At 37.1% G+C, this 57671-nt stretch carries 33 protein-coding genes (2 of these 33 cut by a window edge); 25 read left to right on the forward strand and 8 right to left on the reverse strand.

Translation table 11 applies throughout. The features are described from left to right. Positions 1–400: the 5' portion of a YwpF family protein gene (locus tag ACIPKN_RS11270; protein WP_142509173.1), read on the reverse strand. The gene continues 26 nt to the left of window position 1, outside the view; 400 of the gene's 426 nt are visible here — the first part of the coding sequence; its start codon is at positions 398–400; its stop codon lies off the left edge, out of view. Positions 401–948: 548 nt separating this feature from the next. Here ACIPKN_RS11270 and ACIPKN_RS11275 point away from each other — a divergent pair. After that, a complete protein-coding gene (locus tag ACIPKN_RS11275) occupies positions 949–1371 on the forward strand; it encodes a single-stranded DNA-binding protein (RefSeq protein ID WP_400936026.1) in 423 nt (140 codons plus the stop codon). Between the two features lie 257 nt (positions 1372–1628). Here ACIPKN_RS11275 and ACIPKN_RS11280 read toward each other — a convergent pair whose 3' ends face one another. Then, positions 1629–4391, reverse strand: coding sequence for a DEAD/DEAH box helicase (locus tag ACIPKN_RS11280; RefSeq protein WP_400936028.1), 2763 nt, complete (start codon positions 4389–4391; stop codon positions 1629–1631). Then, positions 4388–5962, reverse strand: coding sequence for a hypothetical protein (locus ACIPKN_RS11285; RefSeq protein ID WP_400936030.1), 1575 nt, complete (start codon positions 5960–5962; stop codon positions 4388–4390). Before ACIPKN_RS11285 ends, ACIPKN_RS11280 begins: the two co-directional genes overlap by 4 nt. A 200-nt stretch (positions 5963–6162) precedes the next feature. Between ACIPKN_RS11285 and ACIPKN_RS11290 the strand changes: the two genes are divergently transcribed. The 12 genes from ACIPKN_RS11290 (at position 6163) to ACIPKN_RS11345 (ending at position 29672) form a co-directional block, all read left to right on the forward strand. Beyond that, on the forward strand, positions 6163–6636 hold the full coding sequence (locus tag ACIPKN_RS11290) for an IDEAL domain-containing protein (RefSeq protein ID WP_400936032.1): 474 nt from the start codon (positions 6163–6165) through the stop codon (positions 6634–6636). A 203-nt stretch (positions 6637–6839) separates the two neighbouring features. Next, positions 6840–7688, forward strand: coding sequence for a flagellin N-terminal helical domain-containing protein (locus ACIPKN_RS11295; protein ID WP_323654317.1), 849 nt, complete (start codon positions 6840–6842; stop codon positions 7686–7688). Positions 7689–7719: 31 nt separating this feature from the next. Next, the gene (locus ACIPKN_RS11300; protein WP_400936034.1) at positions 7720–8034 is read left to right on the forward strand and encodes a hypothetical protein; all 315 of its coding nucleotides are present in this window, start codon (positions 7720–7722) and stop codon (positions 8032–8034) included. Positions 8035–8124: 90 nt separating this feature from the next. Beyond that, complete coding sequence (locus tag ACIPKN_RS11305; protein WP_400936037.1) at positions 8125–9093, forward strand: nuclease-related domain-containing protein; 969 nt, start codon at positions 8125–8127, stop codon at positions 9091–9093. A 508-nt stretch (positions 9094–9601) separates the two neighbouring features. Further along, positions 9602–10873, forward strand: coding sequence for a nucleotide sugar dehydrogenase (locus tag ACIPKN_RS11310; protein ID WP_400936039.1), 1272 nt, complete (start codon positions 9602–9604; stop codon positions 10871–10873). Next, positions 10870–11586, forward strand: coding sequence for a WecB/TagA/CpsF family glycosyltransferase (locus ACIPKN_RS11315; RefSeq protein WP_400936041.1), 717 nt, complete (start codon positions 10870–10872; stop codon positions 11584–11586). The genes ACIPKN_RS11310 and ACIPKN_RS11315 overlap by 4 nt, the downstream gene beginning before the upstream one ends. 601 nt (positions 11587–12187) lie before the next feature. Then, positions 12188–15856: an S-layer homology domain-containing protein gene (locus ACIPKN_RS11320; protein WP_400936043.1), complete on the forward strand. Its 3669-nt coding sequence runs from the start codon at positions 12188–12190 to the stop codon at positions 15854–15856. Positions 15857–16822: 966 nt separating this feature from the next. Then, positions 16823–21298, forward strand: a complete 4476-nt coding sequence (locus tag ACIPKN_RS11325; protein ID WP_400936045.1) for an endonuclease — start codon at positions 16823–16825, stop codon at positions 21296–21298. Positions 21299–21616: 318 nt separating this feature from the next. Continuing rightward, positions 21617–22186, forward strand: a complete 570-nt coding sequence (locus ACIPKN_RS11330; RefSeq protein ID WP_400936047.1) for a DUF1643 domain-containing protein — start codon at positions 21617–21619, stop codon at positions 22184–22186. Between the two features lie 539 nt (positions 22187–22725). Beyond that, complete coding sequence (locus ACIPKN_RS11335) at positions 22726–23730, forward strand: acyltransferase family protein (RefSeq protein ID WP_400936049.1); 1005 nt, start codon at positions 22726–22728, stop codon at positions 23728–23730. Between the two features lie 928 nt (positions 23731–24658). Then, positions 24659–27811, forward strand: coding sequence for an S-layer homology domain-containing protein (locus ACIPKN_RS11340; RefSeq protein ID WP_400936051.1), 3153 nt, complete (start codon positions 24659–24661; stop codon positions 27809–27811). 364 nt (positions 27812–28175) lie between these two features. Beyond that, complete coding sequence (locus ACIPKN_RS11345) at positions 28176–29672, forward strand: S-layer homology domain-containing protein (protein WP_400936193.1); 1497 nt, start codon at positions 28176–28178, stop codon at positions 29670–29672. Here ACIPKN_RS11345 and ACIPKN_RS11350 read toward each other — a convergent pair. Genes ACIPKN_RS11350 through ACIPKN_RS11360 form a run of 3 tightly spaced genes read right to left on the reverse strand, consistent with a single transcriptional unit; the run spans position 29661 to position 31884 of the window. Beyond that, positions 29661–29984 carry a hypothetical protein gene (locus ACIPKN_RS11350; RefSeq protein ID WP_400936054.1) on the reverse strand — a complete coding sequence of 108 codons (324 nt, stop codon included), beginning with the start codon at positions 29982–29984 and terminating at the stop codon, positions 29661–29663. The two genes, ACIPKN_RS11345 and ACIPKN_RS11350, sit on opposite strands and share 12 nt — an antisense overlap. Then, the gene (locus ACIPKN_RS11355; protein WP_400936056.1) at positions 29951–31210 is read right to left on the reverse strand and encodes an efflux RND transporter periplasmic adaptor subunit; all 1260 of its coding nucleotides are present in this window, start codon (positions 31208–31210) and stop codon (positions 29951–29953) included. Before ACIPKN_RS11355 ends, ACIPKN_RS11350 begins: the two co-directional genes overlap by 34 nt. Further along, positions 31207–31884, reverse strand: coding sequence for a hypothetical protein (locus tag ACIPKN_RS11360; RefSeq protein ID WP_400936058.1), 678 nt, complete (start codon positions 31882–31884; stop codon positions 31207–31209). Before ACIPKN_RS11360 ends, ACIPKN_RS11355 begins: the two co-directional genes overlap by 4 nt. Before the next feature lie 590 nt (positions 31885–32474). On the opposite strand from ACIPKN_RS11360, the gene ACIPKN_RS11365 reads away from it, so the two are divergent. From ACIPKN_RS11365 to ACIPKN_RS11395, 7 genes are all read left to right on the forward strand, one after another. Further along, positions 32475–35432, forward strand: a complete 2958-nt coding sequence (locus ACIPKN_RS11365) for a hypothetical protein (protein ID WP_400936060.1) — start codon at positions 32475–32477, stop codon at positions 35430–35432. Between the two features lie 56 nt (positions 35433–35488). After that, complete coding sequence (locus ACIPKN_RS11370) at positions 35489–36148, forward strand: S-layer homology domain-containing protein (protein WP_400936062.1); 660 nt, start codon at positions 35489–35491, stop codon at positions 36146–36148. Positions 36149–36444: 296 nt separating this feature from the next. Next, positions 36445–37527: a CAP and S-layer homology domain-containing protein gene (locus ACIPKN_RS11375; RefSeq protein ID WP_400936064.1), complete on the forward strand. Its 1083-nt coding sequence runs from the start codon at positions 36445–36447 to the stop codon at positions 37525–37527. 1017 nt (positions 37528–38544) lie between these two features. After that, positions 38545–39468, forward strand: coding sequence for a C40 family peptidase (locus ACIPKN_RS11380; protein ID WP_400936066.1), 924 nt, complete (start codon positions 38545–38547; stop codon positions 39466–39468). 247 nt (positions 39469–39715) lie between these two features. Continuing rightward, positions 39716–41611 carry an N-acetylmuramoyl-L-alanine amidase gene (locus ACIPKN_RS11385; protein WP_400936068.1) on the forward strand — a complete coding sequence of 632 codons (1896 nt, stop codon included), beginning with the start codon at positions 39716–39718 and terminating at the stop codon, positions 41609–41611. 190 nt (positions 41612–41801) lie between these two features. Next, positions 41802–43733, forward strand: coding sequence for an N-acetylmuramoyl-L-alanine amidase (locus ACIPKN_RS11390; protein ID WP_400936070.1), 1932 nt, complete (start codon positions 41802–41804; stop codon positions 43731–43733). A gap of 202 nt (positions 43734–43935) precedes the next feature. Beyond that, a complete protein-coding gene (locus ACIPKN_RS11395) occupies positions 43936–45831 on the forward strand; it encodes an N-acetylmuramoyl-L-alanine amidase (RefSeq protein ID WP_400936072.1) in 1896 nt (631 codons plus the stop codon). Positions 45832–46046: 215 nt separating this feature from the next. Here the strand turns inward: ACIPKN_RS11395 and ACIPKN_RS11400 are convergent, their stop codons facing one another. Continuing rightward, positions 46047–47972, reverse strand: a complete 1926-nt coding sequence (locus ACIPKN_RS11400; protein WP_400936073.1) for an S-layer homology domain-containing protein — start codon at positions 47970–47972, stop codon at positions 46047–46049. 703 nt (positions 47973–48675) lie between these two features. Between ACIPKN_RS11400 and ACIPKN_RS11405 the strand changes: the two genes are divergently transcribed. Further along, entirely contained in the window at positions 48676–49959 is a 1284-nt protein-coding gene (locus tag ACIPKN_RS11405; protein ID WP_142509150.1) for an oligosaccharide repeat unit polymerase, read from the forward strand. A gap of 209 nt (positions 49960–50168) precedes the next feature. On the opposite strand, the gene ACIPKN_RS11410 is transcribed toward ACIPKN_RS11405, so the two are convergent. Then, positions 50169–52199 (reverse strand): S-layer homology domain-containing protein, encoded by a 2031-nt coding sequence (locus ACIPKN_RS11410; protein WP_400936074.1) that lies wholly within the window; start codon positions 52197–52199, stop codon positions 50169–50171. A 237-nt stretch (positions 52200–52436) separates the two neighbouring features. Here ACIPKN_RS11410 and ACIPKN_RS11415 point away from each other — a divergent pair, with 237 nt between their 5' ends. The 4 genes from ACIPKN_RS11415 to murJ all read left to right on the forward strand — a co-directional run. Beyond that, positions 52437–54698, forward strand: a complete 2262-nt coding sequence (locus tag ACIPKN_RS11415; protein WP_400936076.1) for an S-layer homology domain-containing protein — start codon at positions 52437–52439, stop codon at positions 54696–54698. A 346-nt stretch (positions 54699–55044) separates the two neighbouring features. Next, on the forward strand, positions 55045–56190 hold the full coding sequence (locus tag ACIPKN_RS11420) for a polysaccharide pyruvyl transferase family protein (RefSeq protein WP_142509147.1): 1146 nt from the start codon (positions 55045–55047) through the stop codon (positions 56188–56190). After that, positions 56187–57287 carry a glycosyltransferase gene (locus ACIPKN_RS11425; protein ID WP_400936079.1) on the forward strand — a complete coding sequence of 367 codons (1101 nt, stop codon included), beginning with the start codon at positions 56187–56189 and terminating at the stop codon, positions 57285–57287. Before ACIPKN_RS11420 ends, ACIPKN_RS11425 begins: the two co-directional genes overlap by 4 nt. Next, positions 57284–57671 carry the beginning of a murein biosynthesis integral membrane protein MurJ gene (gene murJ / locus ACIPKN_RS11430; RefSeq protein WP_400936081.1) on the forward strand. Its footprint extends 1142 nt past the window's final position, so the window shows 388 of its 1530 coding nt (coding positions 1–388); the start codon lies at positions 57284–57286; its stop codon lies beyond the right edge, outside the window. The genes ACIPKN_RS11425 and murJ overlap by 4 nt, the downstream gene beginning before the upstream one ends.

Genomic DNA, 57671 nt, shown 5'->3' on the forward strand with positions numbered 1-57671 from the left:
CTTTCATACCGTGTGAGAAACGGTCCAATAGCTTATCTAACGTAACTCCCTCAACTAGTAATTCGGCTAGTAATTGCTCAGCATATTTCGAGCGTTTTGTCTTTAGTGTCCCTTTTAAAAGGACAGAGATGTGCTCGCCGATTTCTTGAACTGTATGTACGACAACCTGGAAAGGAGCAGGCTCATTATCTGGAAATGAAATAACCGCACGTACATTAAAGACAGTAGCATTTGCTAAAAGTTCATCAAAAATTGAACGATATTGACGGTCCATAAACAGTTCGAGAATCCAAGATTGATGGCTATTCTCCTGGTTAATAATAATACCATCGACTAAAGGGAAAGGTTGCATGCCGTCTTTTGTGACAAGGTCAAAGGAAAGCATCTTAAATGTTTTCATTATGTAAAATCCTCCTAAGTCGGTCATCCTTTTTAGTATAACATATTCAATTAGCTCTGTTTTACTTCATTCCGAAAGTGCTTTGGTAGCGACAGGTAAAGGGGTGAGGTGAAGCGGTATTAAGTCACTTTTCAACATCCGCTGAAATAGAGGAGCTCGTGGCATTACTGAAATGGCCGACATCGTGTCGGACCTCATGTTGCTGCCGCTAAGTTAGCCTTGCGCTTTCACCGATTCCAGACGCATTGTATATCTGCGCGAAAGCGAAGCGTCAGCAGCAATTATGCCGATGCATCATTGATTATAAGATTAATGCTGTGTTTTCGCACAATCTGCAAAAACAGCGAAATTGCATATTTCAACAATTAGCATTTGCTATTAGAGCGAAAAGCATTCTGCCAAAAAAATCTTTCAATACATGAAAAGTAAAATGCTCAATATATCCAATTTATGATTAAAAATTAAGGGAAATGATAAAAATCGACTTTTGCCAACGTTGGATTAATTTTTGTAAGATGAGAGCAATCAAAAGCAAAGGAGGTGAATCAATGAATCAAGTCGGACTGGTCGGAAGGTTAACAAAGGATCCAGTGTTACGACACTTATCTGGAAATCGCGTGCAAGCACATTTTACTCTAGCCATTAATCGCAATTACAAAAACAGTCGTGGGGAAGTGGATGCTGACTTTATTCTCTGTACAGTATGGGGAAGGCTTGCAGAGCATATCGTCAAATATTGCGGAAAAGGCTCATTAATTGGAGTGAATGGTCGAATTCAATCAAGATCATTTTTAAATGAAGAAAGCACTAAGGTTTTTATAACAGAAGTAGTCGTAGAAGATGTCCGATTTTATCGGCTTAAGCAAAGGGATAGCGAAGGGGCAATTGTGCCTCCAAAGCCACCAGATGAGCAGGAAGGCTTAAAGGATTTTGTGCTACCTGAGGCAGAAGTACAATTGCCAGCAATATAGCAGCTCTAATTGTTACATACGGGGCAAGGGACAAGTTGTCTGATCCGCCATTCTCCTTCTATTCTTGCGCCGTAATCGATTTAGAAAGGATGATGTCTACATTTCATAACGAAGTTCATTGCTGAAGACCGCACAGCAATGAGCATATTAAACACAACTAAATATATATATGAAGTAAGTAGGGGAAGAAGTAACAGTAAGATCCACTGAAATAAAAGAGCGCCAAGAACGTTGTGCTCTTGGCGCATCTCGCATCTTTAAAAATCGAGTTTCATTAAATCACGAAGTTCGTCATCTTCTAATTCAGTTAACCACTGGCTTGATTGAATTAGTTCTTCTGATAGTGCAGATTTTTGGGCTAGCATTTTATCAATTTTCTCTTCGATAGTACCAATTGTAACAAACTTATGCACTTGTACAAATTGTGTTTGGCCAATTCGATATGCACGGTCTGTCGCTTGATTTTCAACGGCAGGATTCCACCAGCGATCTGCGTGTAATACATGATTTGCTGCTGTTAAATTGAGCCCTGTTCCACCCGCTTTTAAGGAAAGGATAAATATAGGAAAATCTCCTGCCTGGAAAGTCTCTACTAAGCGGTCACGCTGCTGCTTAGGCATTGCACCTGTTAAGAAAGGTGCATCAATATTATATAGTTCACTAAAACAATGCTGTAGTAATTGCCCCATTCCAATATATTGTGTGAAAATGAGGCACTGCTCGCCGTTGTCCACGATTTCTGTAGCCATTTGCACGATACGTTCTAATTTCGTAGAACGAGTAAGCATTGATTCGGCATCCTCGAAAGGTTCTTTTAAATACAAGGCAGGATGATTACATAATTGCTTTAACTTACTGAGCATCTTTAAGACGCGTCCCTTCTTTTGAAAGCCTGTTAATTGCTCCAGCTGATCGAGCGTCTCTAATATATATCCTTCGTATAGAGATGCTTGCTCAGTTGTTAATGGGCAGTATTCATGAGACTCTTGTTTATCTGGTAAGTTAAGCTGTAAGTGTGGGTCACGCTTTGTACGACGAAGTAAAAATGCTTGAATTTTTGCACGTAACTTCTGTTTATGTGACTCAGACTCATCTCGTTCTATCGGTAAAATAAATTCTTCATTAAAGCGACCGAAGCTACCTAAATAGCCCTTATGGATAAAGTCAAAAATTGCCCATAGCTCCGACAAACGGTTTTCTACTGGCGTACCCGTTAAAGCAATATGATGCGTCCCTTGTAATTTACGAATAGCCCTTGATTGTAGCGTTTGCATATTTTTAATATTTTGAGCCTCGTCTAGCACAACGGTTGCCCATTCTACTTCCTGTAAAAACTCTGCATCCTGTGATACTGTGCCATAGGTAGATAAAATCACATGTGGTTTTTCTCTTCCTACTAGCTGTTTAAAAGCGTCTTCCTTTGCTCGATTCGCCTGATAATGCGTATGCACACTCAAGGAAGGAGCAAAACGAGCAAGTTCCTTTTGCCAGTTGCCTAGCACAGACGTAGGACAAATAATGATGGACGGTTTTGTATCCTCAGTTGTTTCATAAAGATGAAGTAAATATGAAATAAGCTGAACCGTTTTACCAAGACCCATATCATCAGCTAGGCATGCACCAAAGCCTTGTTCTCGCATAAAGACAAGCCATTCAAAGCCCTCATGCTGATAAGGACGTAATTCTGCCTGCAAAGATGTAGGAACCTGTACAGTAGGGAGTCCTTTTTTCTCCTGAAGCTGCTCCATATAGGATTTCAGCGATTTTTGCAATTCAAATGCAAAAATCGGGTCATCTCGCATTGCATCATCGGCATCCTCTTCTTCAAGAGGTATGGATAAATCCTCTGGTAGTTCACGGAATAGTAATTCGCGAACGGTCCAGCTTTCATCTTCTGCTTGCTGCATCAATGCACGCATTTCTTGCATCCAGTTCGCATCGACTCGGAACCATTCTGTACCAATACGAATGAATTCGCGTTTCTCATCTACAAGCTTTTTAAATTGCTCAGGTGAAATGGACTGGCCATTCATAGAAAACTGCCATTTGAACGTTAAAATATCATCTAGTCCAGCAACCTTTTTTGTCGCTACATTGCCAGTACTTACGCGAACACGCATTTTTGACTGTTTTAAATCTTTTAGCCAAGCCGGTAGTACAACGTCAAAGCCGAGTGCTTGTAATCTTGCTAAATCTTCACGTAAAAATGTTCGAACTTGTAAATCGTCAAGCATAATGCGGATGAAAATATCGCTACGTAAATCTTCAATAGAAAGAAGATCTACAATTTGTCTTTGTTGTTGTTCAATAGCATCAGCATACATTTGCCATTTTGCCGGTAGAGCATCAGCAATTGGTAGTGACTGCTTTCGCATAGCTGGCGTCCAGTAGTTTTTGGCTGTAGGCGTACTTAGTACTGTTTCTAAAAGCCAAACATCTGAATCTTCCTCAGGCTCACCTAAGCGTAGGGAGACAGTAACTGCACCTGCCTGTCGTTCCTGCTCTAGTGGCCAACCACCACGCAAGAAAAAAGGCATTAGTTTTGGTAAATCAGACAGTATAAGACCTACTTGAGCTAGTTTTTGCTGCACTGCCGTTTCTAATAAAGCTGTATCTTCACCTTCTATAGGGAATGTTAGCGCGGAAAAATCATCTGCAATCATTGCGTGTGACCAGAGCGAGGGCTCCTGCCAATACGTTTGTAAAGCAGACACTTTTTCTAGCCATACCTGACTTTCTGTGTCCGTACCTTGCCAGTCAATAAAAGGATGCAGATAGCGCCGTGAAAAAATATCAAGGAGCTCAGAGGTTGAAACTTCAATCGTACGTTCTGAGCGATTGGTTAATAAACCATAGACATTCGCTTCATAGTTAAAAAATAATGAAGAAATGAGTGAGTCTGCTTCCATTGCTGCACCATCAGCAGTATATCCCTGTAACGTAAAATATCCTTCCTGTGCTGCATGAATACGAAGCTGTTGCTTTTTTGAAAACGGGGAAGGAGCATTTATAGTCATCATACTAAGTTTCCTTTCTCAATTTCTTCTTGTAATGCACGAAGTCGTTTATACTCTGCACGAATTGTTTGCATATATGTCTCAAAATAAGCAGTTTTACCAGCACGCTTTGCTGCACTGCGCATACTTTTCCAGATTCGTACAGCCTGCTTATAGTTCATACGTGATTTTTGTGTAATTTCAGCCATGGCATATAGATGATATAAGGGCAATACTGTTGCAGGCGCAACCTGAAGTACATCTTTTAATCCACACATTTCTAAATAAGAAAGGGAGGAGAGATTTAACTGATGGAGGGCTGCCCATTCACGATAACGTCCTTTTTTAATAAGAAGGAACGAAAACGGTTGAAGCCCATAAACACCAAATGCACTATATAATGTAACTTCCTGTTCTTCCGTAAGCTGTATGTCCTCGTATAAAAGCTGAAATTGCCTTACATATTGAGCACGTTTTACAACTGGTACTGTTTGCTGTAAAAAGACTTCGGTAAATGGTAGCATCGCACGTAAAATAATGGACTGTGCATGTGATTCGCCAGCACGTTTTGCAAAAGTAGCCAGCTCAAATAGGTCCTGCATATGTTGTCCATCAATATGTGCAATGCTTTCCTGTAATAAACTTTCTTTTTGTAGCAGCACATAAAATAGCAGTTTCAATGACTGCAAGGAAATCTCAGGTGAAGGATTCTCAAGGTTATTTATAAGTGCTAATTCCTGTTCACGACGAGGCTTTTCATAAAAAAGCATTGCCCAAAGTAGCATATATATTTGTAGTCGATCAGCAAATAATCCTTGTCGTTCCAATAAAAGTTCTCGAACTAACTCCTGAATCGCATCATAAAATGGATCAGTGGCAAAAAGTCGTGATCGTCCCGTTAGCTCCGTCAATGTACTTTCGAATGATTGGACACTTTGATCAATATAATATTTCATATAAGGAGAATCCAAAGAATGTCCTTTTGTTTCATTTAAATGACGCCATATTGTATTAAAGATCGATAGCTCCATAAATAGCTTATAAAGTGGCTGCCACTCACGCTCGAAAGGCATATGCCGTTGAAGTCGCTCCAATGCATCTGTTCGTATAGCAGATAGGCCATACCCTTCTAGAATTCGCCCAGGTGGCAATAAACGTTTCATGACTTCATCGACCATCAATCTCCAGCTTTCTGGACTTCGTTCATCTGCTAATGATTTTAATTGCACCGATTTTTGAGCGCGCCAAGCACTTGACCAATTTTGCACCGAATCAAAATACTGATAAAGAGCAAGTAATGAGCCAACCTGATGTCTACACCATTTCAGCTGAGGACAGTTACAGTGCAGCTCCTCTTTAGCAAAATCAATTTCTACAGTTGCAGGTCTGACATCCTGTACGCTTGCATATAATGTAGAACTTGCTCCATTAAAACGTTCAAAGATAACTGATTTATTCCGCACTGAAAAAACAGCACGACGCACTAGCTCTTCGTCTTCAGTAGAGGAAGGATGTAACGCCTGTTCAGCTTCCTGTAATTTGGTAAGGATAAATTCTTGGTGTTCCTTAGCTAATTGGGCAATAGACAATGCCATAACCTCACTCCTTTCAAAATGTATAGCTAGTGGGCATGTGTAAGTATGAAGAAAAAAAGACTGTCCTTCCATTATACGATTAAAATGCGTACATGATAAGCTGAATGATTTGAAATAAAAAAAATCGAGGAGAAGATAGTTAACAAGATAATTTATTTGTGTTAAAATCTGAATAATCAGATAAATAGGGAGGGATAAGGATGATGCAAGTTCAATATATGAAGCCATTTTACACAAAAATCACTGGAGATAAATTACGTCTAGTGTTTGCTTATCAATATTTCTCTATTTTAAAAGAGAACGAGATTTTCCATTTCATTCCTATCGAAGGTAAAGAGATGATTATCAACTTGAATACACAACAAATTGAAAATATATCCGAGGTATTTGTTTTCCAGAAAGGGAATCGTTTTATCCGACTGCCATTATATCAATTATTATTAATTACAAATGTTCATGAGCATCTAGCACCGATTCTTGAAAGCGCTACTCCAAAGCCTCAGTTACCACTTGTATCTTCAGTGACTGTTGGCGAAGTAGATCAGCTCATTACAGAATTGGAGCAGCAAAACATTGATAATTTAATAGACCAGGCATTATTAGATCATAATAAAGATCTCTTTTTTGAACTTCTACAACAAAAGAACCATCAACTCGGAGGTTTCGAAAATTGAATACACGGTATTGCAATTAAGCACCTACTTTTCATATGTGAAAAGCGGGTGCTTTTATATATCGGTGGGTCTAAAGTCTAAAATATGAAAATGAACTAAAAGTTATTGATGTATAGAACCTACTAAATTAGAATACATTACCAAAATAAACTTAAAGGAATCTAACATAGACCGATATAAACAACAATGGGGGTGGTGAAATGATGCTTGGAAAATGGTCAGCAACGGGGTTGTCAATTTTAAATAATATGAATAGACATTACGGTGCAATGAACAAGGCAATGCTTCGGATTTCTTCAGGCTACCGCATCAATAGTGCTGCGGATGATCCAGCGGGACTTGCGATTTCCGAAAAAATGCGTGCGCAAATACGCGGCTTGAACATGGCAGCGAAAAATATCCAGGATGGTATTTCACTTGTTCAAACAGCTGAGGGTGCACTAAATGAAGTACATGATATGATCCAACGCATGCGTGAGCTCGCAGTCCAGGCGAGCAATGATACTTTAACAGATAGTGATCGGGAGAACCTCGATAAGGAATTTCAAGAATTGAAAAAAGAAATTCAACGCATCTCGAAAGACACTGAGTTTAACACAAAGACATTACTAGATGGGGATTATGCTACAAACGGTATTAAAATTCAGGCAGGTGCCAACGCAGGCCAAAGCATCGAGCTGTTTATTGGCAATATGGGGGCTGGAGCACTTGGCTTGGACGATAAGACATCCATCGCAACTCGAGACGACGCCAACAAAGCGATTTCCACAATGGACGAGGCTTTAAAACGTGTATCAAGCGAGCGCTCGAGACTAGGCGCCTACCAAAATCGCCTAGAGCACGCCTATAATGCAAACGTAAACACAGCAGAAAACCTACAAGATGCCGAATCCCGCATTCGCGATGCAGATATCGCAAAAGAAATGATGAACATGGTAAAAGCACAAATCCTAATGCAAGCAAGCCAATATGTACTAGCAATGCACATGCAACAAGCACAATCGATTCTAAAACTACTCGAAAGCGGAACAACAAGGAATCCCCGATACTAAAGGAGATTCCTTTTTTAGTGGGAGTTAGAAAATGAAAGTCGCTGATAAAAGAGGGGCAATCGCTGAAAGAGAAGGGAAAGCTGTTGATAAAAGTGGGACAATCGCTGAGGAAAGTGAAGCAATCGATAAAGAAGAGAACGTCGCCGATAAAAGTGAAATAATCGCTGATAAAGAAGAGAACATCGCTGATAAGAGTGAAACAATCGCTGATAAAAAGGTGAACATCGCTGATAAGAGTGAAACAATCGCTGATAAAGAAGGGAGCATCGCTGATAAGAGTGAAACAATCGCTGATAAAGAAGAGAACATCGCTGATAAAAGTACAACAATCGCTGATAAAAAGTGAAAACCGCTGATAGACATGCTATAATCGCTGAAAGAATCCTAAACTAGCTGATAAACCTATTAAAATTCAAATAGAAAAGGAGAGAATTGATTGCTAGTAAAACCCTTTGCACCATCTCCATTGACAAAAGGACTTCAAGCCCTTGTGACTCGGTTACAGCCCACGCACCCACAATATAAAAATTTTCAGCAGGAACTTAAAAATAAAGAAGCAGGCGATTTTGGTGAGCAATATGTTATGAAGGAACTACAGCAAATAGCACTGCTCAACGATTGCTACATTTTCCACAATGTTATACTTCCCTCTGTTCTTCCCATGCAAATTGATATTTTACTCATTGTCCCCAACGCTATTATTCTATTAGAAATTAAAAATATTCGAGGAACTGTACATTTTAAAAGTGACCCACGCCAGCTCATTCGTACATCGGAATCTGGAGAGGTTCACGTTTTTACGCATCCTGAAATTCAACTTGAGCAATATATTCAAGGTATGAAACATTTCTTACACACCCAACATATTTCTATACCCATTTATGGGGCTGTTGTCTTCCCATTTAATAATGTAAATATTCATCGCGAGGATGGCCGATTGCCGATTTTAATGGCAAAAGAGTTACCGATATTTCTGCATCAACATTTAGAGAAAAACAAAGAGACAGCAACAATGACAGAAATCAAAACCATTATTTTGTCACATTTGCGGAACAGGACACCATTTCCGCTTTGCCACTACTATCAAATTGATGCCTCTGCTTTGCGGCGTGGTGTTTATTGTGAAAACTGTGGGGAGTTTGGAATGGAGAAATTGCGCATGACTTGGTATTGTTCAAGTTGTAAATTTCAAAGTAAAACCGCACATATACGAGCACTACTGGATTATCACATGCTAGTAGGAGATACAATATCGAACAGTGAATGTCGTGAGTTTTTGAATATTGAGAGTCAGTATATAGCAAAACGGCTTTTACAAAAATTAAATTTATCAAGTACCGGGCCTGATCGAATTAGGAAGTACCATTTGTCCAACTTATATAGGAATTCGCCGCTAAAAGAGTGAGTTGCGCCGCTAACCAAAGAAGAACGCCGCTAAAACATCAAATTGCGCCGCTAACCAAGCAAGGAGCGCCGCCAAAACCCGAGATTCCGCCGCTAACGGACGAGACTCTTGCCAAATGTCCAGCTTATATAGGAGTTCGCCGCTAAAAAAGTGAGTTGCGCCGCTAACCAAAGGAAGAACGCCGCTAAACCATCAAATTGCGCCGCTAACCAAGCAAGGAGCGCCGCCAAAACCCGAGATTCCGCCGCTAACGGATAAGAATCTTGAAATGTCCAACTTATATAGGAGTTGAGCCGCTAATCAAAGGAAGAGCGCCGCTAAAACCCGAAATACCGCCACAAACCGACAAAGCTTTTGCTAATCGGACACAGAAAACAGCTTCAAAATAACAAATTGATTCACACTTTCAGTGGAAAGATGTATACTATAATGCAGAACAAAATGCATCACGCATTTATAGAACATATAATATAACTACTCGTTTTTGAAACGGAAGGAAGAATAGAGAATGACTAAATCAATTTGTGTCGTTGGACTTGGCTACATCGGTTTACCAACGGCTGTAATGTTTGCCAACCACGGCATAAAAGTACATGGGGTGGATGTAAACCCGGCAGCAGTAAAAAGTATTCAAGAGAAAAAACTTCATATTGAAGAAAATGGATTGCAGGAGCGCCTGAACAAAGCAGTAGATGAAGGTTTCTTAACGGCGTCAACGACACCACAGGAAGCGGACGTATTCATCGTTGCTGTTCCGTCGCCAATTAATCCTGATAATACAGCGAATTTAGAATATGTGCGTCAAGCTACGGCTTCGATCGTGCCATTCTTGAAAAAAGGTGACCTTGTCATTCTTGAATCGACAGTACCACCGAAAACTGTAGAGCACATTATGCTACCAGAGTTAATCAAAGCAAATCTTGAATTTGGTGTAGATTTATTTGTATCGCATTCACCAGAGCGTGTAATTCCTGGTCGTATTTTTGAAGAATTAGTGAACAACGACCGTATCGTTGGTGGGATTGATGACAAGTCTGCACAAATGACAAAAGAGCTTTATCAAACATTTGTGAATGGTACAATCCATCTTACAGATGCCACTACAGCTGAGTTAGTAAAAGTAATGGAAAATACTTATCGTGATGTAAACATTGCTTTTGCCAATGAACTTGCAAAATTAGCAGAGAAGTTAGACGTAAACATTTGGGAAGCGATTAAATTTGCGAACTATCACCCACGTGTAAATGTTCACTTCCCAGGTCCTGGTGTAGGTGGTCACTGTATCGCGGTTGACCCTTGGTTCCTAGTTGAGCTAGGTGGCGAGACAGCACAAATTATTCATTTATCTCGTAATACAAATGATAGTATGCCAAGCTTTACAGCACAAAAAACACAAGCAATCTTAAATCAAAACAAAATTGCTGGTGGCAAAGTAGCTGTTCTTGGACTAGCCTTCAAAGGTAACGTAGATGACATGCGTGAAAGTCCATCTACAATCGTTATTGACGAGTTACAAAATCTTGGATTAGAAGTTATTTCATACGATCCACACATTAAAGAAAACAAACATGCTACACAAACACAAAGCTTAGAAGAAGCGACAAAAGATGCAGATATCATTGTTGTTCTAACGGATCATAATGAATTCAAAGCATTAGACGCTGCAGAAATTACAGCGAAATCAAAAATCGTCTTCGATACGAAAAACTGCTTAAAACGCGATAAATGGGAAGAAGCAGGCTTCCAGTTCCACCTTTTAGGAGATGCGAAAAACCGATGAAAGAAACAGTACTTGGCATCAATGTCAATACGGAAGGCTACGATGAATTAATGGAGATGGCATTCGAGCGTATTGAAACAAAACAAAAGGCGCTCGTTGTTGCCATCAATCCAGAAAAGATTATCAAGGCAAAAGAAGACCCTGCTCTAAAGAAGCTGCTTAACGAAGCGGAATTTCAAATTCCAGATGGTATTGGTGTTATTCTTGCTTCCAAAATTCAAAAAGGGCAAATTCGTGAACGTGTTACAGGCGTCGATATGATGATGAAGCTTTGCGAGGAAGCGGCAAAACGTGGCAAGCCTATTTTCCTTTACGGAGGAAAACCGGGTGTTGCAGATGCGGCCAAAGCAAAACTAGAATCATTATTTCCTTCTATTAAAATAGTCGGCACACAGGACGGCTATGAAAAGGACGAAAAGAAGGTATTTGACCGCATTAACGAAGCGCAGCCCGATCTACTTTTTGTAGCGATGGGCAGTCCAAAGCAAGAAAACTGGATTAATGCAAATCGCGATCAATTACATCCAACTATTTATCAAGGCGTAGGTGGATCATTCGATGTGCTGGCGGGTACAGTTAAACGTGCACCAGAGATTTTCCAAAAATTTGGCCTTGAATGGTTTTATCGATTAATGAAAGAACCTAAGCGTATCAAGCGTCAAATTGCACTTCCATTATTTTTATTGGAAGTGGCAAGGAAGAAACGTCAATAATTTTAAAAATTGGTATTGTCGTTTTAAATTGAAAGTGTTAGACTGTATTTGTATAGGAATTTCCTCTATGAAATAAATAGAATTCCCTGCAAGGAAACAACGGTTGGTAGCCCAAGCGAAAAAAGCTCAAGCATTTATATGCTTGAGCTTTTTTCGTGTCTAGAAATATAATTCTGCACTTAAAACATAGATGCATTATCCAAAAATCCCACAGAACATTCACCGAAACGTCTTCTTATTTTACGCCCTTACATTTTCTATAAAACCAAAAAGTATTACCAATTTTTATATCAATGAAAATGGGTGGTGAGCCTACAATTGTATTTTACTGTAAGAACTTTGAGCGTATAAGGTTTGTGTACCAAATTATTGTTGGAAAAGATGTGTAATAACACTTGAAAAATCAGCTTAAATAGATGACAATGGTAAAAGAGAGTTGTATGCCCATGTTTTTCCGGAAATGAATTAGAAACTTTCCCAAAATATGATTGACAACTTTTAGGTATGCAACTATACTTTTATGTGTAGTTGTTTATTTACTGCATTTCTATGTATTTGTAGTAGAGACATATTTTATGAACTTAGAGGAGGAAATTTTTCTATGGCTAACCAACCAAAGAAATACAAAAAATTCGTAGCAACAGCTGCTACAGCTACATTAGTAGCATCAGCTATCGTACCAGTGGCTTCTGCAGCAAGTTTCACAGATGTACCAAATAGTAACTCTCACAAAGATGCAATCAGCTCTCTTGTAGACGCTGGTATCATCAAAGGATATCCAGATGGCACATTCAAACCAGACCAATATGTTTCTCGTGGTCAAGTGGTTAAATTATTAGGTCGCTGGTTAGAAACTGAAGGTAATGAAATTCCAGCTGACTGGAATACAAAACAACGTTTCAACGATCTACCAGTAACAACTGCTGATAAAGAATTAGTGCAATATGCTGCACTTGTTAAAGATGCAGGCGCATTTAATGGTGCAAACGGCAACTTAAACTACTCACAAAATATGGCACGTCAACAAATGGCAATCGTTTTAGTTCGTGCTATCAAAGAAATCCAAGGCGTAGATCTAGTTAAAGAGTACAAAGATGCTAAATTCACGAGCGAAATCTCTGACTTAGGCGGTCTTAATACTGAACAACGTGAAGCAATCACAGCTTTAGAGTATGCTGAGTTAACAAAAGCAGCTACACTACCAGGTAAAGCATTCAAACCAAATGACACAATTACTCGTGCTCAATTCGCTTCTTTCTTAGATCGTACAATGAAACTTGAAGTACCATCTCATGCAAAAGCTGCTGTAAAAGCTATCAACAACACAACTGTTGAAGTAACATTTGATCAAGAAGTTGACAACGTACAAGCTCTTAACTTCGAAATCAAAGATCTAGAAGTTAAAAACGCAGCTGTAAAATTAACTAACAAAAAAGTTGTTGTTTTAACTACTGCAGCTCAAACAGCTGACAAAGAGTACACTGTATCTCTTGGCGGCGAAGAAATCGGTAAATTCAAAGGCGTTAACGCTGTAATCCCAACTAAAGTTGATTTAGTTGAAAAATCAACTCAAGGTAAACTTGGTCAACAAGTAACTCTTAAAGCACAAGTTACTGTAGCTGAAGGTGCTTCTAAAGCTGGTATTCCAGTAACATTCTTCATCCCAGGTTCTGCTAACGGAGTAAAAGCTCCTGTAACAGTTGAAGCTTTAACTAACGATGAAGGTATCGCTACTTACTCTTACACTCGTTATGCTGCAACAAACGATACAGTAACTGTATACGCTAACGGTGACCGTTCTAAATTCTCAACTGGCTATGTATTCTGGGCTGTTGATCAAACATTAACTATTACTGAAGTAACTGAAGGCGCTACTATCAACAACGGTGCTAACAAAACTTACAAAGTAACTTATAAAGATCCAGAAACTGGTAAACCAGTATCGGGTAAAACATTAAACGTTTCTGTTAAAGAAAACATTGATGTAACTGTTGATAAATTACAAAACGTAACTATTAACGGTACTGCAGTAGTACAAACAAGTGATATTAATACTAAAGCAGCTCAAATTAAAACTGATTCAAAAGGTGAAGCTACATTCACAGTTTCAGGTTCAAACGCTGTAGTAACTCCAGTAGTGTTCGAAGCTACTCCAATTAATACTACAAACACAAACGGTACAGTTGTAACAACTGGATTTAACCAAAAATATACTCCAGATACACTACAAGCATCTGCTGCTAAAGTAACATTTGGTGCTGTTCAAGCTTCATACAATATCGAAGTAAAACGCGATGGTGGAGAAGTAGCTGCAACTGGTCTTAAAAATGGACGTAAATATAATATTGTTGTTAAAGATAAAGATGGCAAATTAGCTGCAAATGAAACAGTAAATGTTGCATTTAACGAAAATATTGATGGTGTTATTTCTACAGTAACTTCTGCTAAATTTGTTAAAGTAGTAGATGATGAACAAGTTGCTTTTGATGGTGACAAAATCACTGTTAAAACTAACTCAAAAGGTGAAGCAAGCTTTGTCATTGCAACTCCAGATGATAAAGTAAACACTTATGCTACACCTATTGCTTGGATTGGCATTAGCAATGGAACAAATGTTGGCTTAAATAAAGGCGAACCATTTGCAATTGCTCCTATTTCTTACTTCCAAGCTGAGTATCTTGAAGGTTCTAAACTAGTTTCTAAAAACGGTTCAAAAGAAACTTCAAAATTCAGTGGCAAAGATAAAGCTACATTTGAAGTACAACTTACAAACCAAAGTGGTAAAGAAGTAGCTACTTCAGGTTATGAAATTAAAGATGTATCTTATACTATCTATAACACTGGTGCTGAAGATGTAACAGTGAATGGTGTTGACATCCAACCTAATCGTGTTCATACTTTAATTGCTCCAGATGGGAAAATTACTGTTACTTCTAAAGAAGAAAAATCTACTTCTGTAAAAGTTATCGCTACAGGTGTTGCTAAGAAAACAGAAAATGGAACTGTAAAAGAATTTGCATTCACTTCTAAAGAAGCAACAGCAACATTCACTTCTACATCTGAAGTAACTAACTTATTTACTGGCAATATCAAATCATTCAATACTGATAAGAAAACTGTCGTATTTAATGATAAAGATGGCGATAAAGCTGCTATAAAATATGCTGGTGAAACAGGTAAAACATATGTTTATAAAAATGTAAATGGTGCACCACTTTCTGAAGCGCAATTTGTACAACTTCTTAAAGATGCAAATAGCAGTGTAAAAGCAACTTACGAAGTAAAAGATAATACTGTAACATTCTATGTTCTTGCTATTAATAATGGTGGAGATAAACCAGCTGATACAATTGCAGTTGGAGAAGAAGATACTTCAGTATCATCTATTAAAGTGAAAAATGTTGCAGCAACTGGATCAGGTAATACTTATAATGTAGTATTCCCAGTTGGTACAGATTTAACTACTATTAAACCAGAAGAAGTAGTAGTAACTACTACAAACTCTGGTGCAAAAGTAGCAGCGGCAACAAAAAATGCTGATGGTACTATTTGGACAGTAGAAGTAACTGCAAAAGATGGTAAAGCAAAAGCAACTTATACTATTAATGCATCAGTATCAGCGACTGTATTAAACTCAGCTAAAATCACTACTGAAGCAAAAGAAGATAAACCAGCAGTAGGTACTCCAGGTACTAAAGGTAGTATTGTGGTTTCAGATGTTACATTTACTGCAACTGATGCTGCAGGTGGTAATGGTGATGGTATTACAGTTAACCTTGTAGTCGGTACACCAGCTGCAGGTGAAGCTTCAGCTGCATATAATGCAACTGATAAAGAAGTAACAGTTACAATTAAAGCTACAGCAACACAAGCTGATGTAAAAGCAGCGATTGATGCATTACCTACTGCTGATAAAGTAGTTACAGCAACTGTAAAAACAGCAGGTGATTTAGTAGGAGCTGGTACTGATACAACAAAAGGTGGTTATGTAGCAGAAACTACAGCAGTTGACGGAGAGTTAACATTAACGTTCTCTGAAGCTGTAGAAGTATTAGCTATTGGTGACGCTTTAGAATTAACTATTGACGGTAAAACAGTTTCTGGTACTGTAGCAACAGTTAGCACAGATAAAAAAGTTATTACTGTAAAACATGCATATAATGCAGCAGTAGTTGTAGATAAAGCTCTAACTGCTATCAACTTTAAAGGTGCTGCCCTTAAAGATGCTGGTGGTAACACAGTAAAAACATCTACTGTTCTTTCTAAATAATTTTATTTAAAATTAATAGTTAGATTATAATATGGTCCTGTGGGAGAAAAATCTCCTACAGGGCTTTTTCTATTTAGGCCATTCCCCATTAGATCTGTCAGTCAAAAATAATTAACTGAAAGTGATATATAGAATAAACTTGTGATACTTCCTCTTTCCTTATTAAGTGAGAACTTTAGAAGAGTTCACAAAACGCTCACTTCAATTTTCAATTTGAAGTGGGCGTTTATTGTACATTGTAATCGTTTCCAACTTAGCCTAATGATAGGTTGACCGTGCTGATACTAGTCCAATAATGCGATGTTGGCTTTCATGGATGCTTTCTAGCTGCTTTGTCTTTGCTATATTTTGCCATGTAAAAAATACTTCAATGTTTGATTTTTTAGCTCTGAACAGCGCCCCGATTGTTTGACACACTCTAACTTTGGGCTACGGCACCATAAGATTCTATTTCTTTTGATATAAAAGTATTTTGTCCTTTTTAAAATTTAGCAAATAAGATAAATTGGCTCCTTATTAGAGTGTTATTTGTATTTATGTGTTAATAATTCGTTTTAAATTATTAAATTCCCTGTAGTAAATACGTATTCTTGATATTACAACTTTTTAACATAATATAAATACTATTAAAATAGTGAATTAATAATAATATGTTTACATATATATGTAGTGGGGAAATATGTTTTGAATAGTTCGGCTATTTATGGCACGCCGTAGACGATGAAGTAAATCGACAGCCTAGATAGAGAGAGACGGAAAAGGTGGAGATAGCAAAGTTAAGTTTTCTTTGTCTTTAATTGCAATCTAAACAATTTTAAAGACAGATACTGAAAAAAGTTTATTTTGAAGGAATCATAGTTAAATGAGAAACAATTCTATAATTCTTTTGCAAAGTCTTCTCTTAGTAGAGGGAAGGCTTTGCATTTTAAAAACTAACTTTCCTAAATTGAAAGGAGAATTAACTAGATGTCAAAAAAGAATTGGAAGAAGCCGATAAACGCCTTTTTAGCAACAACTCTAGTCGCGAGTGTTGCCGCACCAGTAGCACCCCTCACTGTACAAGCTGAAACATTAGCAAAGGATTTAATCATTTCGGAGTATATAGAAGGAAGCTCCTTCAATAAAGCCATTGAAATATATAATGGTACAGGTGCAGCGGTTGATTTAAGCAATTATACGTTAGAGCTTCATACGAACGGGGAAGTTACTGCGAAAAATAAAGTGAGTCTGACGGGTACTCTAGAAAGCGGAGCTACTTATGTTTTATATCATAAAGATGCAGCGCCTAACATTAAAGCAAAAGGAAATCTAGAAAACTCAACTGTTATTAATTTTAATGGAAATGATCCAGTCGTTTTAAGGAAAGCTGGTGAAATAGTTGATTCCATTGGACAAGTTGGTCCTTCAGCGGATTTTGCTAAAGATGTAACTTTAGTAAGGAAGAGTTCAGTCTTGTCGGGTGATACAAATATTGAGGATCCATTTAATGCAGCTTTAGAATGGACTTCATATCCGGTAGATGATTTTTCTAATTTAGGGCAGCACGTTATGGATATTGATTCAGGTGAGCCTGTTGACCCTGAAGCACCGGCAATTCTTTCAATTGGAGAAGCTCGGAGTAAAGGAGTAGGTGAAACTGTAACTATTAAAGGTAGAGTTGCGGCGGGCTTGAAAAATACGTTCTCCGTCCAAGACGAAACAGGTGGTATCGCCGTAAGACCTCCTAATCTAGCTATGTCTATTGGTGATGAAGTTACTTTAAAAGGTAAGTTAGCTGACTATCGTGGGCTACTACAATTAGACGGTGCTATAATCGTTGAAAAGATTGAAAATGCAGGTGTACCTTCTCCAAAGGTTGTAACAGGTGCTCAAGTAAATGAAGATAGCGAATCACAGTTAGTAACAGTGAAAAATGTTACGCTTACAGACGTTCAACAGGTGGCTGGATGGGCAAACTTTACTGCAAGTGACGGAACGAATTTCCTCGTACGAGATGAAACAAATTCGCTAGATCTAGCTGCCGGTACAAACTATGAATCTATCACTGGTATTGTTCAACAATTCGATAAAGACTATCAAGTAATTCCTCGATCAAAAGCAGATATTGTAGTGGATAGTTCAGCATTAAAGCCTGCAAGCGCATCCCCTGAAAGTGGAACGTTTGTTGGAAAGACAACAGTTACTTTAACAACTCCGACAGCCGATGCAGAAATTTATTACACATTAAATGGCACGGTGCCAACTGATAAAAGTCTTAAATATGAGACACCAATTGAAATTAGCAAAAATACGACTTTAAAAGCAATAGTTAAAGCGAAAGATGGCACATATAGCGAAATAACTACATTTGATTATCGCATTGCTGATCAACTACAAATTCATGATATTCAAGGTGCGGGGCATGCTTCAACATTTGATGGTAAAACAGTTGAAGGAATTGAAGGAATCGTAACTTATTCATTTACGTTAAATAATAATTGGTATTATACGATTCAAACGCCAGATGAATTGGCTGATCATGATCCGAATACTTCTGAAGGAATTTTTCTGTACAGTGGAAAGAAACCATGGCCAATAAAGGTAGGGGATTTAGTATCTGTTAAAGGTAAAGTAAGCGAATATGCTTACGATGGCTATGATGATAGGCAGCAAACAGATTTAAAAACAACTCAAATTAATGTGCGTGACGATCAAGATGGAAAAGTAGAAGTTATTAAAAGTAGTGTAGCTTTACCAAAAGCAATTGAAATCGATAAGCTAAAAATGTCATTTAGTCAAATCGACAGTGATCAACTCCAAATTTTTAATCCAACAATTGATGCTATTGATTTTTGGGAAAGTATTGAAGGTATGAGAGTAGAAGTTGGAAACGTGAAGGCGGTAGCACCACAGGAGCATGGAGATTTAGTAACAGTACTTGAGGATGAATCAACGGACACAATTCACGGTGGGGTATTGTATGAGAAAGAAAATGCAAATCCGAACAGAATTCAATTGCGACTAGAACCGAATGGCGCTGCACGTGATTTTGAAGTGGCTACAGGTGATAAATTTAAAGGGCCAATTACGGGAATCGTTGGCTATTCCTATCAAAACTTTAAAATCTATGCTTCGTTAGATGAGATAAAGGCAGCTTATGAAAAAGGAGATACAGCACCAGAGACAACGAAAATAGTAAAGGCAGAAGATAAGTTAACAATTGCCTCGTATAATTTGGAGAACTTCTCTAATAACAAAACTTCTACAACTGATGATAAAGCGAGAAAACTAGCAAGAGCAATTGGTATTGATATGGGTAGCCCTGATATTGTTGGTGTAACAGAGGTTCAGGATAATAATGGGCCATCTGCGGGTGATTCAAAAGCAGATCAAAGTTATAAAAGATTAATTGACGCTATTAAAGGTGTCGGTGGTGTCGAGTATCAGTATGTTAATATCGATCCAATTAACAATCAAGATGGTGGAGCACCGGACGCTAATATTCGAGTTGGCTTCCTTTATAATCCAAAGCGAGTTAAGCTGAATGAAGGTATGCCATCAGGAGATGCTACAACAGCAGTTGGCTATAAAGATGGGAAATTAACATTGAACCCTGGCCGAATTGATCCGGCAAATGAAGCGTTTAATAGTAGCCGCAAACCTTTAGCTGCACAATTTGAATTTCAAGGTGAAGATGTAATTGTTATCGCAAATCATTGGAATTCTAAAAATGGAGATACTCCTTTATTTGGTGCAATTCAGCCGCCAAAGTATGGAAGTGAAGGGCAACGTAAAAAAATCGCCAACATTGTTTATAATTTTGTTGAGGACGTTAAATCAAAAAATCCGGATGCAAATATTGTTTCTTTAGGTGATTTTAATGATTACCAATTCGCTGATGCACTTAAAATCCATGAAGGTCAATTGATGACAAATATGATTAATAAAGTGGATGCTTCGGATCGTTACACATATGTTTATCAGGGGAACTCACAAGTATTAGACCATATTTTAGTGTCAAACAATTTGGCAGAAAAAACAGATGTCGATATCCTTCATATTAACGCTGATTTCACGGACATGGCTGGTCGTGCAAGTGACCATGATCCTGTAATGGTACAAATCGATGTTAAGAAAGGTTCAACTGTTGAACCGATTCTGCCTGAAATAGTATATGACTATAAGAACTTCAAAACAAACAAATTGACAATAAATAAACCTAGTGTGGCAGTACATTTAGATGCTCAATCTGTTATTCCAAAAGGTGTTTTCCTAAAAGGGGCCTATGCGGAACTACATGGAGAAGGCTTTAAGACGACTGATGTTTTCCTTAGTCCAGCTAAAGCAGGGATGATTATCGACCTTAAAGGCAATAGCGTGAAAACACTCACAATTGAAGGTCCAAATGTCAGTGAAATAAGAGGCGCTGAAAATATAGATATACAATCGATAATCTATAAAAAGGGCGCAGCTCCTGAACAAATTAAATTTACAAATTCGAAGGGGGATCCCATTGTGGATCCTTCTTTGCCTTCAGAAAACAAACAACCAATCATTAAAAATCCGATTTCAAACAAAACTGTAGCTGTTGGAGAGGAAATTCGAATTGATTTAACAGATCATTTTTACGATCCTGATGGTGATAAACTTTCATTTACGGCTACAAAGGGTACTATAAGTGGAAAATTATTAACACTCAATTTAGATGAGGGTAGTCATATTGTTGGCGTTACAGCATCTGATGGCAAGAAAAGTGTCACGACAAGCTTCAGCGTGACAGTAATAGCTAATGATTATTATGCAGGCGCATATAACAAGGAAGGTCAAGCACTAAAAAGGGCTCTTCATGATATCATTTCTGAACAAAAGGTACTTTCTTATGATGATGTTTGGGATGCTTTAAAGTATACAGATGAAGATCCTAATAATCCGAATAATGTCATTTTATTTTACTCTGGGAAATCTAGTCCAAAAACAAACAGTGGCGGCAATGTAGGAAACTGGAACCGAGAGCATACGTGGGCAAAATCACACGGAAACTTTGGGACAAGCAAAGGACCCGGAACAGATATCCATCATTTACGCGCAACCGATGTACAAGTTAATAGTTCAAGAGGAAATTTAGACTTTGACAATGGGGGTAGTCCAGTCGCTGGTTGTAATGGCTGCTTTAAAGATTCAGATTCATTCGAACCACCTAATCGCGTAAAAGGTGATGTGGCACGTATACTATTATATATGGCAACTCGTTATGAACCTGGAGATAAGATTGATCTTGAATTAAACGATAAAGTCAATAATGGAACAGCCCTCTATCACGGTAAACTCTCTGTTCTTTTAAAATGGCACAAGCAAGATCCTGTAGATGAATATGAAAAACGAAGAAATGAAAGAATTTACGATATCCAAGGCAATCGAAATCCGTTTATAGACCATCCAGAATGGGTGGAGAAAATTTGGTGATGGAAAGTTCCGATAATGCAGTGACCTTAGACTTTCGATATTACTTTCTTCTTTATGAATAGAGAAGAGTACACAAAACGCCACTTCAAAGTTAAGTGGCGTTTGTGATTTATAATGTTCATTTCAAACTAATTTTCGTAGTTCTCTTTAGGGTTTTGAATGCTTATTCTTTTCAAAAGTGCATTTTCAGTAGGTCCATCGAATTCAGCATGGAATACTACATTATCAACATAATTTATCATTTTTAATGATACCTATAGTCGTATCTAAATATCTACATATTTTATGAAAAATACCAATTTAGGGAGGATAATCTATATGTTTACTAGAAAAAGTATTTATCAGTTCATAAAGGAGATGTTGAAGATGAGACCATGGAAGTCTAATGAAGAGATTGAAGTTATATTTGATGAATCACAAAGACATAGATTATTTTTTTGTTGTGAATGGGATAGTGATTTGCCATTATGTCTTTTTATCATGTTGAATCCAAGTTTAGCGGATATGGAAAAGTGTGATCGAACATTGGATAAATGTATTAAGATTGCTAAAAGTAATTCTTTTGGTTCTATTGGCGTTGTTAATTTGTTTTCACTACGCTCTAAAGATCCGGAAGATTTATTAAAAGAGGAATTACGGACTCATCCTGAAAATATAGAGTATGTAAAAAGAGCGATTGATGATGCCAAAATTATTGTAGCTGCATGGGGAGAAAAAGGAGCGTGGTTTAATGCAACTTATCCAGTTTTGAAATATTCAGAAGATGTAGGTAGAGATTTACACTATCTTAATCTAAACAGATATGGTATGCCACAACATCCACTTTTCTTAAAATCAGATACGACTTTAAAAAAGTATAAATTTAGAGATGAGAGTTTAGCCTTTTAAGATTAGTATTTAAAATAGGAAAGATAAGCTTTAACATCAATAAGCTTATCCAACAATAAATATGGAATAGTAGGAAAAATCTACGTAGAATTCTACGAGGAGAGCAACACAGGCAACACCTATAGTCCGCTTACTCTTTTCAACTCAGCCTCATGCTGGACCGAGCGGGCTAATAGTAATTCAATAATGCGGTGCTGGCTTGAATAGCTACAAGTCGGTTTACTTTTTCGTTCGTTTCAAGAAAAGCTTATTTGATTTGCTGCTGCTCAAAGCCTCTTATTTCAAGACGACTTTCTACTGACTCAAAACGATTCATGGCGATTTTTAATTGAATCAAGACGTTGATTGATTTGCTTTAATTCGCTTAAAACTTCCTCCAACGACGATTTCATCTCTCTATTAAATATATCTATTTTGCTAATCTATCTCTTTTTAATATAATCCCCTCATTATAGCATAGATAACAAGTATCTCCATTGCATTGATCGACAAACTATGACAGACTTAAATGAGATATAATAGTTTTAGGAGAATGTTTAGTGATCAAAGAGTGGGATTTACTGCGTGTGGTGGCGTGTTTGTCTATCTTATTATTACACACCTCTTCATGGATTATTATGGAGGTAGGTGTAGAGCCAGAGCAGTCGTTTTATCTGTTTTTACGGATTGCGCTCTGTTATGCAACGCCGACGTTTATTTTGTTGTCTATTTTAATTTTGGCGAATCGTTATCAGGTTAAAATACCGAATAACTTTTGGCCGAATAGAATTCAATATATCTTTCTGCCATATTTAATGTGGGCCATACTTGATTCTGTAATTGTAGAGATAATTTATCACAATGGCTTAGTATGGGAAAAGTTTGTCAGTAATGTTGTTTACGGTGGGTTTGTAGGCTGGTTTGTTGTGGTTATGATGCAGTTATATGTAGTCTTTACGTTGATGAAGCGTTTTAAATGGTCTATGGCTTGGTTTTTACCGTTATGTGTGCTGATTATGTTAATCCATAATTCATTGATTGCCTTGCCATATCCATTTTTTGAAGAGAATGATCTCATGTTGCGTTTACTCTTTACGGGCTGGCTTGGTTATTTTGCGATAGCATATGCGATGGGTGTGTATTATACGCAGATTGCTGCGCTTGCGAAAAAGTATCGTTACGCGATGGTTGTGTTGTTCGTGTTATCTGCTATCTTTTTATATATCCGTCTGCAGCTCGGTTATACAGAGACGCATTCGAGACGACTTGATTTAATACCGCTTGTTATAAGTATCGCCTTGTTGGTAATTGCCTGGGGGCAGTCGCTACCTTATACGAAAACGGTTCAATTGCTAAGTCGATATGCGTTTATGATCTATCTCATTCATTGGGAGGTTCTGCGGATATCAACAGGATGGTTTGTGGATCATTTTAATAGTACGCTTGTGCGAGTGCCATTGCTAATGTTGTGGGCGCTAATCGTTTGTATTACGGTGACGAAGTTAATTTCGATGCTTCCATTTAGTCAGTTTGTAATTGGGAGAATAAAAAAGCGTACCGCATAGGAAAAGCAGTGATTTCTTTAATTATAGAAATCACTGCTTTTTTTGTTTCACCGGTAGCAAATAGGGAAGCACCGCTAGGGATAGAAGTATCGCCGATAGCATCTACCATTCCGCAGTTTCAATAGATTCACGAATATGGCATACGATACGAGGCATACGTTCCAACCATTTTAATAAGCCCCATTTTCAAAGCAAATTAATATAATAAAAACCCCATGCTATAAATGTCCAGCACGCCCCGTGTTAAAAGCCCGTGAAGCAAGAATAGCTGATACCTTCAAGAAGATCGCTGATAAAAAGCATAGAATCGCTGATAACCTTAAGAAAACCGCTGATAAAAGGCTAGAATCGCCGATACCCCCTTAGAAGATCGCTAATAAAGAGCTTAGAATCGCTAAAAAGCTATGACAACGATAATCTCAAAAAAATTGCTGATAAAATACCAAATATTGATAGAATAACTGCAATTGCTGATTAAAAAGTGCCAATTCATAAGTCAATTTCTGAACGAAAAATGGCTTATGTAATATACCAAAAACTAATAATATATAAAATTTATGGAAAAATATAATAGAATATAGGAAATACAAGAATAAATTACCTACTTAATTGTGACATGAGTTCACGAATTGTTCACAATGGTTTTTAATCAATTATTGCTTGAAAGTCGAAAATTGTAGAAATTTGGATGGTAAAAATGACATGGGTAATATGGTATATTTTCCTTGTGGCAGTAAGGTTTGTCTGTTAATTTTCAGGATGGTAGTGATAACAATATTTGTACAAATTATGGTTTAAAAACCTTTGTAACTAAATCATTACCACAATTTTCATTCCAGGTATTTCATTTTGAAATTTATCATCTCGTACTCTTATAATGAAGTCGTAGCCACGAATATTGGCTAATTTATCTAGGAGGTAATTTCATATGAAACAAAAATATAGTAAATGGGTTGTAGGCGCAGCATCAGCAGCCCTAGTAGCATCAGCAATCGTACCAGCAGCAAGCGCAGCAAGCTTTTCTGATATTAAAGATAATGACCATGAGGACGCTATCTTAGCATTAGCAGACGCTAAAATCGTAGCAGGTTACCCAGACGGCACATTCAGACCGGATGCTGTAGTTACTCGTGGTAATGTAACTAAATTCTTAGGAAAATGGTTAGTTTCAGAAAATTACGAAATTCCTGCAGACTATGCAACAAAAGCTCGTTTCACTGATTTACCAACATCAACATCTGACAAAGAGTTATTACAATATGCAGCACTTGTTAAAGATGCTGGCGTATTCAAAGGTTCAAATAACCAATTAATGCAAGCTAATAACATGAGCCGTGAGCAAATGGCAGTTGTTTTAGTACGTGCTATCAAAACTGTTTATAACATAGATTTAGTAGCTGATTACAAAGATGCTGACTTCGAATCTGTTATCACTGATTTAGACAAAGCTACAGCTACAGAAAATCGCGAAGCAATCATAGCGTTAGAATATGCTGGTATTACAAACGTTAAAACTATACAACAGTTCAATCCTAAAAACTCAGTAACGCGCGGTCAATTTGCATCATTCTTACACCGTACAATTACTATGGGTGAACAAGCATCTTTAACTGTTAAAGAAGTTAAAGTTGTAGATGCAACAACATTAGAAGTAACACTTTCTGATGACAAAAAACACACGGTAACATTACCAACTCCACTTCCAGAAAACAAAGAAACTAAAGTAGAGTTCGTTATCGATGGCAAAACTTATTCTGCTGAAGTTACATATGTAACTGCGGTAAAAGTAAAATCTGTTGATGCAGTAAATGCAAAAACTTTAGCTGTAACATTCAATAAACCAGTTGAAACTGAAAAAGCTAAATTTGAGCTTAAAAAAGATGGCTTCAAATCTAACTTCTCTTCTATTACATGGAACGAAGATAAAACAGTTGCAACAATTGAATTAACAAGCAAAATTACAAAAGGTGAATTCACTGTAAACGTAACTGGTCTTACAGATGAAGCACTAACTGGTTCTGTGAAAACAGAAGACGAAAAAGTTTCTTCTATTGAAATCCTTGGTGAAGTAGCTCCATTAATCGACAATACAAATACAGCTACAATCGGTTACCAAATTAAAAACCAATACGGTGAAGATATTACAAAATTAAACGCTTCATCATTAACAGTTTCTGCAGCAGGCGCTAAGGCAGATCCAAATGCGAACGGCTCTATTACAATCACTAAAGATGGCCTTAAAGAAGGCGACAAAGTAGTACTTACAGTGATCCATGGTGCAACTGCAACTACAACAACACAAACTGTAACAGTTTCTGCAAAAACTGTAGCATCTGACGTAACAATTGGTGCTCTTTACAACAAAGATGGCAAAACTTTAACTGAAGATACTGCTTTAGCAAAAGATAAATTCTATCTTCCTGTTACTGTAAAAGACCAATACGGTAAAGAAATTACTGACGTAAAACGTCTAAAAGATGAAGTTCTAGTAACAAATACAAACCAAGCTGTTGCAACATTCGGTGAATTTGAAAAACAAACAATTGAAGGCAAAGATGTAGTTGTTCTTCCAGTTGAGAATATTGTGGCAACTGGTGAAACAAACGTAATTGTTATCGCTAAAGCAACTGGTAAAAATGGACAAGCGACAGTGAAAGTTGCTGAAGGTGTACGTGCTGATTCAGTTACATTAGGCGCACCAACAAAAGTTGTTACTGCTGAAGCAGACATCCTATTCCCATTATTTGTTTCAGACAAACAAGGTAATTCAATTAAGGATACTACTGTATTAAATGGTACTAAAGGTATCTCTATTACTGGTGGATCTTTAGTAGAAAAAGATGGCGAGCTTTATGCAAAAGTAGTAGGCGCTAACGTAAAAGAAAACACACCAGTAACTGTTGTTGTAACATCTTCAACTGGTAAAGTTGCAACTCAAACAGTTATTCCTAAATCTACAACTGCACCAAAAGTAATCACTGGCTTAAATAGCAAAGTGAGCACAGCTATCCGTGAAATTGCTGGTGAAAAAGTAGAAATCACTGCAAAAGACATCGTAGTTGAAGATCAATTCGGTCAAGTTATTTCAACTGATGAGCTTCTTGCAAAACTTGCAACAGCAAAATACACAATCGAAGCATCTACAGATGAAAATGCACCATTCGAAGTAACAGGTAAAATCGGTGCTGCTGACAACAAAATTACAGTAGCATACAAAGCAGGCGCTACTAAAACAACTGCTAATGTAACATTCAAACTTGTAAAAGAGGGTAATACTGCAATTGAAGCAAGCACTTACTCTAAACAATTCTCAGTTGTAAAAGATAGCTCATTCACTTCTTATAATGTAGAAGATATTAAACCTATCTACGTAACTGAAAAAGAAGCTGGTAAAGCAGATTTAGTAATTCCGGATAAGTATGGCAAAGACATCGTAGTGAAAGCAGTAACTGCTAATGGTGGAGAAGTTACACTTAAAGCAGGTTCTGACTACACAGTAAAATCTGCAGTTCTTACAAACGTTGCAGATGGTAATATTACTACTGATGATGCAGCTAAAGTAGAATTCGATAAAGATGCTAAAACTGCAACTGCAAAAGTAACAATCACAATCAATGCTACTGGTGAAGAAATCGTGAAAGAAGTAACACTCTCTAAAGCTGCTCCTAAAGTAGAAAAAGTAGCTGTAGTAGAAGATGGTAAAGCTCAACAATACATTAATGGTGACGCTGTTAACTTCGTAACAACTTCTTCTTACAATGTAGCTGCTGACTTCGACTTAGATGCATTCTTCAAATTAACTGACGTAGTTGTTACTGACCAATACGGCGTAATGGCAACTGTTGCTGAAGCTGATGCTACTGGCGTAGTTAAAGGCCAAGCTGTATTTAACGGTGTTCCAACTGCTGCTGCAACACTAACTTTATCTAAAGTTTCTGGTGAAGTAGTATTCAGCAATAACGGTACAGCTACAGCATCTGCTACAGGTAAAGCTGGAGACGTATTCAATGCTCGTGTAAACATTGGTGGTCAAAGCGCAACTCCTGTAAAAGTTACAGCTAAACAAGACTTCAAAAACTAAGAAATATTTTTTAAACAGTGGAGGTTCGAGTTAAATCGAACTCTCCGCTGTTTTTTTACTTATGAGGAAAATTAAGACGATGGTTAGATGAGCAGGGGTAATGGATAAAAGAGTGATAACGACGGAAAAAGAGGGAGAATGAGGGAAAGAAAAGTCGTAACGCTAAATAAAATCACAAAAATGTCAAATATATCTCGAACCGATGAACTTGGTAGTCAATAGATGAGACTTCACACAGTGCCTCACCCTAACATTCGATAGAAAAAAGAAACTCTTCATAATTGAAGATTATGAAATATTTGGATTCCCTTATACGTATTATAATAGTATGATAGACAAAATATGTTAAGGGGTTGAGCTGGTGATGAAGAAGCATACTTTATTTCAAGGGACAATAGTTGCTGCATTAGCGACAAGTGCGATTGTAGTAGTACCAACTGCACAGGCAACAGATAAATTTTCTGATGTTGATTACACGAAGGAATATGGTGTAGCGGTAAAGGATTTAGCTGAACGCGGAATTATTAAAGGTTATGCTGATGGCACGTTTAAGCCATTCGTTGATGTGACGCGTGGACAGGCTTCGAAGATTTTAGCAGGTCTTCTAGGGCTGGATACTAAAAATGTAATGGACCCACAATTTACAGATGTAAAACCGAGCGATGAATATTATGGGGCCATAGCAGCCTTAGAAAGTGAAGGGATTGTCTCAGGGTTTGCTGACGGATCCTTCGGTGTCAATCAAGCGATTACACGTGAACAATTAGCGCGAATGCTAACAACGGCATATCATTTAGAATCTACTATTGGTCGGACATTACCATTTAAGGATATTGTAAAATATTCAGATGCTTATTACGCAGTCGCTCCATTGTTTGAGAATAATATAACGAAGGGGATTACACCAACTACTTTTGGTTTAAAAGAGACTGTCAATCGTTCGCAGCTTGCGTTATTTATTCATCGTCTTGAAGCTATGCAGGCTAAACGAGTGACCCAAACATTTACTGCACAGGAGTTTAATTCAACTAATATTGATGCTTATTCTAACGATAATCTAACGCCAGATGGAGAGCATGAATTCTTCCGTATTCTTCGAACAAATAACGATATGAAGATAGAGGCGTTACAAGAGGGATCGGGCTATTTCATGCTGGTTGGCTACAATATTGATCATGATGAAAATTATGAAATCGTCGAAATGCAAAAATATAAAATTGATGTAACAAAAGTAGATGGAAAATTACAAATTAACTGCCAACCAACAGATGAAGTGACACCTGGCTCAGCACTGATTTTTGAGCAAGATTTAGGCTTTGATCCGAAAAATATTCAGCTAACTACAGCTGCTGGACAAGCGGTTAGTGATAAAGTTTTCAGCTATAAGCCATATAAATTTGATGGCTGGGATGAACAATCGATTCCTAAGGGCGGTAACTATGTGCTGTCGTTATTGCAAGCAGGTGACTATATTGCGACTTTCTCTGATAATAAAGGACATTCGGTACGTGTAGGTATCCATGCAGAATCTGATGGCTATGGATTGTATTCAACATCAGCGATTGAAAAAAGCAGTGCGTTCATTCCAAAAAGTGAAATTGGCTTTAAGGTGAAAGATTTCAAAATTGAGCAATACACAGGTGCAATGCATGATCATAAAATAGTTGATGTCGAGCTTTCAGCAGATGGTGTCACTGTAAAAAGAGTCGGAAAAGGTAATTCTGCTTTTTCTGTCCGTCTGAATGGAGAAAATGGTGAGAAACTATATGTACATGGCATGATCCATGAGGTAAGTGGTATAGCAGCAATGAACTATGAACTAGTGACACAAGAACAAATGGAGAATTCATCATTTAATTAAGAAACCGGTAGAAAAGACAACATCGCTGATAAAACCAGATAAATCGCTGATAAACATCAGAGAATCGCTGATAAAACCAGATAAATCGCTGATAAACATCAGAGAATCGCTGATAAAACCAGATAAATCGCTGATAAACATCAAAGAATCACTGATAAAACCAGATAAATCGCTGATAAACATCAAAGAATCACTGATAAAACCAGATAAATCGCTGGTTAACATCAAAAAGACGCTAACAGCACAAAAGCCTCCCCAATTGGGGAGGCTTTTGTATACTAAAAGACAATATATTTTACGTAGTCTTTCCAACCAATCTCTTTAAAATTTCGCCACTCGATTTTTTTAAGAGGTATTGAACGGAAGGAGCGAGCTAAAATATTGCGTTGTTCATTTGCAATAATAGGTGTCCCAGCATCCATATAGCCTGTAAAGATCGTAGAATCTGCCGTTTTAAAGGCAACCTCGATATCCTCAAGGCGTATTTTACCATTTGCATCAATCGTATAAACGCTATGTTTATTATTCTTTCCAGCCTTCACCCATGCGGATTTCACCTTAAGCGCGTTGGATGCCTGATTTACGGTAATAGAAGCTTTACCGACAGTTGAAAATGGAATGTTTTCTAGTATGTCATCTTGATGCAGTATTACCTCATAGCTTGTAGGTTTTGGTAGCTTTGCAGACTTAGCTAGTTCATTTGCCCAAAGGGATTCCTTATTTGCTGGTATCATTTGTTTTTGAAAGACAATACCAGATAGATCATCGTCGTTATGCGGCAGTTTAAAACTAACGGTTTGTCCATCTTCAACCTTTTGCCATTCATCCTCGGATAAGTAGGCAAGCATAGACTTTTCAGATGAATAGATTTCAAATGTTACCGCACCAGCTTCTTCAGTGATTTTTGAGATTACACCATCTACTGGGCAAATAACACCTTGGCGCGCTTTAATTTGGCCAATTTGTGCATCCATTAAAGCTATTTGACGATTGGTCTCTGCAATATGACGGTTCAGTATTGCCACTGCAGTTGATGGAGAAGCTTGCTGACCTAATTCAAATTTAACAGAGACATTTAATTTCTCACTAATTTGGTCGGTATTAATAGAGCTTTTTGGGTCATTGCCTCCACCGTATTCAGATTCTATATCCGCTAAAGCAGATTCTAAATCACTTAATTCAGTTTCGTAAGCAGTGCGTTCAGCCTCAAGCTTTGCTAATTCACCGTCAACTTCCTCTGTTTTGTAGGTAGCTAGTAAATCATTGGCATGTACTTCCTGTCCACGTGTTACATCTATTGCAGCAAGATTTTTCGCATCTGCTGAAATCGTATAGGTTTGTGTTGGTGCAACAATCGCATCCTTTTCAACCGTTTCTACACGATCACTAGGTGTAGCTCTTTGGAATTCATTGATAAAGTAGGATCTTGCTACTTTACTATCATCCTTAAATACAAAATAAGCATTTACACCAATTAATAACGCTATCACAATAATACTTAAACTTGTCCAAGGTCTGGATTTAATAAAGCGCATCATCCTAACCCCCTTGTAATCCATTCTTGTAGTGGTAACACACTAATCATTCCGATAAAAATAGCCATTACTACATAAAGACCAATAATTTTTGCTAATAATGCCTTTCGATCTGACCACTCCTCCCATTTTGAAAGGAACGTGTATTGTACAATAATTGTTAATACAGTTGCTACGGTTAGTTGGTTGATAGCAAATAGTACATAATCATTATCAATTACTTGCTGAGCTATAGGTGCAAGTGAGAAGAACGAGAAGTTAGTAGTGTAACCAACAGCATAAAATACAGCAAATAAAATTGTCTTTTCAATAAGTAAAAATACCATTACATAAAGTTGTACCTTCTGAATCCATTTGTAAGGAATGTCTGTTAATAGATGTAACAAGTATGTAACGCCATAATAATGGAAGCAATAATAGATAACTCCCCAGGCAATAACCCCAACCATTGATAATAAACGGGCTGTATAGTATTCAGTTGGATGATTCGATGCAAATAAGGTTGTTAAGCTTTCAGTACCCATGCCCCAAAACTCACGAACGGCGAATAGAAGCAAAAAGAGTATAAAAACGGCGAAGGATCGCTTTTTATATCCTCTTAGTTCTCCTTGCTCAACAGCTTGTGTAAAATAAGTGGGATGCACTAAGCTGTGCCAAAATTTATATTGATAAAACATATATAGCTCCCTTTCTCGTAAATTAAATCGTAAAGTTGTAGTATACATCTAATTACTGGAAAATAATATAGTAGAAATGCTGAGTTTTTCATGGATTTCCCTCGAAAAAGAGAAAATTTAATCGTTATTTTAGACAATTATACAAAGCTTTTATTCGCTAGTTTGAGTAATGTTTTCAACAAAATATTTTCTGGAAAATATAAGGTGCAAGTATATATAGAGTAGCGCTTTCAACAGACGAGCGCTGTTTCCTCTAAGCTTCGTTTTTACACGATAACTGTCGTCAGCGGCACATATTCTTTTAGGTAGTAAATTTGTTCGTCTAAAGTCTATAGCATTTTTACTCGCAATTAGTCATCTTTTGCCAAAATTTCTTCCAGAACAATGCACATAATTCAATTATATAGTATCCTAACAATAACTTCCTATAAAAAGACTATTCACTCTAAAAAATATTTCTGTTAGTGAAGAGGATAAGCTTCTTTAATAGATTAGCTTGAAATAGGATAAAATGCACCGATACAAAAGGTAGCAAATTAGAAATAAATGATACATATCTATTTACCTATATAAAAGAAAGGGTGGGCATTTTGAAGAAACAAATACAGATTGGTGTAATAACAAGTCTATTACTAACTCCGACGGCGATTGCCAATGCTCAAGAAGGTCAACCTCAAACAATCTCTCAGGAAAATCAAGTAGCTAATGTGAATATAGCAGCAACAAATGCAAACGCTAAATCACAAACTATTGCACAATATGGAAAACTATCTGAAAAATCGACAACGACAGAAATGGCTGCTGCCAAAAGAGATTTAGCATTTTTAAGCGATAATTTTGACATTGATGAAATCGAATTTATTACAGCTAAATACAACTATATAGAAAAACAAATAATTTTATTAAGCGATCTTAAGAACATTGGTACAAGTATTAAGGGTATCTCTTATACTAGTAAAACTTTCATTAAGGATGTTAATGATGCATGGAATAGATATCAGACATTTTTAGGTGCAACGGATGCTGATAAAACTTATTTATATGTTCAACAAACATTTAAAGGTGCTGTTAATACTGCAACCAACAATAAGGCTAGAGCTATAGTTAAAGATGTTACGGGTAAATCCCTCCAATATGATTTTGAAGGGGCTGCACTCATTGCTTATTTCAAAAGTAACGGGGCAGATATTGCGAAACTTTTAAAAATGGTTGATGATGCAACTGTAGTAGACAAAACAGTTAAACAATTAGAAACTCTTGTATTAACCCTAAGTAATCCAAATTCTGATGCTACTAAAATTAAGGAAATTACAGATGGCATAACGACTGAACTGAACAAGCTCACAGCTGACCAAAAGAAAATTGTTATAGCGCATAATCCAAATAGTGCAGCGGTTACACCATACAAAAAATATACAGAAGTGTTAGCCAACCAATCTACAGCTGATAAAGTAATTGCGCTAGTGGAAAAGTTAGACCCAACTGCAAAGGATTATACTACAAAAGCGAAGGCTGCTAATACTGCTTACTTAAAGCTAGATCCTGCAAAACGTGAATATGTGAAAAACTATAAATCGTTGAAGGATCAAGTAGAGGCGATGGATATTGTGACACGCATCATGGCTTTGAACCCATCGCAAAAAACATATACGGAAGTAGTGACACAGTTAACTGCAGATTATGGGAAACTATCATCTAACGGGCAACAACTTGTAACGAATTATCCTGCTCTTCAAACCGCGAATGGCTATATTACAACAGCTAAAGATTTCGACAATCGTGTTATCGCTTTAGCTAGTGAGCCAGATACTACGTTTGTAGGGAAAGTAGCAGCGATGTCTGCAGAATATAAAACGATGGATAAAAATGCGAAAAAATTAGTAACACAATCGAAGACATTAACAACTTATGAAAAAAATAATGCCAATGTTGTGAAGGTTATTAATGCAATTGCAGCTTTAAATCCAGCAAATAAGGATTATACAAAAAAGGTTTTGGCAGCACGTAAGGCATATAATGCATTAGACTCTGCCTCACAAAAACGCGTAACAAACTACAATCAGCTAACAGCAGTTGAGGATGTTGCTACATTAATAGGCTTGATTGAAACATTGAAACCGACAAGTAAAACATTTTTAAATGATTTAGATTCTGCGCGCAAAAATTACGATGCATTACCACCAGAAAAGCAAAAAGTTGTCGTAAACTATGAAAAGCTTGTCACAGCTGAGACTGAGCTGAAATCTGCACATACGGTTATTGCATTAATAGATGCGGCAGTGCCTAATGATCCAGATTATTTAACGAAGCTTATGAATGCTCGCGTTGCTTACGATAAACTAAATTCAGGACAGAAAAAGCTTGTTTCTAATGTGAAGGTGTTAACAGATCGTGAAAAAGAAGTAAAAGCAATTTTAAATACTATGGTGCAAATCGATGGAATAGAGCCGGGCACAAGTAAATTTGTCAGCCAAGTAAATTCAGCGCGAAAAGCGTACGATAAGCTGACAAAAGACCAAAAGCTATATGTCAAAAATATTGCTATTTTACAAAGCTATGAGCCAACTGCTAAAGTGATTGAATTAATAGGCAAGTTAAAGCCTTCTAGTAAAACGTTCAATGCAGATACAGTACAAGCTCGAGCACTATACGATGCTCTAAGTAAGGACATGCAGCAATATGTGACAAACTACAATTTATTACAAGCTGCTGAAGCAAGCATCTTAGGTGCAGGAAATGTACAGCGTATGATTGATGAGCTTCCGACTGTCCCGGTAAATCAATATATTAAACGTATTGAAGAGATACGTGCAGCATATAATGCATTACCAAAAGATCAACAATATGCAGTTGAAAACTATAAAACATTGCAAGAGCAAGAAAAAATTATTAAGCCTGTCATTAGTGTTGTCAATGAGATTGATAAACTGATGACATCGAAAAATATGGACAGCCAATATCAAAAGGTGTTAAAAGCATATGATAATCTTACTGCCACTCAACGTAGATATGTTTATAACGAGCAGCTACTTCTTTCATTAGATAACGTTATTAAAGTTTATCAAAGTATTGCAGCCTTAAAGCCAAGCGACAAATTGTATTTTGGTATGATAGAATCTGTACGAAAAGATTACGATAGCTTAAGTACTGTAGATAAGCAAAGAGTATCTAATTACAATATTTTGCTTGAAGCTGAGAAAAATATGAGTGAAGTAAAGAAAATTGTTGGGATTATAGCTGGTCTTAATCCGGCTTCTAGCACATATATTCAAGATGTAGCGAATGCTTCTGCTGCATATAAAGCATTAGATTCTAAAGTAAAAGGACAAGTTCTTAACTACGATGCTTTAAAGAAAGCAGAAAAAGATGTAACAGCAGTGTTAAAAGTGGTGAATGCGATTGGTGAGCTGGACCCAGACGCTAAAACGTTTGAAAAGAAAGTACTGGCTGCACAAAAACTATACGACGCACTTACTCTTGAGCAGCAGGATTTAGTATATAATTATCGTATTTTACAAGATCACTTAAAAACATTAGGTCTAATATAAGGAGAGAGGGCAGGTCCCTCTTTTCTTTCTTTATAATAAGGAAAGGAAGCGTTCATTTGTCGACTAAGAAGGTACATAAAACATGGGCTATTGCAACCGCGGCACTAGTTGTTCCCTGTGTTGCAGCCATGCCTGCGGAAGCAGCTGCAATGCCATTTACAGATATAAAAAATAGCGGAAGTGAAGTTGAACTTTACAAGACAGTTAGTGAATTATATAGCCAGGGAATTGTATTTGGGACAACATCGACTACGTTTAGTCCTTATCAAAATTTAACACGAGGGGAAGCGGCATACTTTTTGGCTGAAGCTCTAAAATTGGAGACAAAAAATGTAGTAAATCCTGGCTTCGGTGATGTACCGACCTCTCATAAATATTACGGGCATATTGCCGCGCTTGCTGAAAAGGGTATTATTCAAAAAGGTACAAATTATAATCCAGATCATTTTATGAATCGAAGTCAAATGGCAAAGATATTGACAATCGGCTTTAATTTACAGCAGGCAACAACATTATCTGCACCTTTTTTAGATTTTACAAAAGAAAATGAAACTAATAGGTATATTCAAACGTTATTAAATTATGGGATTACACAAGGAACTAGTGCGACTACATTTTCACCTTATACAGATGTTCGACGCGGTCAAATGGCTTTATTCCTATACCGCACTTTGCAAAAAACTGAAGACAATTTCTATATTATTAGCGTTGAATAAATGGGAAAACTCACTTTTAAGTTATTTTCAATCTTAGAGTGGTTTTTTTGAAACACTAAAGGTAAAATTAGGTAATAATGGAATATAGGTGTCGCATCAACCAAAGTTGGGTGTGAGGACCGGTCGGCTTTTAAACTGCATTAGAATGGTGACAGTGCTTTTATTCCCCATGAGGGAAATCAAACATAAGTATAGTGAATTGGATACGATCCCTAATTTGGTCGTTAGGAAAACATGTGGTGGGGAATTTGTGCCATTAGAGTACTATACATAATTAAACGAAGGAGGAGATAGCTATGTTTAAAAAAGTATCTAGTGTTGTTGGTATGTCTCTTATTTTGCTGACTACATCATATGCTGTGCCTCTGACAAACACATCTGAAGAAGTATTGGCAGCTAATATTGCAAAAGATGTTTCACAATCACATTGGGCAAAAAGCTCAATAGAACATATGCTAGAAAAGCATTATATGACAAATTATCAGGATGGCTTCTTTAGACCAGAACAACCGATTACTAGGGCAGAGGCTGCCGCTGCAATTGCTCGTTCCATGAAGCTAAAACTGGATACCAATTACACTCCTAATTTTACGGACTTATCGGATAATCATCCGTACTATAAAGAAATTTGTGCCTTAGTGGAATTAAAGATATTACAAAATGGTGATTGCTTCAACCCTGATGCACCTTTACAACGTGCACAAATTGCCAAAATGTTAACACTCGCGTATCAAATTGAAGTCGATTCTCAAAATCATAGTAAGTTTAGCGATGTTAATGAGGGACATTGGGCAAAAGACTATATTGAATCACTTGCAGATGTTGGTGTTATTAAAGGGATTAACGCACAGCAATTTGCACCAAATCGATTGGTAACACGTGCGCAATTTGCTTCTTTGGTTGAAAGAAGTCTCGATTTTTCAACGAAGGTAACAAATCTCGAGGTAGCCTACGATTATTTATCCAAGTCTTATATTCCGACAAAATGTTTTTCACCAACCATGTCTAATGATGTAATACGTTTAGTCAACGTCGAACGACAAAAAAGAAAGCTACCCCCCCTTAACTATGATGCAGCTTTAACACAAATTGCCGTTATTAAGGCACAGGATATGGTGAATCGACATTATTTTGAGCACGAATCCCCTTACTACGGTATGCCCTGGGATTTGGCAACATTATTCGATTATCCATACACGAGCTTAGGAGAGAATATAGGAAGAAAAATTCCAACACCGGAAGCTGCCGTCAAAGCATGGATGGCTTCACCGGCACATCGTGAAAATATTTTACGAGAAAATTACACAAATACCGGGGTAGCAATTGCAGTTGATAGCAATGGATATTATTATTGGGTGCAGTTATTTTCTAGTCAATAGAATGTGCGAAGCGAAGAAGGGACCCGCGTGAAGCATGAGAATACCCTCGGGGCAAAGAATGGCAGATACTTGCGGAGTAAAGGCGAATCCCTGTGGAGCATAGGCAAATACTCGCGGGGCATAGGCCAATTAGCGGCGGAATTTCAAGTTTTAGTGGCGTTCCTTACTTGGTTAGCGGCGGAATTTCGGGTTTTAGCGGCGCAACTCACACTTTTAGCGGCCAATTTCAACATATGCCAATACTTGCGGAGCAAAGGCGAATCGTCGCAAAGCAGAGGCAAATCCCCTCGCAAAGCAAAAGAATGACCCGCGAAAGGTAATTAAATACCACGCGAGCCCTACATCATAAAACGGAAAATTGAATCGGAAATGCGCATATTTAACAACTAAAAATGGTTCATCACCAAAAGTTGTGGATGACTTTTGTTAAAACGTCTACTATGTAAATTGTTGATTGGAGTGGAGACTGGGCGACTCCTCGGGGATCAGCGATAGAGGAACGAAGGCTAAAAGCATCACATCCTGTGATAACGCCTTCGTGACCAACATCGTGTTGGCCCGAGACCCTGCAGCGCAGCGGATGTTTTCTGTGCGAAAGCGTAGCGACAGCAACACCAAAAGCGGCTCATCGGACGCCCCCAGGAAGCTCTGCTCTGCGCGAAAGCGAAGCGTCAGCGGTAATGTTTTATCTGTGCGAAAGCGAAGCGGCAGCAACAAAGCGCCCAGTCGGAACGGAAATCAACCACACGTTTTGGTGATGATCCCTAAAAATCGAAAATTCACTAAAATCTGTAATCTATTGTGACAAAGCGTAGCGAATATTACAGGAATGTTACAAAAATCCCGATTATCCATTATTTAAAACCCATATTTTAGCGCTGATAAACCACGAAACGTTGGTATATCAGTGTTTTTTTGTGCTTTAAAAACCGTTACACAATTGAAAAGTTAAAATAGCATCTTTTATGATAGTCTATTTATAGGCAAAAAAAGTTCTGAGAGGGGTATACCGAATATATGAAAAAGAAATGGTTATTACCGATTTTTGCATCTTTCATGTTATTTACAACAACTCAAATAGATAAAGCTGAAGCAGCCACAACAACTGATGTAACTGATACAGCGTCAAAATATTTAGGTGTTCCATATCTTTATGGAGGTACAACTACTAAAGGGCTCGATTGCTCAGGATATACAACTAAAGTCTTTGCAGATTTAGGTATTGAATTAAACCGTACTTCAGGCTCGCAATATCAACAAGGTACTGTGGTAGCAAAGAAGGATCTTCAAGTTGGAGATTTACTATTCTTCAATACTAGTGGTAAAGGTGTTTCGCATGTAGCTATTTACATTGGTGACGGGAAAATGATCCATTCACAAACAGGTAAAGGTGTTAGTTACTCAAATGTAGATGATCCTTATTATTGGGGTTCTCGTTACATTGGTGCTAAACGTGTAGCAACATTTGATAGTGAACAAGCAGAAGCTGTTAAAGAAGAAGTAAAGGAAGCTGCGATTGACTTTACAGTTTATGCTTCTCGTGCTGAAGTGGCAGTGCAAATTGCTAAAGCACTTAACTTGGATACATCCGATAAAAATACGAATTTTACAGACGTAAAGCCAACAAATGAACATGCTGGTGCAATTGCTGCTGTATCGAAGTTAGGTATCTTTGCTGGTGATGGTAGTGGTAAATTTAATCCATCTTCACCGATAACACGTGCTCAAATCTCGAAAGTATTAGTACAGGCCTTCGGATTAAAGCAACAAGGCAATGTTGTAACATTTGCTGATGCTCCTGCAAATCATTGGGCAAATGAATTTATTTCAATTCTTGCTTCAAATGGTATTACAGAAGGTAACGGAAATGGTAACTTCGGTTACGATGAGATATTAAAAATTTCTCAACTTCAAACATTTATTGAACGCGCACAAAAATAACAATAATAATCAAATTCCGTATTACTTAGACAAGGGCTACGTTTAAAGTAATACATTGCAAGGAAGTTCTTTTATATAATGTATAAATTGAGGAGAGTTTGCACTTGCAGACTCTCTTCTTTTTATGAAATTCACAAAAATAGGAGTGATGCCTAGAAAACAGTTGAATAGTTATGTTCGTATGATAGTTTTGTCGGTGCAATTTTGCTAAAATGAACACGAGAACAGGAAGGGAGGAAATAAGACATTGAACCTCAAGAAAGTCAGTCTTATATTATGCGTCTTATTCATATCAGCTTCTATGTTTACAATACATAGTGCCCAAGCAAGCGGTGGGTTTGTAGATGTTCCTAAAGATCAAGAAGCTTATGAAGAGATCAATTATTTAGTTAGTTTAGGTGTTATTAAAGGATATACGGAAAACGGTAAAACGTATTATAAACCTTATAATAACGTAACGCGTGGACAAGTTGCCAAGATGGCTGTAATTGCTTCAGGTAACAAACCACTAGTTGTCAATAAATCAAGCTTCTCTGATGTAACAGTAGGCACAGAGCTTTCGGGCTATGTAGAACGCGCTATACAGCTTGGACTATTTAAAACAAATACTCAGGGGCAATTCTTACCGGATAAGCCTTTAACTCGTGATGAAATGAGTTATGTATTAACAAAAGCCTTTAAACTTGATACAAGTGAATATCAAAATATCGATTCTCCTTTTGTAGATGTAGGTATTACTCATCCATATGTTACATTTGTGAATACGATATACTATAACGGTATTACAAAGGGAACGGGTCAAAATTATTATCCAAATAACAAAGTGACACGTGCGCAGTTTGCATTATTTATAGCGCGTGCAAAAAGTGAAAAGTATCGTTTAGAGCTACCAGTTAAAGGTGTAGGTGTACCTGATACAAAACAGGTCATTGGCTTAGTTTCTATAACAACTGACGGATTAAATATTCGTAAATCAAAAGATTCTTCATCTACTGCTAATATAGTAGGTACAGTAAACAAAGGTGGTAAACTATCAGTCTATGCAGTTGAAGGGGACTGGTTAAAGGTTACTTATAAAGGTGCATTTGCTTATATTCATAAAACGTATGCACAGTTTTTAGATGCTGACGGTAACGCATTAGGGAATGTCCAAAAGCAAGTTACTGCAACACAAAATTTAAATGTTTACGTAAAACCAACTTCTTCTTCGAAAGTTATAACAACAGTTAATAGCAAAACGAAATTACCAGTTTATAAGACAGTAAGTGGCTACCATCTAACTGTAGTAAACGGTATACCAGGTTATGTCGTGGCTAATAGTACAGAGGATGTTGAAGTAGAACAACCTTCTACTCCAGATCCAACTCCACCTACAGTTTCTGGTGATGTATTAGGTCGAGCGACGGTTGACAGTTTAAATATTCGCAAAGAAGCTAACTCTACTTCTACGGTATTAGGTAAGCTGAAAAAGGGCGAATATATTCAAGTAAACAGTATTAACGGTTATTGGGCACAAGTTACTTATCAAGGTCAAAAAGGGTATGTCCATAAATCATACTTAAAGCTACTAAATCAAAGTGGTAATCCATTGAAAAATCGAATTATCATTCTTGATCCCGGTCATGGTGGTAAGGACCCTGGAGCTGTTGTAGGTTCTTATTCCGAAAAAGCTATCACATTAAAAGTCGGCACACTTGTGAAGCAAAAGCTAGAGGCTGCGGGTGCCAAGGTATATATGACTCGTACAGGGGATACGTATCCTTCATTACAAGACCGCGTTGACTTTACAAATGCTAATTACGGTGAAATCTTCGTAAGTATCCATGTTAACTCAGCAGCAAATACTGCTGCACTAGGTACTGAAACATATTATGCAATTTCAACAGGTGATATGTATCAAGAAGACATTGATCTTGCGACATTTGTAAATAATCAAATCGTTAATAACTTAAATATGAAAAATCGTGGTGTCAAAGAACAGCAATACTATGTTATTCGCAACACGATTATTCCAGCTATCTTAGTTGAGCTAGGCTTCCTAACAAATAGCGAAGACCGCGGTAAAATGACGAATGATAAATATGCTGAGTTATTTGCTGATTCTATCTACAAAGGGATTTCACAATACTACGCGAAAAAATAATAAAACGGGCTACATTGTTCAATATGAACGATGTAGCTTTTTTTGTTTGGTGCTTTAAATACTATGAGCATTGGTAGACTTAAATTCTATTATTTAGAATTTAAGTTGTAACACTTTCATCTATATGATAGTTTTACCTGTGGGATTTTGTTAATATTAATGGTAGAACAAGAAGGGAGGAAATAAGACATTGTATCTCAAGAAAATTAGTCTTATATTATGCGTCCTTTTCGTTTCTGCTTCAATGTTTACAATAAATAGTGCACAAGCAAGTGGCGGTTTTGTAGATGTTACGAACAAGGATGACGCATATGAAGAAATCAATTATTTAGTAAATTTAGGTGTTATTAAAGGGTATACAGAAAAGGGCAAAACGTATTATAAACCTAACAACACCGTAACGCGTGGACAAGTTGCCAAGATGGTTGTTGTTGCTTCAGGTAACAAGCCTCTAGTTGTCACTAAATCAAACTTCTCAGATGTAGCAGTCGGCACAGAGCTTTCAGGCTATGTGGAACGTGCTGTACAGCTAGGCTTCTTTAAAACAAATATCAAGGGACAATTCTTACCAAACAAACCTTTAACTCGTGATGAAATGAGTTATGTATTAACAAAAGCGTTTAAGCTCGATACAAGCGAATATGAAAAAACCGATTCTCCTTTTGTAGACGTAGGCATTAATCATCCGTACGTTTCATATGTGAATACGATTTACTATAATGGTATTACCAAGGGAAGTAATCAAAAGTATAATCCAAATGAACAAGTGACACGTAAACAGTTTGCGTTATTTGTAGCGCGTGCGAAAGAAGAAAAATACCGTTTAGATATCCCTGTTAAAGGTGTAGCTACACCTGATTCATCACAGGTTATTGGCTTAGTTTCTTCAACAACTGACGGATTAAATATTCGTAAATCAAAAGATTCTTCATCTACTGCTAATATTGTAGGAACTGTCAATAAAGGTGGAAAACTATCAGTATATGCAGTTGAGGGAGATTGGTTAAAAGTTTCCTATAAAGATACCTTTGCTTATATTTATAAAACGTATGCACAGTTTTTAGATGCAGATGGTAACGCATTAGGAAATGTCCAAAAGCAAGTTGCGACAACACAAAATATAAATCTTTACGTAAAACCAACCTCTTCATCAAAGGTTATTTCAACTGTGAATAGTAAAGTGAATTTACCTGTTTATAAGACGATAAGTGGTTACCATCTAACTGTAGTGAATGGTGTACCAGGCTATATCGTGGCTAATAGTACAACGGACGTTGAAGTAGAAAAACCTTCTACCCCAGATCCAACTCCGACTCCAAAACCAGAGCCAAAACCAGATCCAACTCCACCAACAGTTTCTGGGGATCTATTAGGTCGAGTGACAGTTGATAATTTAAATATCCGTCAAGAAGCTAACTCTACTTCTGCGGTAGTAAGTAAGCTGAAAAAAGGCGAATATGTTCAAGTGAACAGTATTAACGGTTATTGGGCACAAGTGACTTATCAAGGTCAAAAAGGGTATGTCCATAAATCTTATATAAAGCTACTAAATCAAAGTGGTAATCCGTTGAAAGGTCGAATTATCATTCTTGATCCAGGTCACGGCGGCAAGGATCCTGGAACTGTTGTAGGGTCTAATTCCGAAAAAGCTATTACATTAAAGGTCAGCACACTTGTGAAGCAAAAGCTAGAGGCTGCAGGTGCGAAGGTATCTATCACTCGTACAGGGGATACGTATCCGTCATTACAAGACCGCGTTGACTTTACAAATGCTAATTACGGTGAAATCTTCGTAAGTATCCATGTAAACTCAGCAGCAAATACTGCTGCACTAGGTACCGAAACATATTATGCAGTGTCAACAGGTGATATGTTTAATGAAGATATTGATTTAGCGACTTTTGTAAATAATCAAATTGTTAATAACTTAAATATGAAAAATCGTGGTGTTAAAAAAGAACAATATTATGTTATTCGCAACACGATTATTCCAGCTATCTTAGTTGAGCTAGGCTTTCTAACAAATAGCGAAGACCGCGCTAAAATGACGGATGATCAATATGTTGAGTTATTCGCTGAATCTATCTACAAAGGAATTTTAGAATATTACTCAAAACAATAATAATGAAGAGCTACATCATTCAATAGTAGGCGATGTAGCTCTTTTTGTTTGATTTAACACTTTGCGCTTTAAATAGTATGATTATTGTTGAATTGAATTCTATTATTTTAAATTTTGGTATAATAATTACATATGTGTAATAGTTTTACCTAGGAAATTTTGTTAATATTAGTGGTAGAACAAGAAGGGAGGAAATAAGACATTGTATCTCAAGAAAATTAGTCTTATATTATGCGTCCTTTTCGTTTCTGCTTCAATATTTACAATACATAGTGCACAAGCAAAAGGCGGTTTTGTAGATGTTACGAACAAGGATGACGCATATGAAGAAATCAATTATTTAGTAAATTTAGGTGTTATTAAAGGGTATACAGAAAAGGGCAAAACGTATTATAAACCTAACAACACCGTAACGCGTGGACAAGTTGCCAAAATGGTTGTTGTTGCTTCAGGTAACAAGCCTCTAGTTGTCACTAAATCAAACTTCTCAGATGTAGCAGTCGGCACAGAGCTTTCAAGCTATGTGGAACGTGCTGTACAGCTAGGCTTCTTTAAAACAAATATCAAGGGACAATTCTTACCAAACAAACCTTTAACTCGTGATGAAATGAGTTATGTATTAACAAACGCGTTTAAGCTCGATATAAGTGAACATGAAAATATCGATTCTCCTTTTGTAGACGTAGGCATTAATCATCCGTATGTTTCATATGTGAATACGATTTACTATAATGGTATTACCAAGGGAAGTAATCGAAATTATAATCCAAATGAACAAGTGACACGTAAACAGTTTGCGTTATTTGTAGCGCGTGCGGAAGAAGAAAAATATCGCTTAGATATCCCTACTAAAGTTGTAGCTGTACCTGATTCATCACAGGTCATTGGCTTAGTTTCTACAACAACTGACGGATTAAATATTCGTAAATCCAAGGATTCTTCATCTACTACTAATATAGTAGGTACAGTAAACAAAGGTGGTAAACTATCAGTCTATGCAGTTGAAGGAGATTGGTTAAAAGTTTCCTATAAAGATACCTTTGCTTATATTTATAAAACGTATGCGCAGTTTTTAGATGCAGATGGTAACGCATTAGGGAATGTCCAAAAGCAAGTAGCGACAACACAAAATATTAATCTTTACGCAAAACCAACCTCTTCATCAAAGGTTATTTCACCTGTGAATAGTAAAGTGAATTTACCTGTTTATAAGACGGTAAGTGGTTACCATCTAACTGTAGTGAACGGTGTACCAGGTTATATCTTGGCTAATAGTACAGCGGACGTTGAAGTGGAAAAGCCTTCTACTCCAGATCCAACTCCACCAACAATTTCTGGGGATCTATTAGGTAGAGTGACAGTTGACAATTTAAATATTCGTAAAGAAGCTAACTCTACTTCTGCGGTAGTAAGTAAGCTAAAAAAAGGCGAATATGTTCAAGTGAACAGTATTAACGGTTATTGGGCACAAGTGACTTATCAAGGTCAAAAAGGGTATGTCCATAAATCTTATTTAAAGCTATTAAATCAAAGTGGTAATCCGTTAAAAGATCGAATTATCATTATTGACCCAGGTCATGGTGGTAGCGACGTAGGAACCCTTTACGATAAAATTTACGAAAAAGATATAACATTAAAGGTTGGTACCCTAGTAAAGGATAAACTAGAGGCGGCAGGTGCAAAAGTATTGATGCCTCGTACTGGAGATACGTTCTCTCCACCACAAAAACATGTTGATTTTTCACATGCTAACTACGGCGAAATCTTCGTTAGTATCCATGTTAACTCTGCAGCAAGTACTTCTGCACAAGGTACTGAGACATATTACGCTAAAACACCAGGTGATATGTATCAAGAAGATATTGAACTTGCGACATTTGTAAACAACCAAATTGTTAATAACTTAAATATGAAAAATCGTAAGGTCAAAGAATATAAGTACATTGTAGTTGCAAATACGAATATTCCAGCTATCTTAGTCGAGCTAGGCTTCCTATCAAATAGTGAAGACCGTGCTAAGTTGACGGATGATAAATGTCTTGAGTTATTTGCTGAATCTATCTACAAAGGAATTTTAGAATATTACTCAAAACAATAAACAAAGAGCTACAGCGATCAAAAGTAAACGCTGTAGCTCTTTTCGTTTAAGGGGGGTTGGTATTTTAGCGGCGCAAAGCACGAGTTTTGCGGCGAAATGAATACTTTTAGCGGTGCAAAACCCGGGTTTAGCGACGAAGCGAGCACTTTTAGCAGCGGAAAACATGAGTTTAGCGGCGCAACGAACTTCAACCGGCGATACCTATCCCTTAGTCGCTATTTTGAATTTGCATGAAGTGTTCTATTTACGAACTGAGCAAAGTTTTGACGTGTTACTGTACTATTTGGTTTAAATGTATTGTCGGCATAGCCTGTAGTGATGCCAAGTGAATATAAGGCTTGGACATCTTTATAATAAGCATGAGATGTCGGCACATCTAAGAAAGTATTATTTGTGTAACCTTGCAGCTTGAAGCCGTTGACAAGTGCTCGTGCCATGGCAGCGCGGGTCATTGGCTGGTGGGCATTGATTTTGCCATTTTCTACTGCAATAATACCGTAGCGTAAGCCTGTTGCTAAAACAGCATAGCCATAATCACCTGCTTTGATGTCACTTGCATTTAAGGTAGCTGAGCTTGATGCTGGAACCCCTAATGCTCGCAAAATCATTTCTGTTGCTTGTAGGCGAGTTAATGTCCCCTGTGGATTAAATTTCCCATTAGTTCCTTTCACAATGCCTAATGCATATAAGTTTTTAATATCATAATAGGCACCATTCGACGAAGATACATCTGGGAAAAATGGAGCGGAAGCAATTGTCGCTTTGTTGGAACCTTTTGCGCGCGTGAGCGTTTTAATTTCTGCAATCGTTGCAAATTTTTCATCAGCATTTTTGCGATCATCGCGCCCCTCTATAAAGGATGTACGTATCGTATATGTTCCGGCAGCTAAATTACCAGGCATAGTAATTTGATATTTTTCCACATGGGTACTAATATCTTTTTGATCGGCATTGACTGTTGTGGGATCAGCAGCAAGTCCTGGAATGTAACGTTCATGTCCAATACCAACAACTTTATCGTTTGCGTCTAAAATTTCTACTTTCAATGTACCGCGTGCAGGCACATTACCATTGTTTTTAACCGTTACAGTGGAGTAGAAAACAAATTTACCAGACGGTGCTACATAACTTTGCACCCCGTCAGAGTAAAGCGAAAGGTTATAACGGCGGGGCACATAGCCATTATGTTTTTCGGCTACCCAATTTAAAGCATGCTTCATAAATACTTGTGCATCCTTGTCACCATTAGTTGTTATATAAGCAGCACCATTTTCGTTATCCTGCCAATCCGCTTTATCATTAATATTTATATAATCATAGATTTTGAATCCAATTTGAACAACTCTGCCTTTTTCATATTCAATCGCATGGGCTGCGCCAAATTCATTTTTTTTCATTGTTTTAGGTTTGTCTGTGTAATTGTAATCTGAGAAATATAAAATAGGTGTTGCAGATCCACCTTGCCAAGGCTTCATGACTTCTACCCAATCACGATCTGTTTTTGTTAGATTAAGCTTGCTTTTGCCAAGCTCTTTTGTTGTATTTTGAATAATTGGATGAACAGTATTTCTATTGCTTATTGTAGAATTTCCTAACACAATATCGTCAATAAAACGGGAATTAAAGACTTCAGTTAAATTATCCCACTCCATTACCCAAGAATCGACATCGTAGATCAATGGAGAGAGATCCATTTGACCGAGTTTAGGGAATTTTGTAGATTCATTACGGGCTGTTTGGAAGGCAAAAATTGCACCACCACCATTTCGAACGTACATTTTGACATTTTCGCGTTGCTGATGATTCATCATGACTGTATAGGCAAAAACGATTGCATCATATTGACTTAAACTTTCTAAATTATTTAAGTCTTTCTCATAAATTTTCTCTACTTGGAAGCCTTGTTGCTGATAGAGAAGAAAAGCTTTTAGTTCCTTATTATATGTGGAGCTATAGTCAACCTTTTCAGAAATACGTTTGCCATTAAATGTTCCACCAGGGTGTGTAGTATTGGCATATTTTTCACTACTTTCAGAGAAAACGACACCGATTTTCTGTGCAGCTTTAGCTTGTGTTGGTGCTAAAAAAACTACGAGCATAAAAGAGCATGCTAAGAGTAGTGAAATGAATAATTTCTTCATTAAATCCACATCCTTATTTTTGTATTTTTCTTCAATTACGCGATTGCGTGCTAATTTTGAATTGTGCTTAAGCCATGAAATTTGCATTACTTAGTTATCATACAACTAAATAATGGATAAAACATTAAAAGTTGGTTATTATCGTATGGCGATTTGAGGCTAAAATTGTGTTGTCAGAGCGAAGAGGGACAACAGTTGAGGAAATTTATGCAGTTAATTTTGGGTATAAACTCGTAATTTCGTTCATCACCAAAAGTTGTGGATGACTTTTGTTAAAACGTCTACTATGTAAATAGTTGATTAGAGTGGAGACTGGGCGACTCTTCGGGGATCAGCGTCACAGATGAGACCCTGCAGCGCAGCGGATGTTTTCTGTGCGAAAGCGCAGTGTTAACGTAGCGGCAGCAAATGTTTTGACAGTGCGAAAGCGTAGCGACAGCAACACCAAAAGCGGCTCATCGGACGCCCCCAGGAAAGCGCCCAGTTGGAACGGAAATCAACCACACGTTTTGGTGATGATCACGTAATTTAGGGAAAAAAGAAAAATATTGCATAATTTTATATAAAATCAATTCATTCCTTTCTATAAGTCTACCTGTATTTATGATATAATAACTCTTGTTTTGCTTAGTAAATAAAAGAATAAACAATTTTGATTCGCGATAGAGGAGGGCAATCACATCTTCTGAGATGTATGACATTTATGAATAAACTGAAACAAACTTTTGCAAAGGTCAACAAAATTGATACGTTTTCGCCGTATTTCTTTTTACCTTTTATATTAATGCTCTATTTCTTTACAAGTCTATTTGATTTTCATCGATTTGAATTATTTAATTTACGAGTATCAATTTGGCCAGCAGTATTTTTAGCAGTAATATGCTATTACATTGGTGTGTATATTATTGATAAGTTACAATGGACAATCCCATCATTTGGTTTATCCTTCTTAGGGAAATATGTTGTTCATTTTATCGTATTTTTAACTTTACTTGGTTTAGTTGCATATGTATTAATGATGATTAAAGGTGGTGGATTAGGAATTTCTGATGAATCTAATCGACGTAACCTTGATCCAAAATTAAACTTCTTTGCTCAATTATTATGGTATGGCATTTTACTATTATTATCATATAAAATGATTTTAGAAAAAAATATAACATGGAAAAAAACATTAATCTACGGCTCCATTTATGCTGCAGTAATGTTCTTATTCCTATTAATGGGTTACCGTACACCATTAATTATTATGTTATTTACTGGTATTATCATTTTCCATTACGTTGTAAAACGAGTGAAATTAACATGGTTCCTTACAGCTCTGTTTGTGATCGGGGTAGCCTTCTCAATGTTTGGCTTCCTTCGTGTTGTATCAGAGGATACAACGAAAGAATTTAATAGCCGTGAACAACCAGATGTAGAATTGACTGAAACAGAAAAGGAAAAGCTGTTATCAGTAGAGCAGCAAGTTAACTTAACACCAAAATGGATTCGTTCAATAAATGGTGAGAGTGTAACAGGCCATATTGTATTAAGTAAAATTATCGAATATACGCAGGAGGAAGGTTACCTAAATGGGGAAATCCATGGTGGTATCTTCAGTACAATTTTACCAGGTGAACAAGTTTCACCACGTATGAGAGTAACAGAAGTTGTAAACTCTCTAGCTGAATCTGAAGGTAAATATATTACACGTCCTAACAGAACAACAACACCAACATTTATTGGTCAATTATTCTTAGACGGCGGTTATCTGCTTGTAGCGATAGGCTTCTTCTTATATGGTGTATTAATCTCATTAATTTATAATAAAGTGAAGCAAGGCGGTATTCGTAGCTTCCATTCGGTAGCTTATGCATTTGTCATTACCGTATTTACAGTGTCTATGCATACAGGCTTACTTGATTTAATCTTTATTTTAATGCTAGGCTTTGTCATAATTGCGTCAGCGATTATTAAAACAGATAAGAAAAAGCTTTCATATTAACAATAATAGAGATGTCTCAAATATTATTTGAGGCATCTCTTTTTCATTAGGGTGTTCCTAAGGCAGGTGGATGTAGATAAAATTCAGAAGTTGGATGACATTTGTTTTGCCGAAAAACCATGTTATATTTAATGCGACACCTTAACATTGCCATAATAACTTTTCAACAACATAAAAAGTCGCCCTACGTTATAGGACGACTTCTTTTTTTATTTTACTGTATTGATCACTTGTACATAGTCTTTGCTTACGAAAGCTGTTCCTGTATACAATTTATCAGAAAGGACCTCATACCAGCCGTTTGTCGCAGAGCTTGTGATGATCACAGGCATACTACTTCGTGCATATGTGAATAGTGGGTTAAAGCTAGTAGCCGCGCCTGTACGAACGTTTAAGCCGGTTGTTGTTGTTATACCGATTGTGTATGGATTTTTGGCATCCTTAAAGCCTAATGCTTTTTCAGCACGGTAATAGTGTCCTGCAATTTTTGCACCCCAGTATGGATCAGAAGCGTATTTCACGTTAAAGCCAAGAGCTTTTGAACCTACTACTGCACCATTCGCAAAGTTTCTACCAGGTGACCCCCCTGGAGTAATGTAGTTTGGCTGTAGGAATTTTTCAACAAGCTCATTGATATTGTCAGCTATACTATCAAACTTTTTGTTTAGTGGGTTCGTATCAGTCACGTACAAACCAAATAAGTTGTTTAAGTCTTGTGCCTGATTACTCATACCATAAGCACTCTCATGCTGAGCAAGTGATAAAATAAGCATTGCGTTAATTTGAGATTTTGCTTCCACATCTTTCAATGTTTTCCCTAAACCTATTAACTTACTTTTCTTTGTAGCATCTTTATAACTGCTAACTCCTGTACTCTCAACCTCTGCTAGCTTATTCATTATATAAGCATCTAGTTCTTGTGCCGTATATTGTGTTTGGGCACGGGCAGGTAAAAATTGATAATAGTTATAGGCATCACCTTTAGAGGAGCCGTTGCCGTTTGAGAAATAAATACCGTTCCAGCTATAGTATTTTTCGTTTTGCTTCATAAAGGATGGCGCTTTTCCGAAAACATAGCTAGAAGAATATTTATTTGTGTTGTAATCGTAAAGTGTGTGCTTAATTTCACCATTCACATTTTCATAGTAAGAACGACCTTTGCTCATTGAAAATGGGATTAATGTAACATCAGCGTGTTTTAAGTAGCCGACTTGACCAGCTAATCGAACTTTTACTTGTGTTGCATCACTGCTTAGGTATTCCATTTCTGTATTACCCGCAACAGCAAGCGAGTCATTAATTGTTTCAGATTTTAGTGCTACGTAATTATTTGTAACAACATAGCCTGAAGACATTTTCACAATTTTATCACTTTGGACAACAACCTGAGTGTTTTTTGTCACAGCTTTTTCAGCAGCTTCGAAGGTAGAGAAACCTTGATTACCAACTAATGTGCCGTTTGAAATTTCCTTAATAGCATATTTAGAAGATCCGGTATTTGTATCGCCACCGTTTGAATTACCACCGTTAGTATTGCCGCCGTTAGTATTACCGCCGCTAGTGTTGCCACCGTTAGTATTACCACTGTTTGAATTGCCACCGTTAGTATTACCACTGTTTGAATTGCCATCGTTTGGATCACCAGCAAGTTGCATTAGACGGACAATAAACGAAGATGCTTGTCCAATTGTTGCATTTTTTTCAGGCATAAAGTAACCATTAGCGCCTTTAATGATTTCTAGTTGTGCACCTATAGCTACTGCTTGACGGTAGTCTTTTATTATAGCTGCATTATCCTTAAAGGTAATAGTAGAAGTACCTTTAGGAATGTTTAAATAATCGATAGCTCTCTCAAGCATAACCGCCATATGCTGTCTTGAAACAGCGGCATTAGGCTTAAATGAACCATCTCCGTAACCTGTAATAATGCCAGCTGAAGCAGCAAGCTTAATATCCTTTGCATGTACATATGTATCTGGGACATCTTTAAAGACTATGTCGCTTGTCGCTTCAAGATTCATGGCTTTAGTTAAATAAGAAGCAAACTCTCCGCGTGTCACATTGGCATCTGGACGATAACTTCCTTTTGCATCTTTTACTAATGCATTTTTAGAAATTAAATAACGAAGACCCTTTTCATGTGAATGCCCTGTCAGTTCGTCAGCAAATGCCAGTTGGGGTTGCCAAAGAAGCATGCCGATTACTGTCATAAGCAAAGCAATGATTGATAGTTTTTTCATATTTTACCCTCCTAGACTTCTACATCATTTTACCAAAGTTATAGAGTAACGATAAGGGTCAAATGTTAGAAAAATCATAAAATGAGACTATATAAATAGTTTTCATGACAATTCATATAAAACTGGAAAATAGCATAAATGTTCCATGGATATTTTGTCATATTTTTGATAGTGTTGTAGAAGTAAAACATGTGAAGGGAGAGTTGAAGGCTCCATTTTACTCAGGAGCGCAAAAAAATGAAAAAAATAGCGAAAAATTTACTAGTTCTAGTTGTATTATTGTCAATGGTTGTTAGTCCGTTAAATGCCTATGCTGCCCAAACGGTCAAAAAGGAATATAAATTATCACATGGTGTGCAGTATAAACAATATACATACAGCAGTACCAAAACAAATTCTATTAATCATCTTGCTATTAATGTAGACGAAACGACGGAAGTACAATTAGGTATGCCCGCGAATGTCAATGGCAGAGAATCGACAGTAGCAAATGCTAATCGTAATTCACGCGAGGGGAATCGTGTAGTTGGTGCTATTAATGCAAGTTTCTTCGATATGTCAGCAGGTTTCCCATTATTTTTACTAAGTAAAGATAATGTTATTTTAAACGGTGGTGCTGTTTCAAACGGCTCCGATGAATATATGAATGTCCCTACAGCTTTTGGTGTATCTCCAGATGGCAGTGGTGTCATTGACTATTTTGATTTTAATGTAACCCTTTCTCACAAAGGTAAAGACTATAAAATGACAGGGATGAATCGTGCACGTAATATATATGAAGGGATTGTTTACACACCACAATTTTATAGTAAAACAACAAATACAAATGAATATGGTTTTGAAATCGTAGTAGATACAGGAGCTCCGATTACTGAAAATAAATTTGGTCAAACATTGACAGGTAAAGTTACACAAATTACACCTTATGGATCAAAAGAAAAAATATCCATCCCTTCAACTGGCTTTGTCGTATCATTACAAGGTGGGGATTGGCACAGTAAGCTAAACCAAATTGCAGTTGGAGATGAGTTGAGTGTTAACTTCGCTATTGATAAGCAATGGCAGGATGCAAAATTTATCATGGCAAGTGGTCCGTATTTAGTAAAAGATAATAAACCTTACATTATGATGAGCACATCTAGTAAGCGTGCAACAGAGGTTACAGCACGTACTATTGTGGCGACAAGTAATAATGGAAAAACAGTACACTTTATTACGGTTGATGGAAAACAGAAACATAGCGCAGGGATGAATATGGTTCAACTTGCGAACTATTTAGTGTCGCTTGGTGTTGATCGAGCAATTAACTTAGATGGTGGCGGTTCAACAACGATGGGTATTCGGAATTACGGTAATAATAATGTCGTATTAGCGAACCTACCTTTAAATGCAGGCAATGCGCAACGTCTTGTGTCCGCAACATTACAAGCTGTAAGTACGGCACCAACTGGCAAAGGCACACAAATTAAATATACGAATAGTACAAACCATGCAACTCTTTTAGCAGGTGCTTCGTCTAGTATAGCAGTACAATATATTTTAGATGAAAACTATAATGCGCTACCATTAGACGGTCATGTATCGCTAACATCTGAGAATAATACTTTAAAAGTTAACGGCTTGAACTATACTTCAACGACAGCTGGCGATGATCGTATTTTCATCAACCACGATGGCACACCAATGCAATCATTCCAAGTGAAAGTAGTAGATGCTCCAGCAACAATGGACATTGCACCAAAGTCAAAAACAGTAGGAGCAGGCGAAACTGTTAAATTTACTATGGATGCAAAGGATGACGGTGGCAAACCGCTAGTTTACAATGCATCACAAGTGAAATGGTCTGTAGAAGGTAATATCGGTACGATTACTAGTGATGGTAAATTTACGGCTAAAAATCCAGGTGCTACTGGTAAAGTAGTAGCGATTTTAGGAACAAAACGTGTAGAGTCTACTGTAACTGTAGCACAAGCTGCGTTGTTTAAAGATATTCCAAGTAACTATGTGTACTATAAAGAAATTGAGTATTTAACAAAAAATAATATTATTACAGGTCATCCAGATGGCACATTTAGACCAAATGACAAACTTACACGTGCACATGCAGCAGTTATTATTAGTCGCGCACTTGATTTAAAAACATCAAACGTCAAAAATCCAGGCTTTAAGGATATTCCTGCGAATCACATATATTATAAACAAATCGCAGCTGTAGTTGAGTCTGGCATTATGAGCGGTAAGGGCAATAATGTCTTTGATCCTGATGCTACTTTAACTCGTGCACAAATGGCGAAGGTTGTAGCATTAGCTTATAATCTAAAAGGAACAAGCAGCACTAACTTTAAAGATGTATCGAAGGATCATTGGGCATACACATATGTTCAACAGTTAGCTGCAAACAAAATTACAACTGGTTATGGTGATAACACCTTTAAGCCAGATGAAGCGATTAGTCGTGCTCATTTCGGATTATTCCTTTATAGAGCAATTAATCAATAATAGTCGTCCTTAAAGAATGGCTTAGCATTTAAAAAATAGCAAACTAGTCGTGTTACCTAGTTTGCTATTTTTCTCTTTTAAATAAAAAGGTTATTGATTGGGACCTTGCAATTAAATATTTAATTGATATTTATTGAAACCGTATAAGTTGATTAACGGCTCAACGGACGTTCCAAGGAAGCGCCTAGCCGCGACGGAAATCAACCTTACGTTATGTTGATGAGCAAACATATTACAAGATTAGTAGCAACTTTTGAAGCTCATCTTATATTTACTATTTTTAAAAGAACGTAAATGTGCAATTGTGGTATAATCTCAGTATTAAAAAGTAAAAGGATGTTTTTTAATGAAAATAGGCATTGTGGGGAATTACGGCAATGATAATAATGGTGATGAATCAATATTATACGGCATTCTTCAACAAGTAAAACAAACATTTTCGGTAACTAATGATGACATTACCGTTTTTAGTAATAACACACAACAAACATCCGAACGTTATGGGGTACATAGCTATCCATTGTATTACAGGAAGAGTAATTTATTTAAAACGTTTATCCATACCTATAAAAATAATAAACAATATGTATCAACATTTGACCTCCTCATCATTGGTGGTGGTGGTATTTTAATGGATTTTTATAAACGTGAGGCTCACCTGTATGGAGCGTATGCAATGATGGCAAAGCAAAGTAATGTTCCCTACATTATTTACGGATGTGGCGCTGGACCACTTGATACGATTTCTGGGAAAATTAGTATTCGCGCAATGTGTCGTTATGCAGCAAATATCTCTGTACGTGATCCCCAGTCTAAAAAGCTTTTGCAAAGTATTGGGGTGAAAAAGCCAATAGATATTATTGGTGATCCTGCATTTACATTAAAAGGTGATCGTCAACATTACGCCGAAAAACCAATTAAAATAGGTGTATCAGCGGTTCCGTACTATAATGCAAACTATTGGCCAGAAGGAAATGTTGAAAAATATGATGCGTATGTTACAGGTATGGCGAAAAATTTAGATCATGTAATTTCTGAGCATAATGTCGAAATTACATTCTTTGCCACAAAATACCCGCAGGACGTCACTGTGACGAAGGATATTCAGAAAAAAATGCAACAACGTGCACACACAAAAATTATTGATGAAAATTTGGTGCCGGAGCGATTACTTGATGTAACTGAGGAACAGGATATTATTATCGGTACACGTCTGCACTCGCTTATTTTAGCAACAAATTCAGAAACTCCGATTATTGCGATATCCTATCATACAAAAGTACAAGATTTTATGTCCTTTGTAGGCGTATCAGATCGTTGCTTACAAATGCAGGATATAGAGGATGATGTGAAGGCTCTAGCCACATTAGTTGGCAAACTAAGTAGTAATTGGGACCAGTCGATTGCGGAGACGAAACAAATTGCTACCCATATTCATAAAGAGGCCATGCGTGGTCAGGAATTAATGAAAAAGGCAGTGACACGTCTATGAAAAAAATACTCGTCATTAGTAATATGTATCCAACATCTGATCATTTATCATTCGGTATTTTTGTGAAAAACCAAGTCACTGCTCTTGAAAAAGCAGGACTAGACGTAGATATATCTGTAAATACTAATCCGGCAACCGGTAAGAAGAACACCATTATGAAATATACAAAATGGGGTTTATCGACATTGATGAAAGGCTTAAAAAACAGAAAGTCTATTGATGTCACACATGCACATTATGTGTTTCCATCTGGTATGCTGTCGCTCCTATTAAAGAAAATGTTTGGTATACCATTTATTGTTACTGCTCATGGTGGTGATATTGAGCGCATGGCGAAGAAGAACGCAAGAATTCGCAATTGGACAGAGAGTATTTTACGTGAAAGTGAACATATTATCGCAGTAGGTCCTGTCTTAGCTCAACAAATTGAACAAGATTTTGGGATTGAAAAAGGTAAAATCTCTGTCGTTAGCATGGGTGTGAATCGTGAGGTTTTCACAAAAGGAAATCAAGTGGCAGTGTGCAAAGAACTGCAATTAGCTACTGAGCCATTCAGATTTTTATTTGTAGGAAATGTTATAAAACAAAAAGGCGTTGAAGAGTTGTTACAGGCTTTCCAAATGTTAAAAACAAAAGTATCTCGGCCTTTAGAGTTAAATATTGTAGGTTCTAGAAGAGACCAGGCATTTTTCCAATCATTGCAACCATTAATCAGTGAAGACGTCAAATTTATAGATCCACTAAAACAACAAGAACTAGTAAAGTGGTTCCAAGCAAGTGATGTCTTTGTATTACCATCCCATTTAGAAGGTTTTGGATTAGTGGCATTAGAGGCATTAGCGACAGATACACCTGTTATTGCTTCTAATGTAGGCGGACTTGTATCTTTGCTTGGAGAGGGCGCAGGGCATTTAGTGGAGCCCGAAAATGCGATGGTTTTATCTGAGGAGATGCTGCGTGCCGTGAACACGCCAAAAGAACAATATATGAATCGTGAAGCGGTCAACGAAGTATTAAACATTCACGATGAAAAAAATATAACAGCTCGTTGTATAGAGATTTATAAGTCGGCCATTGAAGGTGGGGATGGCCTATGAATAAATTTATAAAAATAGTTGGGGCAGTTGCGATTATTAATGTCGTGGCCCGTGTATTCGGATTTTTACGTGAAATGATTATCGGATACTACTATGGAAGTACCCATATTGCTGATAGTATTTTCACAGCTTACACAATTCCAAACTTTTTATATCTAGTCGTAGGTGGTGCATTTACTACTGCTGTTATCTCAATTTATAATCGGGAAACAACGGATCGTGCGCTATTTGTTAAACAGTCCTTCACAATTGTCTTGTTAACGGTTTCAATAATGACAATTCTAATGTTAGCGTTTACTAACCCTATTATGGAGATGTTTAACCAAAGTAAAAATAAAAAGACGTTTAGTCAAAGTGAGTTAGATTTAGCTAAAAATCTATATT

This window comes from Lysinibacillus sp. NPDC086135 (assembly GCF_044746345.1).
GTDB lineage: Bacteria > Bacillota > Bacilli > Bacillales_A > Planococcaceae > Lysinibacillus.

Excerpts from the sequence above, each read along its gene's own strand:
- ACIPKN_RS11425 (WP_400936079.1), top strand. The coding sequence starts at position 56,187 with ATGAAAAAAATACTCGTCATTAGTAATATGTATCCAACATCTGATCAT.
- ACIPKN_RS11420 (WP_142509147.1), top strand. The coding sequence starts at position 55,045 with ATGAAAATAGGCATTGTGGGGAATTACGGCAATGATAATAATGGTGAT.
- ACIPKN_RS11415 (WP_400936076.1), top strand. The coding sequence starts at position 52,437 with ATGAAAAAAATAGCGAAAAATTTACTAGTTCTAGTTGTATTATTGTCA.
- ACIPKN_RS11290 (WP_400936032.1), top strand. The coding sequence starts at position 6,163 with ATGATGCAAGTTCAATATATGAAGCCATTTTACACAAAAATCACTGGA.
- ACIPKN_RS11405 (WP_142509150.1), top strand. The coding sequence starts at position 48,676 with ATGAATAAACTGAAACAAACTTTTGCAAAGGTCAACAAAATTGATACG.
- ACIPKN_RS11360 (WP_400936058.1), bottom strand. The coding sequence starts at position 31,884 with ATGTTTTATCAATATAAATTTTGGCACAGCTTAGTGCATCCCACTTAT.
- ACIPKN_RS11320 (WP_400936043.1), top strand. The coding sequence starts at position 12,188 with ATGGCTAACCAACCAAAGAAATACAAAAAATTCGTAGCAACAGCTGCT.
- ACIPKN_RS11275 (WP_400936026.1), top strand. The coding sequence starts at position 949 with ATGAATCAAGTCGGACTGGTCGGAAGGTTAACAAAGGATCCAGTGTTA.
- ACIPKN_RS11310 (WP_400936039.1), top strand. The coding sequence starts at position 9,602 with ATGACTAAATCAATTTGTGTCGTTGGACTTGGCTACATCGGTTTACCA.
- ACIPKN_RS11380 (WP_400936066.1), top strand. The coding sequence starts at position 38,545 with ATGAAAAAGAAATGGTTATTACCGATTTTTGCATCTTTCATGTTATTT.
- ACIPKN_RS11410 (WP_400936074.1), bottom strand. The coding sequence starts at position 52,199 with ATGAAAAAACTATCAATCATTGCTTTGCTTATGACAGTAATCGGCATG.
- ACIPKN_RS11300 (WP_400936034.1), top strand. The coding sequence starts at position 7,720 with ATGAAAGTCGCTGATAAAAGAGGGGCAATCGCTGAAAGAGAAGGGAAA.
- ACIPKN_RS11345 (WP_400936193.1), top strand. The coding sequence starts at position 28,176 with ATGAAGAAGCATACTTTATTTCAAGGGACAATAGTTGCTGCATTAGCG.
- ACIPKN_RS11285 (WP_400936030.1), bottom strand. The coding sequence starts at position 5,962 with ATGGCATTGTCTATTGCCCAATTAGCTAAGGAACACCAAGAATTTATC.
- ACIPKN_RS11355 (WP_400936056.1), bottom strand. The coding sequence starts at position 31,210 with ATGATGCGCTTTATTAAATCCAGACCTTGGACAAGTTTAAGTATTATT.
- ACIPKN_RS11375 (WP_400936064.1), top strand. The coding sequence starts at position 36,445 with ATGTTTAAAAAAGTATCTAGTGTTGTTGGTATGTCTCTTATTTTGCTG.
- ACIPKN_RS11400 (WP_400936073.1), bottom strand. The coding sequence starts at position 47,972 with ATGAAGAAATTATTCATTTCACTACTCTTAGCATGCTCTTTTATGCTC.
- ACIPKN_RS11295 (WP_323654317.1), top strand. The coding sequence starts at position 6,840 with ATGCTTGGAAAATGGTCAGCAACGGGGTTGTCAATTTTAAATAATATG.
- ACIPKN_RS11330 (WP_400936047.1), top strand. The coding sequence starts at position 21,617 with ATGTTTACTAGAAAAAGTATTTATCAGTTCATAAAGGAGATGTTGAAG.
- ACIPKN_RS11315 (WP_400936041.1), top strand. The coding sequence starts at position 10,870 with ATGAAAGAAACAGTACTTGGCATCAATGTCAATACGGAAGGCTACGAT.
- ACIPKN_RS11280 (WP_400936028.1), bottom strand. The coding sequence starts at position 4,391 with ATGATGACTATAAATGCTCCTTCCCCGTTTTCAAAAAAGCAACAGCTT.
- ACIPKN_RS11325 (WP_400936045.1), top strand. The coding sequence starts at position 16,823 with ATGTCAAAAAAGAATTGGAAGAAGCCGATAAACGCCTTTTTAGCAACA.
- ACIPKN_RS11340 (WP_400936051.1), top strand. The coding sequence starts at position 24,659 with ATGAAACAAAAATATAGTAAATGGGTTGTAGGCGCAGCATCAGCAGCC.